Below are 57,671 nucleotides of genomic sequence, written 5' to 3'. Positions count from 1 at the left end.
TGAAGAGAATTGACGCACTTGGAATGTGCTAGAGGATAACTCAAATTGGAAAAATTTGCTGCAAGTCATCAATTTTTACGATGAGCAACACCGCTATGCATGAGCCAAGCTATGGCCATGAGGGCGCTCAGGCGCGCCATTTCGGCAGATAGATGCCAGCCTTGCGCGGCCACGCCGGCCGGGGTGGCAAGCGGGCACGTGCCCGAAACGGCATCCACGCGGCACCAGGCCAGTTGCCGGCGGATTTCATCGGGCGGCGGCGGCGGCTGCAGCGCACGTTCGCGACGGCGCATGTAAGCGCGTACCTGTTCCTTGCTGGGGTGACTCGTAGCTCGCATGGCTCGCTCCTGCTGACGGGAAACAGCGTCACGCTATGCAGAGCCCGCCACAAGAGCCCAGACGCGTGACGACATTGCTCACCATATCGCCAGCGCGCCATGACGCGTTTGCGCTGCGTCAAAGGTCACAGCCCCGGTGTTGCGCCGAGACCCGTACTGCGCCATGGCCCCAGCGGCCAGGCCCACATTCTTATTTCTTTTGCTGGCGCACGCGCTGCTGCTGCTTTTCCTGCGTTTGCTGGCGATTCTGCTTGCGCTCGAACAAGGTGACCGCATCTTTCTTGGCTTGTTCGACGGTACGCATTTCCTCATGCGCATCGTGCGGGACAAAAAATTCGGCGTCCTGCGCGGCCACGACGAGCTTGATGGCGGCCTCGTCGTCGAGGTCGTACAGTTCCGTCAGGACGGTGGTGACCTCGTCCAGGTATTCTTCGTAAGTGAGGGTGCTCATGCTGTAGTCCTTAAGTGAGTGGCGCAACGCGGGAACGGCGCGCTGCGCGCCGGCCCAGCAAAGTGCGCAGATAACCGGCCATTTTACCCGATGCCGGCGCCATCGGCTGCCATCGCCTGCAAGGCATCGGCCACGCGCGCGTAGCGCAGGCGCACGCCCAGCTCGCGCTTGAGGCGCGTATTGTGCAGGCGGCGCGATTCGGACATGAACGACAGCAGCATCGGCGTGACCACTTGCCGCAGCTCGGCCCGCGGCAGGCGCGGCGGGCGCGGCAAGCCGAACGTATCGGCCACGGCATCGAAATACTCGGCCATCCTGAGTTCGCTGTCATCGCTGGCGTGATACACGCGTCCCGGCTTGCCCCGCCACAGGGCCCGCTCGATGACGCGCGCCAGGTCATCGGCATGGATATGGTTGGTGTACACATCGTCGCTGGCTTCCAGGGCCGGCGTGCCTTCGCGCAAGCGCTTCAGCGGCAGGCGGTCTTGCGCATAAATGCCCGGCACGCGCAGGATGGCCACGCTGGCGCCGCGGCGCGCGCCCCAGCCGCGCAAGACCTGTTCGGCGTCCACGCGCCGCTTCGCGCGCGCATTCGCCGGCGCCGTCGGCCGCGTCTCATCGACCCAGGCGCCGCCGCAATCGCCATACACGCCGCTGGTACTCACATACACCATGCGTGCATGCTCGGGTAAAATGGCGACCAGATTGCGCGTGCGCCGGTCCAGCAAGCCCGATGACATGGGCGGCGCCAGGTGCACGACCATCGTCGCCAGTCCCGCCAGCCGTTTCAGGCTGGCGCGCTCGTCGAGGTTGGCCACGATGGGCACGGCGCCGGCCGCCCGCAACTGCGCGCAGCGCGCCGGCTGGCTGGTGACGGCAAAGACGCGAAAGCGCGCGCGCAGCAGGGGCAGCAGCCGCATGCCGACGTCGCCGCAGCCCAGGATCAGCAAGCGCGGCAAGCCTGAAGGCTTGCGCAAAGAGTGCATTAACATATTTTTCATCTCAAGGATTGTATGACTTTTCAAATTACTGTTCAGCCCAGCGGCCACCAATTCAGCTGCGAAGCGGACGAAACCGTCCTGTCGGCGGCGATACGCGCCGGCGTCGGCCTGCCGTACAGCTGCAAAAGCGGCGCCTGCAGTTCCTGCAAGGGCAAGATCGTGTCCGGCAGCGTACAGCATAAGCCATACCAGGCCCGCTCCCTGACGGAAGATGAAGCGGCGGCCGGCTACTCGCTGCTGTGCTGCGCCGTGCCCCAGGGCGACCTGGTGGTGCAGGCGCGCGAAGTGGCGGGCAGCAGCGACTACCCGATCAAGAAAATGCCGTCGCGCGTGACCACCATCGAAAAAGTCGCGCCCGACGTCGTCGTGCTGACCCTGCAATTGCCAGCCAGCGAGCGCCTGCACTACCGCGCCGGACAGTATATCGAAATCATGCTGCGCGACAACAAACGCCGCAGCTACAGCATGGCCAGCGCGCCCGTCGAAGGCGGCCCCGTGAGCCTGCACGTCCGCCACATGCCAGGCGGCCTGTTCACCGACCAGGTGTTCGGCAGCATGAAGGAGCGCGACATCCTGCGCTTCGAAGGCCCGATGGGCACCTTCTTCCTGCGCGAAGATTCCGACAAGCCCGTCGTGCTGCTGGCCTCGGGCACGGGCTTTGCCCCCTTGAAAGCCATCGTCGAGCACATGATCAACGAGCAATCGCCGCGTCCGATCACCCTGTACTGGGGCGGCCGCCGTCCGCACGATCTGTACATGGACGCCCTGTGCCGCCAGTGGGCCGCCGACTTGCCGCAGTTCACCTATGTGCCCGTCGTGTCGGACGCGCTGCCGGAAGACGCGTGGCAAGGCCGCACGGGCTTCGTGCACCAGGCCGTCATCGCCGACTTGCCCGACATGTCCGCGTATCAAGTGTATGCCTGCGGCGCACCGATCGTCGTCGAGTCGGCCAATCGCGATTTCGTGCAATTGTGTCAATTGCCGGCCGACGAGTTTTACGCAGACGCCTTCACCACGGAAGCCGACCTGGCCAAGTAAGCATCCAGACAGCGGGGTGCTGCTGGCGCGGCATCCGCTGCCGCTCCACCCCGCTGTTTCCTGGAAATTTCATGTCTCTCGCCTCTGCCGGCAACGGCTTCAGTATCCTGCGTCACCGCAACTTCGCCTGTTATCTTTCCGCCCGCGTGCTGGGCACGGTGGCCGTGCAGATGCAGAGCGTGGCCATCGGCTGGCAGGTGTACCAGATCACGGGCAGCCTGTTCGACCTGGGCCTGATCGGCCTGGCGCAATTCGCCCCCTTCCTCGTGCTCATATTGCCGGCCGGCCACGTGGCCGACCGCTACAACCGCCGCAACATCATCGCGTGGTGCCTGGCGGCGCAACTGGCGTGCGCGCTGGCCCTGCTGGCGTTTACGTTAAGCAATGTTTCCATCGTCTGGCCCGTGTTTGCCGTGCTGGTGCTGTTCGGCAGCGCGCGCGCCTTCATGATGCCGGCCACGCAAGCCGTGCTGGTCAACATGGTGCCCACGCAACACTTCAGCCGCGCCGTCGCGCTCAGCTCATCCAGTTCCCACGTGGCCATCATCCTCGGGCCCACCCTGGGCGGCTTGCTGTATTACTTCGGCCCCAAGGTCGTGTATCTGATCTCGTCCGCGCTGCTGGTCGTGTCCGTCCTGCTGATGCGCGCCACCACCCCGGCGCCGCAAGTGGTCAAGCGCGAACCCGTCAGCTGGCATACCCTGCTCGAAGGCTTGCGCTTCGTCTGGTCGAAGCCCATCGTGCTGGGCGCCATTTCGCTCGACCTGTTTGCCGTGCTGTTCGGCGGCGCCACGGCCCTGCTGCCGGCGCTGGCGCATGACGTGCTGCATGCCGGACCCAGCGGCCTGGGCTTGCTGCGCACGGCGCCGGGCGCGGGCGCCGCCCTGTGCTCGATCGCGCTGGCCATGTTTCCCATCACGCGCCGCGTGGGCGCGTGGATGTTCGGCGGCGTGGCCGTCTTCGGCCTGGGCACCCTGGTGCTGGGCAGCACCAGCTATTTCCCGCTGGCCCTGGCGGCGCTGTTCCTGATGGGCGCCGGCGACATGGTCAGCGTCTACATCCGCCACCTGCTGGTGCAGTTCGAGACGCCGGACGAAATCCGCGGCCGGGTCAGCGCCGTGAACGCCGTCTTCATCGGCGCCTCGAACGAGCTGGGCGAATTCGAATCGGGCTTGACGGCCGGCTGGTTCGGCCTCGTGCGTGCCGTGCTCTTCGGCGGCGCCGCCACCCTGGCCGTGACGGGTATCTGGGCCGTGCTGTTCCCCGTACTGTCGCGCATGGACCGCTTCCCCCACCACGAGAAGGAAGCGGCCGCCAGGACGGCCACCGCGGCGAGCGCATAAGGTCTAAGATGCGCTATCCCCACTGAAGAACCTGCACCATGAAAATCACGCTTCCATTCCACGGCTTCATCCGCAGCCGCCCCCACCTGAGCATGGCCACGGCCATCGGCGTGGCGGCCGGCCTGCTGCTGCCCGCATCCTGGCAACAGATGACGCGTTTGCTGACGGCGTGGAATGTCGCCGTCTGGTTCTACCTGGCAACGATGGCCTGGATGATGATGCGCGCCAACCACCACAAGGTCAAAGCCATGGCGGCGCGCCAGGATGAGCGGGCGGCAACCGTCCTGTCGGCCCTGTCCGTCGCATCCGTGATGAGCCTGGTGGCCATCGTCTCGCAGTTGTCCTCGATGAAAGACATGGCGCCGGACGAGCGCGCGATGCATTACGGCCTGACGATCCTCACCCTGGTCGGTTCCTGGTTCCTCGTCGGCACCCTGTTCTGCTTTCATTACGCCCACCTGTACTACCAGGCCGATCCCGCGTTGCGCCCCCTGAAGTTTCCCGACGACGAGCAAAGCCCCGATTACTGGGATTTCCTGTATTTCGCCTTCACCATCGCCGTCGCCGTGCAAACGTCGGACGTTTCCGTGCAGACGCGCATGATGCGGCAAATCGTGCTGGGACAATCCGTACTGAGCTTTTTCTTCAACCTGGTCGTGCTGGGGCTGTCGATCAATATCGCGGCCGGTCTCATCAATGGCTGAGGGTAAATAATTTCGTAGTGGAAACTTGACCTGGCTGAAGGGTTAAGCTCATCTTAATCGTGCGCACCCTCTTGAAATACTGGAAAGAGGAGTAAGATAAGTCATGCACAGGGATCAAGTGCATGAGGCAAGAACCAGGCGCCGACGCGCCCCGGCAGCGGGTTTGACCACTGCCATGCAAGGCGCCTGAGATGGGTTTTTTTTGAATTGACAGGAGTAAGCATATGCAAATCAATATTCATACCGACAGCACCATCGCCAACACCGCTGGACTGAACGAACATGTGCAATCCGTACTTGAAAGCGCACTGAACCGCTTCCGCGACAACCTGACCCGCATCGAAGTCCACATCAGCGACACGAATGGCCCGAAAGGCGGCGCCGACGATATCCGCTGCGTCATGGAAGCACGCGTTGCTGGCTATCAACCGATCGCCGTGACCGAACAGAACGCCACCGTGCATCAATCCGTTGCCGGCGCCACCGATAAACTGAAACGCGCCATCGATAGCGCCCTGGGCCGCCTGCAAGACAGCAAGCGCCACGCCACCGGCAAGAATGCCGTGATCGATACGGCCGAAGCGGAAGAAACCGCCGAGTAATCCCCACCCGCAGGATTTTCAGAGACTGAGGCAGCCGTTCAAGGCTGCCTTTGCACATCCGGCCCGCCTTTCGCGCGCGGCAACATCCATAACAAAACCGCAAGCATTCCTGCGTATTGACGCGGCAATGAAATAATTGTCGTATTTCTCACAGTAAGTGACCTCAAGCAAGCCTTTGGCGTTACAGCCAAGGCCGCTTTACGCTATCATGAAGCTACCGGCCCCCTGCTCGCGCGCCGGCTTTTTGAAAGTGTGATTGTGGAACAGATCGGCAACTTCGGCGCTTCAGGCTGCAACATCGGCGATTTACAGCTATTTCGCGATGGGGCGGATAGCCAGACGGCCGCCATGCTGGCGCCCTGCCCCGTGATGCGCCTGGAAGCGGGCGAAGCCATTGCCGACACGCAAGGCGCCAGCCTGTACATCGTCCTGCGCGGCTCGCTGGCCGTGGCCGCCGACACCCACACGGGCATGGATGACGGCACCGTCAGCAAGGTCTTGCCCGGCGAAAGCGTGGGCGAACAATCGGTGCTCGATGAAGCGAGCAACCTGGCCGCCATTTCCGCCCTGGAAGAAACCGACTTGCTGGTGATCGACGCGGCCATCGTATGGGAATTGATCGAGCAGTCGAACGGCTTGGCGCGCAACCTGCTGCGGCTGCTGTCCTTCCGCATCCGCGCCGCCAATGCCTTGCTGCGCCGGCGCCAGAAACTGGGCGAATTCTACCGCCAGCTGTCGATGGTCGACAGCCTGACGGGCTTGTACAACCGCGCCTGGCTGACGGATTTACTGCCCAACATGATCGTCACGGCCCACGCCAGCGGCTCGCCGCTGTCGCTGGTGATGATAGACCTCGACCATTTCAAGCGCTTCAACGACACGCACGGCCACCAGGCGGGCGACCAGGCACTGCGCATCGCCGCGCAAGTGCTGGGCGCGGCCCTGCGGCCCACGGATTTCGCCGTGCGCTACGGTGGCGAGGAAATGATGGTGATCTTGCCCGATACCAACGAACACGTGGCCTTGCGGGTGGCCGAGCGCTTGTGCGAGCGCATGCAGCTCGCCGTCATCTTCGCCGACATGCGCAGCGCCTTGCCGCACATCACGGGTTCCTTCGGCGTGGCCAGCCTGGCGGCCGAACAGGACGACCATGCGCTGATCGCCGCGGCCGACGCGGCGCTCTATCGCGCCAAAGCATCGGGCCGCAACAGGGTCATGCTGTAGTTCAGGCGGCCTTGCTGTCGGCCGGCTTGGCGGCGTCATCCTTCTTACTGCTGTGCGCGGCGATGAAGTCGGCATAGCCCTTTTGCACCAGCTCGTACGTCTTGTCGATATTGCCGGCGATGTCGCCATTCAGCACTTTCAAGCCGCCCAGGATGTCGCGCGCTTCCTTGAAGCCTTTTTCCATGCCGCCGCTGATGGTGTCCATGAACTTGGTCAGGGCCGTATCGTCGTCCAGGCCGGGATTCTGTTTCTTGAAAGCATCAAAAAATCCCGTCGAGAGCGATACAATGCGGTTCGCCGTCGCTTCGGCGCTGTTATCCTGCGAAGCCGCGTTCTGGATCGCATCCTCGCCGTACTGACCCTTCAGCGCTTCATTGATGTTGGTGATGGCCGCCTTGTACAGCAGCGCCAGCGGTTCGTTCTCGGAACCGATCGACACGTTCAGCGACGCCTGCATGATGGAAGCGTTCAATTGCAGCTTGGTGCGGTCATTCACGCTCATTTCAGCGTTGACGCCGTCCTTTTGCTGGACTTTATCGTCCTTGCCGGCAACGCCCGTACTGACGGAAGTCACGGAAGGGGTGGAATTGCCGCTTGCGGCGATGGGAATTGACACGATAGACCTCCTTGAACGGGCAATGTATGCCACCATGCGGGAAACGCGATGATGACCATCCTCTCGTGTAGTATCGGCAGGTTTTCAGAAAACTGTAGCAGCGGCCGCTTTTGGCGGCCCGGATAACCAATCAAGCAACGACCATCAATGACTAACCAGACCTTTCTTTGGCACGACTACGAAACTTTTGGCGCCCAGCCGCGCCGCGACCGCCCGGCCCAGTTCGCCGCCATCCGCACGGATGCCGACCTCAACGAGATCGGCGAACCCATCATGCTGTATTGTCAGCCTGCCAATGATTTCCTGCCCGACCCGCAATCGTGCCTGATCACGGGCATCACGCCGCAGCAGTGTCTGCAGCTGGGCGTGCCCGAACACCAGTTCGCCGCCACCATCGAAGCGGCCTTTTCGGAGCCGGGCACCATCGGCGTGGGCTACAACACCATCCGTTTCGACGATGAAGTCACGCGTTTCCTGTTCTGGCGCAACCTGATCGACCCGTATGCGCGCGAATGGAAGAACCATTGCGGCCGCTGGGACATCCTCGACGTGGTGCGCATGACGCACGCGCTGCGCCCGGAAGGCATCGCATGGCCAAAGCGTGACGATGGCCAGACCAGTTTTAAACTGGAACACTTGAGCAAGGCCAATGGCCTGGTCCACGAAGCGGCGCATGATGCACTGTCCGACGTGCGCGCCACCATCGCCCTGGCACGCCTGATCAAGCAGAAACAGCCGAAATTGTTCGAATTCTGCCTGGCCCTGCACAAGAAGGACCGGGTCGCCAGCGAAATGGGCATGCACCTGGCCGCCGGCGAGCGCCAGCCTTTCCTGCACGTGTCGGGCATGTTCCCCGCCGAACGGGGTTGCCTGGGCATCGTCTGGCCGCTGGCCACGCATCCGAGCAATAAGAATGAAATCCTCGTCTGGGATTGCGCCTACGACCCGCGCGAGCTGTTCCAGCTGGACGCCGACACCATCCGCACGCGCCTGTTCACGCGCAAGGACGCCATGCCGGAAGGCATGACGCGCCTGCCCGTGAAAAGCGTGCACCTGAACAAGTCGCCCATGCTGGTCGGCAATTTAAAAACGCTGTCGCCGGCCATGGCCGCGCAATGGGGCATCGATCTGGACGCGGCGAAGGTCAACGCGCAATTCGCCGCCGCGGCGCCGAACATGGATGCCGTCTGGGCTGAAGTATTCCAGCGCCCGGGCGCGAATGCCGCGCTGGACGTGGATGAGGATTTGTACAATGGTTTCGTCAGCAACGATGACCGCCGCCTGCTCGAATCCTTGCGCCGCGACACGCCGGCCAAGCTGGCCACGGCCCGCCCCTCGTTTGCCGACGAACGCCTGCAGGAACTGCTGTTCCGCTACCGCGCCCGCAATTTCCCGCAAACCCTGAGCGAAGCGGAAAGTCTGCGCTGGGAACAGCACCGCGCCGCCCGCCTGTTCGACGGCGACGCCGGCGCCCGCACCATCGAAATGCTGTTTACGGAAATCGACGTGCTGTCGGAATCCGTCGATGAGCGGGGCGAGGAAATTCTGGGAGAACTCTACGATTACGCGGAGATCGTCGCACCACAGCGTGACTAAATGCAAAATGCCGGGCTAGCCCGGCATTTTTTATGGATGACAAACAACAGTCATCACGGTGCCTGACAGAAGCGTAGCGAGCGGATGGGAGTTGCGGCCGAGAAGCGCAACTGTGCTATGGCACAGTGAGCATCGCCGGCCGCAAATCTCGACGCGCAGTAGCTTATGTCAGCCACCATCAGACGCGCGGTGCGCGTTGATCGCATCGCGCGTTTCAATGGCCACGCGGCGCGCGGCGTCGGCGAAGTCTTCGCCCGTCTGCGGCGTGGCGTAGATGATGGCGCGCGACGAGCTGATCATCATGCCCATGCCGTTCGCCGTCTGGCCCGCGCCGACGGTGGCGGCGATGTCGCCGCCCTGGGCGCCGATACCGGGCACCAGCAGCGGCATGTCGCCGACGATGGCGCGCACCTGCGCCAGTTCTTCAGGGAAGGTGGCGCCGACGACGAGCGCGCACTGGCCGTTTTTATTCCACTTCTCGGCCACCAGGCGCGCCACGCGCTGGTACAGCGGTTCGCCATCCGTATTCAGGAATTGCAGGTCCGAGCCGCCCGGGTTCGACGTGCGGCACAGGATAATCACGCCGCGGTCTTTCCACGCCAGGTAGGGATCGAGCGAATCTTCGCCCATGTACGGGTTCACGGTGACGGCATCGGCGCCGTAGCGCTCGAACGCTTCGCGCGCGTATTGCGTGGCCGTCGCGCCGATGTCGCCCCGTTTCGCGTCGAGGATCAGCGGGATGTGCGGATAATTCTCGCGCACGTAGCGGCAGATGTCTTCCAGCTGCTTTTCCGCGCCCAGCGCGGAAAAATACGCGATCTGCGGCTTGAAGGCGCAAGCCAGGTCGGCCGTGGCATCGATGATGCGCGTGCAAAAGGTGGTGATTCCATCAGGCAGGTCGCGCAGTTCGGCCGGCAGTTTCGCCAGGTCGGGGTCCAGGCCCACGCACAGCAGGGAATTATTGGCCGTCCACGCGGCGGATAATTTATTGATGAAATTCACGGCACACCTTCTCTATATTCAGTTGCAAACCCCGTATTGTAACGCGGCGCAGGCTTGCCAAGGCGTCACAAGGCGGTCGGGGCCGGCCGCTGGCGCTTATTAAACCGACATTACGGGCCGTTTCAGGTATATTTGCCTCACCTCCCTTACTCTGCACGGAACCCATCATGCAAATCACCAATCAATTCACCAAATGGCTGCGCCTGGCGCTGAGCGTCACCGTCCTGGCCGGCGTCCTGACGGGCTGCGGCTACAACGACTTCCAGAGCAAGGACGAGGCCACCAAGGCCGCCTGGGGCGAAGTGGTCAACCAGTACCAGCGCCGCGCCGACCTGATCCCCAACCTGGTGAACACCGTCAAGGGCTACGCCACGCACGAGCGCGAAACGCTGGAAGCGGTGACCAAGGCGCGCGCCGCCGCCACCAGTTTCCAGATCACGCCAGAAGTGCTGAACGACCCGGCCGCGTTCGAAAAATTCCAGCAAGTGCAGGGGCAGCTGTCGTCGGCCCTGTCGCGCCTGATGGTGGTATCCGAGAAGTACCCGGACTTGAAGGCCGACACCAGCTTCCGCGACTTGCAGTCGCAGCTGGAAGGCACGGAAAACCGCATCACCGTGGCGCGCCAGCGTTACATCGTTGCCGTGCAGGATTACAACGTGCATGCGCGCAGCTTCCCGAACAACCTGACGGCCATGGTCTTCGGCTACAAGGTCAAGCCATCGTTCACGGTGGAAAATGAAAAAGCCATCTCGACCGCACCGACCGTCAACTTTGGCAAATAACATGAAAGCCTGGTCCTATCTCGCGGCGCTGGCGACGGCGCTGCTGCTGTGGACGATGCCGCCAGCCGGCGCACAGGGCTTGCAGCCCGTGCCACCGCTGGCCGCGCGCGTGACGGACAACGCCGGCATGCTGGACGCCAAGCAAAAGGCGGCGCTGGAAGGCGTGCTGGCCGATTACGAAGCCAAGACGGGCAGCCAGATCGCCGTGCTGCTGGTCAAGAGCACGGAACCGGAAGCCATCGAGCAATACAGCATCCGCGTGACGGATGCCTGGAAGCTGGGCCGCAAGGGCGTCGATGACGGCGTGCTGCTGATGGTGGCGAAGGACAACCCCTCGTCCCTGCGCCGCCTGCGCATCGAGGCGGGCCGCGGCGTGCAGGGCGTGCTGACGGATGCGCAATCGAAACGCATCCTGCAAGACGTGATCGCCCCCCATTTCAAGCAAAACGATTACTACGGCGGCCTGGTGGCCGGCGTGGGGTCGATTGCCACCCTGCTGAACCAGGAGCAATTCCCCGCTGCGGCACAGCAGAAGGCGCCAGCCACCGTGGAAGCGGGCGGCATGACCTTTTGGCTGCCGCTGCTGTTCTTCGGCTTCCTCGTCGTGCTGACCCTGTTCCGCTCGCGCGGCGGGCCGACGCGCCTGCAGCGCGGCAGCAACTGGTCCAGCGGCGCCACGGGCGTCGTGCTGGGTAGCATCCTCAGCCAGGCGCTGAACAACCGCGGCGGTGGCGGCTTCGGCGGCGGCGGAGGTGGTTTTGGCGGTGGCAGCAGTGGCGGCGGTGGTTTCGGTGGCGGCGGCGGCGGTTTTGACGGCGGCGGCGCCTCGGGAGATTGGTAATGACGAAACAACTGACATTCGGACAACGCTGCGGACGGGCCTTGAAACATTTGCGGGGCACGCCGGCGACGGCGCGCCACGCCTTTCCGGAACGCACCCTGAAAGCCATCGAGACAGCCATCGCCGGCGGTGAAGCGATGCACCAGGCGGAAGTGCGCCTGATCGTCGAAGCGGCCCTGACGCCGGGCATGGCGTACCAGGGCGTGAGCAACCGCGAGCGGGCGCGCGAACTGTTCGCCCAGTATGGCGTGTGGGATACGGAAGACAACGTCGGCGTGCTGATCTACATCAACCTGGCCGAACACCAGGTCGATATCGTGGCCGACCGCAACGTGGGCCGCCGCGTCACGCCGGAGCAGTGGCAAGCCGTGTGCCGCACCATGACCAAAGGGTTCAAGGATGGCAATTACCACGACAGCACCCTGGAAGCGCTGGCGCAGCTCAATACCCTGCTGCAAAGCCACTTCCCCGCCAACGGCACGCGCGGCAACCAGTTGCCGAACGAGCCCATCCTCCTCTGATTCCTGCCCAGGGATTAAAATCTGCCCATTGCCGCGCAGGCTGGTGTTCCTGGCAGCGCGGCCCCCATACCCCGCCGAGGAGCACACATGAAATTAGTCAATAAAACCGCCATCGTCACGGGCGCCACGCAAGGCATCGGCCTGGCTTGCGCCACCCGCCTGATCGCCGAAGGGGCGCAAGTGATGCTGGTCGACATCAAGGAAGAAGGCGCACAGGCGGCCGCCGCCCTCGGCCCGCAGGCGCGCTTCTTTTGCGCCGACGTCAGCCAGAAGGCGGACGTGGACGCCATGCTGAAGGAAACCCTGGCGCAGTTCGGCCACATCGATATCCTCGTCAACAATGCGGGCGTCACGCACGCGGCCGATTTCCTCGACGTCTGCGAAGACGATTTCGACCGGGTCATGCGCATCAACCTGAAATCGATGTTCCTGTGCGGCCAGGCCGTGGCGCGCGAAATGGTCAAGCGCAACAGCGGCTGCATCATCAACATGTCCAGCGTGAATGCGGAACTGGCCATTCCGAACCAGGTGCCGTACGTGGTGTCGAAGGGCGCCATCAACCAGCTGACCAAGGTCATGGCCCTGAACCTGGCCTCGCACGGCGTGCGCGTCAACGGCATCGGGCCAGGCACCATCCTGACGGAACTGGCCAAGCAGGCGGTGCTGTCGAGCCCGGAAGCGCGCCACACGATTTTGTCGCGCACGCCGCTGGGCCGCTGCGGCGAACCGGAAGAAGTGGCCGGCATCGCCGCCTTCCTGGCCAGCGACGACGCCACCTACATGACGGGCCAGACCATCTATGTCGATGGCGGGCGCATGGCGCTCAATTACACGGTGGCCGTGAAGGAATGAAGGCAGGCGCGGCAAGTTATACAAAAAAAGAATAATGGTTATCCGAAAAGATCATTAGACACATATCGTGCAACGCAGCATAATGCACCTGTCTCCACTATTCTCCTCCAAGAAAATAGTTTTAAGCCCGCTTTCACCAGCGGGCTTTTTTTTCGCTATCAGTCTTGAAACATGGCTATTCTTGCCATTCCCCACACTCTTTCCGACAATTTGCGCTGCCGCAAAAAAATGTTGCGGCGTGTCATCAGGCCGTCATCTTCGCCCCCTATACTTGCTTCATCTGCTGTACAGGCAACCGATATGCCTGACTACAGACAGGTGTGCCGCGATGGCACACCACTCCCCTTTCATGACCGTGGCGGGCGCCCGCAAGGCGCGCGACATGGTAAGTACCGAGCAACTCTCAACTCTTGACCCATTTCATTTGGGTTTTTGGCCCGCGCCCCCGCGGGCCTTTTTTTGCCTGTCCAGCAAGCTCTTGCGCAAAAACACGGTGGCCCGCCACGCGCATGATATTGTGGCGTCCTTTCCACCTGTCCTGACGCCTCATGCCCGCACCCTTGCCCGAACTGTGTTTTGCCGACCGCTACGAACGCCTGCGCTACCGCACCGCGCTGGTGCTATATGTGCTGGTGATCCTGATCGGCGACATTCCCGGCGTGCGCGCGGACGTGGGCCAGTATGCGTCGGGCGGCGTGCTGCACTCCTTCGGTTATGGCGTGCTGGCCCTGATCCTGTTCAGCGGCACGGGCGGCGGCATGGCGCGCCGGGCGCTGCTGTCGGTGCTGATGGTGGCGGCCATGGGCGCGCTGGACGAATTCATCCAGAGTTTCCTGCCCTACCGCCATGGCGCCGTCAGCGACTGGGTGGTCGATGTCACGGCTGCCGCGGCGGTCTGCCTGCCGCTGTATTTCCTGTGGCCGAAAATGGTCGCCGCTGCCCTTGGCAAGGACGCGCCGCTGCCCGAAGCCTGAACGGGGGATGGCTCGCGCCCGTCAGGCGCGGTCCGCTTCGCTATCCTGCAGTGCCAGCCGCAACTGTCCCTGGCCCCGCTTGCCCAGGCGCCGCATCAGGGCGCGCGTCTCGCGCCGGCTGCCGGCCCCCATGGCGCGTGCCGTATCGCGCTGCATCTCCAGCAACTGTTCCGAGCGCGCCAGCCGCACCAGACCATGCAAGGCCTGGGCCAGCACATGGCGCGCACGGACATCGTGCGCAGTGCCGCCGATGGCCAGCACCAATTCATCGATCAGTTTTGCTGTAGGGCCAGATGACATTTTTTCTCCCGATTGAACAGTGAGGAAACGTGCAGCCGCACGAAGTGGTAATTGCCAGCATCGTTTATACCAAGCACGGCAATTAGACACTTGATCTAGCTCAATCGACAATGACGGCCGCCGAACATCCCTGTTCCGCCATGCTCTTACATGCAGCAATCGCCGCCATCCGCATCACCGCGGGTGCCGATCCTGAGTGTGCGACCATGAGGAGACCAAGATGAGATCAAAAACCACCCTGCTGCTGACCGGCCTGACATGCGCCTTGCTGGCAGCCTGCCATTCCACGGACAAAACCAGTCTGGCGCGCAGCAATAGCGGCGAAACCTATGCCGCGCCGGCCGGCACGACGCCGCAAAGCAGCACGGCCAGCACCGCCAGCAGCACGGCCGCCGATACGAGCAACGCCCAGAGCAGCATGAGCAGCGACATGCGCAACGACGCGAACCCATCCACCATGAACATCAGCTCGGCCACGGTGCAGTCGATAGAAACCGTGCCGCGCAGCATGGACCAAGGCAGTGGCGACATGCAGGCGGGCACGTCGGGCACGGCCGGCAGCACTTCGGGGGCGGCGGGCAACATGCTGTACCGCGTCACCTTGCGCCTGGACGACGGCACGACGCGCACCTTTGTGCAAAACACCCAGCCCGCCTTCCAGATCGGCGACCGGGTCAGCGTGCAAAAAGGCGTGATGCAGCGCTATTGATCGGTATATTGATCGATATCAACGCTGGCCGGCGTTGGCCGATTTCCTCCACGCCTGACCGCACTTGGCACGTATTTGGCACGCAGTTATCATTTTCAAGCCAAGGCCAGGGTCAGCGGCCGGCTGCGCCCCTGCACCAGGGCCGAGGGCCAGGCCGGGTCATGCGTCAGGTTGTGCAATTGGCTGCCGTCGAGCAAAAACGTGTCTTCCACCGTGCTGCCGGGCAGGCTGGGGTGGAAGGCCAGCGCCATGCCCCGCTTGAGGATGATTTCCGTGTGCGCGCCGGCAGCCACTTCGGGCGCCAGGTAGCCGTGGATGCCGCCCTGCCGGCTGGTGCGTACCGTGTCGGGCTGGCCTGCATACGCGTAGGCGCTGTCGAGCGCGTGATACACCATGCTCAGCGCATGGCCCGTTTCGCAAGCGTCGAGCGCCACCGCTTCCAGCGCCAGCATGGCCGCATCGGCATCGTCCATGACCACCGCCGCGCCATCAGCGCGATGCTGCGCCGGGCCGAAGCGCCGTTGACGGCTGAGGCTAGCGCACAGGCCGAAACGCCGCGCGCACAGGGCCAGCACGGCTTGCGGGCCCAACTCCACCTGGGCTGGCGGTGCGCGACGATACCGCTGTTGACGCTCCGCCCCGCTGACCAGCACGTGCACGGCCTGCAAGCCCCGCAGCCACAGCGCGCGCGCGCAGGCGGCAGCCAGTTCCAGCTCGCTCCAGTCGGGGCGGGCCTGGCGCAGCGCATCCGCGGCCGCGCGGGCAGCCAGCTGCCCCACCTGCCGGTAGCGCAGCTGTTCCGATTCCAGCAGCACCAGCCGCTCTTCGCGCAAGGCCACGGGCAGGCTGCGTTCGTGCAAGCCCGGCCGGTCGGACAGGACCGGCGCGCCACCGGCCGCATGCTGCACGAAATGCTCGCGCAATTCATACAGCTGCGGCTGCATCCAGGGTGACACTTGCCACGTCCATGGCCCGCGCACTTCTTCCTCGCGCATGCGCATGGCTTCGGCTTCGTCCGTCAAGATATAGGCGGCGTCGCGCGTCACCAGTACTTCCGCGCAGCCGCACTCGGCGGTATGGTAGTGGCTGTTCGACGCGCCCGCCGTGGCCCACGCAAACCAGTCCCCGCCGCGCAGGCGCACGGCGCCGGCACGCTGGTCTTCCAGCCAGCCCCGCATCTGCGCCAGCTTGTGCGCCACTTCCAGTTCCAGCGGCCAGTTCATGACCGCCCCTCGTGCGGGCTCCGGCGCGGCGCCACGCCGCCTGCCCTGCCTGGCGCCAGCCGGGTCTCCTGTTGTGCATGCATAGCTGCTCCCTTCCTACATGGAAACGTAAGACCGGCGCCCCCATCAAAAGTTCAGTGCCCGGATGCGTCTCAGGCTTGCAGTCTATGACTTCCCTCTGTTTTTGCAAGCCGCTATTTCGCCAGCTCGATCAGGACAGCCGTGTACATCTGCAGATTCAGCAACAGCTGTTTTTCCGTGATGAACTCGTGTTCGGAATGCCCCGTGTACACGGTGTGCGGCATGGCCGGGCCGAAGCTGACGGCGTTCGGGAACAGGCGCGAATTGGTGCCGCCGCCGATGGCGACCGGTTGCGGATGCGCGATGCCCGTGTAGTGCCCGAACACGGACAGCAGGGTGGGAATCTGCGGCGCGTCCGTCTGCAGCCACGGTTCGCCGATCTGCACCTGCAGGGTAGCGGGCACCTGGCGCCGCGCCTTCCAGCCATCGAAGGCGGCCGTCACCTGCTGCTGCAGCAAGGCCGCCGTCTTGCCTTGCGGACGACGCAGGTTGATGTTCAGTTCCAGCGCGCCGCCAGCTTGCTTGAGCACGGTAGGCGCCACCGTCATCGGTCCCATGAAGCCGTCGCGGTAAGCGATCTGGCCAAAGCGCTCGCCGTAAATGTCGGTGCCCACCAGTTCATTCAGGAACGACAGCATGTCGGCCGCCTGCGTGCCCTGCCACGGCTGCACGGCCAGCGCGTCGGCCAGCATGCTGATGGCGTTGACGCCGTCTTCCGGCTTCGACGAGTGGGCCGACACGCCCAGCGCCGTTACCGTCAAGGTATCGCCAGTGCGCGCGTAGCTGTAGCGCACGCCCTGCTGGCCCTGCGCGCGGGCGCGGATGGCCGCTTCCAGCGCGGCTGGCGCGTGGTCGATCACGGCTTGTGCGTCTTCCGGGATCTGGCTGCCGAAAAAGCCGCCCGCCAGGCGCGTCAGCACGGGGCCGCCCTTGGCCGGCAAGGCCGTGCGCGGCGGCAGGGTCAGCTTGATGGAACCGTAGCCCTTCTCGGCCGTCACCACCGGGTATTCCGCATCGATGGTGATGTTGACCTGCGGCGGCGTATGGGTTTTCAGGAATTGTTTCAACGGTTCCCAGTCCGATTCCTCGGCCATGTACACGTACAGCTCGATGCGCTTGCTCAACGGCACCTGCTTGTCCTGGATGGCTTTCATCGCGTACAGGGCCGTGGCGATGGGCCCCTTGTCGTCTTCCGTGCCCCGTCCCAGCAGCTTGCCCGGTTCGCTGCTGCGGTCCAGCTCGAACGGCGAACGGGCCCATTTCGCGGGGTTCACCGGCTGCACGTCGCCATGCGTGATCACGCCCACCCGTTCGCTGCCGCTGCCCATGCCGATGATGAGCACGTGGCCGTGATCCTGGAAATCGAATCCCAGACGCTGCGCCTCGGCCGCCAGGTAGCGCTTGAAGCCCGTGTGCTGTGGATTGTCGGCGAAGGGCACGGCCGGGTCGGCCACCGTGTTGTAGCTGATCATCTTCGCCAGGCTGGCGATTAGCGGTTCCGGATAGGTGGCCAGCGCGTAGCGGGCCGTGTCCTGCGCCTGCTGGCTGACGGGCGCGGCATGAACGGAGGGCTGCAGCAGCAGGCTCATCAAAGTCAGCAGGATGGGTTTCTTGAACATGGCGGGGCGCATAAAGTGGGGAGGCCAACTCTAGCATCGCCCGCACCGATTTCCAATCGATACGAGTTTTTTACCGATCAGTACGCAAATTCCCGATTCGCATTATCATGTGCACAGCCTGTCATCCCTGCCGCTTCCAAGGCCGACCCTACTGGGGTCAGGGGATAGACAAATCGTCCATTGTGATTTTCCACCACGTCCCGATATCGCTACCATGATTCCATTTTCCATACTCGACCTGGCCCCCATCGCCGAAGGCAGCGACGCCAGCCAGTCGTTCAAGAACACGCTCGACCTGGCGCAGCACGGCGAACGCTGGGGCTACAACCGCTACTGGCTGGCCGAACACCACGGCATGCCCGGCATCGCCAGCGCCGCCACAGCCGTCGTGATCGCCCATGTGGCGGCCGGTACCAAGACCATCCGCGTGGGCGCGGGCGGCGTGATGCTGCCGAACCACTCGCCGCTGGTCATCGCGGAACAGTTCGGCACCCTGGAAGCGCTGCATCCGGGCCGCATCGACCTGGGCCTGGGCCGCGCGCCCGGTTCCGACCAGACGACGGCGCGCGCCCTGCGCCGCGACCTGCAATCCGATGCGGAACAGTTCCCGCAAGACGTGCTGGAATTGATCGACTACATGTCCGACGAGCCGCGCCAGCGCGTGCTGGCCGTGCCCGGCAAGGGCGCGAAAGTACCCGTGTGGATACTCGGGTCCAGCCTGTTCGGCGCCCAGCTGGCCGCCCACCTGGGCTTGCCGTATGCATTCGCCTCGCACTTCGCGCCGCAGATGATGATGCAAGCCGTGGCGTATTACCGCGAACACTTCAAGCCGTCAAAACAATTGGCGAAACCATACGTGATGCTGGGCTTTAACGTGTTTGCCGCCGACACGGATGAGCAAGCGCACTTGCGCGCCACGTCGATGCAGCAAGCGTTCGTCAACCTGCGCACGGGCCGCCCGTCGCGCTTGCAGCCGCCCGTGCCCGGTTACCTGGAGCAATTGGGTCCGCAGGAACGCGCCATGCTCGATTCCGTCCTGTCGTGCACGGCCATCGGCGCACCGGACACCGTCAAGGCGAAGATGGCCGCCTTCATCGCCGAAACGGGCGCCGACGAGCTGATGATCACTTCGCAGATCTTCGACCATAAGCACCGGCTGCGCTCGTATGAAATCACGGCGCAAGTGCATGCGGAACTGGCGGGCGCTCGTTAAGTTTTAACTCTCCCTCGGTATATCCCCCTATACCCTTTTCCCGGCCATCGGCAACGATCGCCGGGATTTTTTTGCCTGGCGTGTTTACCCGCCGTTTTTCCTGCCGTCTTGCCTGCCGTCTTGCCTGCCCCCTGCCGCAAAATCGGCCCGGCCCGGCAGGAAATGTGCAGCCCCGCTATCATGCTCATCCAAAAGCATTATTCCAAGAAAGCTGTACCGCATGAAATCTGCAAGCTCTTCCGTCGATGCCAGCACCCTGCTGAGCTCCACCCGCATCCTGTTGTTCGCCCTGTCCGCCGGCGTGCTCGTCGCCAGCCTGTATTACGTGCAGCCGCTCACGTCCATGCTGGCCGCCTCGTTCGGCGTCAGCGTGCCGCAAGCCGGTTACCTGGTCACGGCCACGCAGATCGGCTACGTGCTGGGCATCGTGTTCCTCGTGCCCCTCAGCGACGTACTGAACCGCCGCCAGTTGCTGACGTGGATGCTGATCGCCAAGATCGGCGCCTTGCTGTTGGCCGCTACCAGCCAGAATATTATCGTCTTTGCCATCGCCAGCGTCTTGATGGGGATCACGTCCAGCGCATTGATGGTGGTCACGGCCATGGTGGCGTCGTATGCGCCGGATCACAGCCGGGGCCGCATGGTGGGCACCGTCATGACGGGCTTGTTGCTGGGCATCTTGCTGGCGCGTACCGTGTCCGGCACGGTGTCGCAGATCAGCGGCGGCTGGCGCACCGTCTACGTGCTGGCCGCCATCGTCGTGGCCGCCCTGCTCGTCATGCTGCGCCGCATCCTGCCAAACGAGGCGCCACGCGGCAAGCTGCAATACGGCAAGCTGATGGCCTCCTTGGCCGACATCATCCGCCAGGAACCGCTGCTGCGCCAGCGCGCCCTGTTCTCGGGTCTGGGCCTGGGCACCTTCAGCGTATTCTGGACAGGGCTGACCTTCTTGCTGAGCGGCGCGCCGTATCACTACTCGGAAATGCAGATCGGCCTGTTCGGCCTGGCCGGCGCCACGGGCGCCTTTGCGGCCAACACGGCGGGCCGCATGGCCGACCGCGGCTACGCGCGCCAGGCCACCTGGCTGCTGGCCGTCGCCTCGATCGCGGGCTGGGCCTTGATCGGCTTTGGCGCCCATTCGCTGGTGCTGTTGTTGATCGGCATCGTCCTGCTGGACATGGGCGTGATGGGCCTGCAAGTAACGCACCAATCCATCATCTATAAACTGGCGCCGCATGCTCGGGCAAGGGTCACCACCGTCTTCATCGCGGGCGGCTTCATCGGCGCCTCGGCAGGTTCGGCCCTGGCCAGCGCCAGCTTTGCCGCCGGCGGCTGGCCCGCCCTGTGCATGGTGGGCGGCGCCATGCCGCTGCTGATGCTGCTGGTGTGGAGCAAGTATCGCCACACGCAGCGCAGGCTGGAACGGGCAAGCGCCACCTGAACCAGCGCAAAAAAAAACCGCTCGGCCGAGCGGTTTTTTTACGTCCCTATTTCGCCGGCGCGCGCGCCTTGCCGAATGCATCGCCCGCCTTCCAGGCCGGCATCTTCGCGCCATTTGCCACGGCTTGCCCCAGGTTCAGGGTGAACTGCGCCTGCTGCGTCATGCCGGACAAATCCCAACTGGCATCGTACTCATCCGTGACTTGATGGTAGCGGGGGCCGTAGGCGGCCGCCTTGGCTTTCGATGCCTCGACATCCTTGATGTACTCGCGTCCGCCATTGATGGAAAACGCGGGCACGCCCGCCTTGGCAAAACTGAAATGGTCGCTACGGAAATAACCGCCGGCCAGGTCGGGACGGGCTGCCGCGATATGCATGCCCATGGCTTTGGCCACCGTGGCGGCGATCGCGCCCAATTCCGTGCGCTCGTTGCCCTGTGCGCCGATGTCGCGCGTGGCGCCCACGAAATTCAAGCTGTCGAGGTTCAGCGCGGCCGCCGTCTTGCTCAAAGGCCACAGCGGGTCGGCCGCGTAGGCGGCGCTGCCCAATAACCCTTGCTCCTCGGCCGCCACCCACAAGAAGATCTGCGTGCGCTTCGCGGGTTGCTTGACGGCTTCCTGCGCCATGGCCAGCAAGCCGGCCGTGCCGGAGGCATTGTCGACGGCGCCGTTGTAGATGGTGTCGCCCGCTTTTTCGTCATCCTTGCCCTGCTTGCCCAGGTGGTCCCAGTGGCCGCTGTAGATGACGGCTTCATCTTTCAATACCGGATCGGTGCCCGGCACCATGCCGGCGATATTGAATTGCTCCACCTTGCGCACGGCCGACTTCATTTCGCCCGACAGTTTGGCGTTCAGCGCGACGGCCTTGAAGTCCTTGTTTTCCGCCTGCGCGCGCAAGGCGTCCAAGTCCTGCCCGCCAGCCGCAAACAGACGGCGCGCCGCCTCTTCCGCGATCCAGCCCTGCAGCGGCGTGCCGGCAGTGCGGTCCGCCAATTGGAAGCGCTCGCTGCCGCTCCAGCTGTTCTGCACCACGCTCCAGTCATACGATGCGGACGGTTTCGTGTGAATCAGCAACACGCCAGCGGCGCCCTGGCGCCTGGCTTCCTCGAATTTGTAGGTCCAGCGGCCGTAATAGGTCAGCGCCTTGCCGGCGAAACGGTTCGGATCAAGCGCGGTCGGCTGCGGGTCGTTGACCATCATGACGACGATCTTGTTTTTGACATCGACACCCTTGAAATCGTTCCAGCCTTCTTCCGGCGCCGTGATGCCGTAGCCGACGAACACGAGCGGCGCATCGAAGGTATGCGCGGCAACGGAGTCGCCCGTGGCCCAGACCCAGTCCGGGCCGAACGCCAGCGGCACGGCCTTGCCGCCCGCCACGGCTTGCAGGCTGCTCTCTTGCGGCAAAGATTTCACGCCAGCAATTTGCACGCTCTGACGGTAGCTGTTGCCGCGCACGGGTTGCAGCCCGGCCATCTGCGCCTGGGTTTCCAGGTAAGCCACCGTCAGGTCGGCGCCGCGCTGGCCCGTGCCCCGGCCTTCCAATAAATCGTTGGACAGGAAGGCCAGGTGGGCGCGCAGGGGCGCTTCCTGCACGATGGGCAAACCGCTGGCGGCTTGGGCGGAAAACGCCAGCGCGGTCAAGGCGAGGGAAGAAAACAGCTTCTGCATAATATCCTTTGGGTAAGAGGAGGAAAGCGGTCCGGCGGATGGCCGAGCCGGCGATTGTATGCCATGGGGAAAGATGGATCAAAATGCGGACGAAAAAAATCCCCGCGGCAAGGGCGGGGATGGGCGATGGAAGCCGCGTCAGACCAACAAGGCGGCCGCCAGCGATTCGATCTCTTCCGCCGATTCGTCGAGGATGGTGTGCAAGGTGCTGCCGCCGATGCCGAAGTCGATCTTCGCGGCCGCCTGGCGCCGCGCGGCGCTTTCCGGCGGATGCAGGGGCGAGCCGACAGGCGACAGATCGTTGGCCAGCACCAGGGTCGCGCCCAGGGTGCGGGGCGGGAACGGGCTGCCGCCATGCCACATGCCTTCCACGGCCTGCAAGACCATGTCGGGTACCTGCAGCTGGCGCAGCACGCCGCGGCCGATCAGCTTTTCGCCGTATTCGATCCAGTCTTCGGTATTATCGTCCAGCAAACCAGGATATTCCTCGGCGCGCGACAGCAGATAAAAGCCGCCCACTTCATGCACGATGGCGGCGAACATGGCCGTTTCCACGTCCACGTGCGTGACTTTCCGCGCGATCACCTGGCTCAGCGCGGCCACGTGGGCCGTGTGTTCCCACAGCTTGGCCGCCTTGGCGCGCAATTGCGGGTCCGTGATCTGGCTGCCCAGCTGGCGCACGATGACGGACGCCACCATCGACTTTAACGTGGCAAAGCCCAGGCGCGAGACGGCCGCGCGCACGTTGGCGATTTCATTGCCGGAACGGTTGTAGGCGGCCGAGTTGGCCAAGGCCACGACCCTGGCCGACAGCAGCGGCTCGGCCATGACCATGCGGGCGGCCGCTTCGATATGGCAATCGGGGTCGTCCAGCGCTTCCTGCAGCTTCAAGGTGGCCTTGACGTTGGCGGGGAACGTCAGCTCGCCCTTGCTCGCTTGCAGCGCGATAATCTTGAATACTTCCAGTCTATCCATGGGTCAATCTCCGGTACGGGCTTGTTCAAGCTCTGCTCTGTGGGTGGGCCGGGAACGCGCATGTATCCCCGGCCCTGCTCCCGTTTCCGGCAATATTACAGCAAGTTTATACTCAAACCTATTACTTTCCGGAAACTTTCCCTGCCACGCCTTCGACAAAATAATCCATCTTCGTCAGCGCCGCATCGTCCAGCACGCCTTTGTCCAGGCGCACTTTGCCATCGTTATCCTTGATCGGCGCGCTGAAAGGATTGAGCTTGCCAGCTACCAAGTCTTTCTCGCGCGCCAATACAAACTGTTTCACGTCGGCGGGCACGGCGGCGTTGATGCCTTCCAGCTTGACCATGCCATCCTTGATGCCGCCCCAGGTGCTGCTGGACTTCCACGTGCCGTCCAGCACGGCTTGCGCCTGCTTCGTATAGTAGTCGCCCCAATGGTGGGTGACGGCGGCCAGCTGCGCCTTCGAACCGTACTTTTTCATGTCCGAATGGTAGGCGATCGCATACTTGCCCTTCTCTTCTGCCGCCTGCACCACGGCGGTCGAGTCCGTGTGGTGGGTGACCACGTCGGCACCCTGGCCGATCAGGGTGATGGCCGCGTCGCGCTCCTTGCCCGGGTCGAACCAGCTATTCACCCACACCACTTTCACTTCCGCCTTGGGGTCGACGCTGCGCATGCCGCGCGTGAAAGCGTTAACTCCCTGCAACACTTCGGGGATCGGGAACGCCGCCACATAACCAGCCACATGGGTCTTGCTCATCTTGCCCGCCAACACGCCTGCCAGGTAGCGGCCTTCATAAAAACGCGCATTGGTGTTGGCCACGTTGACGGCGGTCTTGTAGCCAGTCAGGTGGATGAACTTCACATTAGGAAATTGCTTCGCCACTTTCAAGGTGGGATTCATGTAGCCGAACGAAGTCGTGATGACGAGCTTGCTGCCCGTTTGCGCCAGGTCGCGGATCACCCGTTCCGCATCGGCGCTCTCCGGCACGTTTTCCACATACTTGGTGGTGATCTTGCTGCCCAACGCCTTTTCCATTTCCTTGCGGGCCAGGTCATGCTGGGTGGTCCAGCCCGCGTCGCCGATGGGGCTGATATACACGAAGCCGACATTCAGCGGCGCCGTCGCGGGAGCGGCGGCCATGACGGGCATCAAAACAGCACTGCAAACGGCGGCGCATACTAGTTTCTTGGACATGGTTTTCCTTGTGGTGAGTGATTAATTTCCGGGATTGAAATTTTTCCCCAACGAAGCGGGCATGTTGAGCTTGATGTAATTGGCATTGCTGGAAATAAGCACGAGCACGACGATGGCCGCCAGGTAGGGCAGCATCGACAGCAGTTGCGACGCGATGGGCACGCCCAGCGCCTGCGCGTGGAAAGTCAATATCGTGATGCCGCCGAACAGGTAGGCGCCGCCCACCACGCGCGCCGGGCGCCAGGTGGCAAAGGTGGTCAGCGCCAGCGCGATCCAGCCCCGCCCCGCCACCATGCCCTCGACCCACAGGGGCGTGTAGACGAGCGACAAAAAGGCGCCGGCCAGGCCGCAGCAGGCGCCGCCGAACAGCACGGCCGCCAGGCGGATACGGCGCACGGGATAGCCGAGCGCATGCGCGGAAGCGGGCGACTCGCCCACGGCGCGCAGCACGAGGCCCGCCCGCGTGCGGTACAGAAACCAGGCGATGGCCAGGCACAGCAGCAAGGACAGATACACCATCGCATGCTGGCGGAACAGGGCCGGCCCCAGCACAGGAATGTCTTCCAGGTAAGGGATGCCGAAGCGGCCATTCTGCAAGCTGTTGCCCACATACTTCAAGCCGATATACGTGGATGCGCCCGCGCCGAATAGAGACAAGGCCAGGCCCGTCGCGTACTGGTTCGTGCCCAGCCATACGGTCAGCCAGGCAAAGAAGCCGGACAGCAGCATGCTGGCGCCCGCCCCCGCGAGAAAGCCCAGGGTGGGACTGCCTGTGTTGACGGCCACGGCAAAGCCCGTGATGGCGGAGACCAGCATCATGCCTTCCGCGCCCAGGTTCACCACGCCCGCCTTTTCATTCACCAATAAACCGAGGGCGGCCAACATCAGCGGCGTGCCCGCATTGATGCTGGCGGCGATCAGGGGCGCGATGGTGAAAGCCAGGTTATCCATGTTTCCTCCAGCGCAGTTTGTATTGGATCAGCACGTCGCAAGCGAGCAAGGCGAACAGCAAGATACCCTGGAACACGCCCGTGATGGCGCTGGGCAAGCCGAGGCGCGATTGCGCCAGTTCGCCGCCGATATAAAACAGGGCCATGACGAAGCTGGAAAAAATCACGCCCACGGGATGCAGCCGCCCCACGAAGGCGACGATGATGGCGGCAAAGCCGTAGCCGGGCGACACCGTGGGCGTCAACTGTCCCATCGGCCCCAGCACTTCGCAGGCGCCCGCCAGGCCCGACAGGGCGCCGCAAATCAGCAGCGACGACCACAAGGTCTTGCGCGAGGAAAAGCCCGCATAGCGGGCGGCGGCCGGCGCCATGCCGCCCACGCGCAGGCGGAAACCCGAAATGCTGCGCGACAGATACAGCCAGCCGCCCAAGGAGGCCAGCAAGGCGAACACGATGCCGATGTGCAAGCGCGTATCGCTGATCACCATCGGCAACAGCAAGCCGTCGGACAGCAGTTTCGACTGGGGAAAATTAAACCCTTCCGGGTCGCGCAGCGCGCCATATACGAGATAACTGAGCAGCAATTGGGCGATGTAGACCAGCATCAGCGAGACGAGGATTTCGCTGGCGTTGTAGCGGTCGCGCAGCCACGCCACCAGGCCAGCCCACACCATGCCGCCGGCCATGCCGGCCAGCAAGGACACGCCGATGATGGCCGCGCCGCCCACGCCGTCGTCGAGGTACAGGGCGGCCGCGCCGCCGCAGATGGCGCCCAGGGTCAGCTGCCCTTCCGCACCGATGTTATAGATGTTGGCGCGAAAGCAGATGGCCAGACCCACGGCGATCAAGAGCAGGGGCGCCACCTTGATGCCCAGCTCGGACCAGCCATGCGCGTCGCGCAAGGGTTCCACGAAAAAGACGGCCAGACCGGCCAGCGGATCGTGTCCCAGCGCAAGAAACAACAGCGCGCCGCACAGCACCGTGAGCAACACGGCCAGCACGGGCGACAGCCACGACATCAACCGCGACGGTGTGGGACGGGCTTCCAGGCGCAAGGCAAACTTAGCCATGGGCTGCCTCCTGCGGCCACAGCCCGCTCATCCATTGTCCCACCTGCGCCACGCTGGCTTCGCCCACGTCGAGGGACGGTGAAATTTTGCCCTTTGCCATCACCAGCAAGCGGTCGCTGATGTCGAACAATTCATCGAGTTCTTCCGACACGACCAGCAGCGCGCAACCAGAGTCGCGCAGCGCCAGCAATTCCGCGCGGATTTGCGCGGCCGCGCCCACGTCCACGCCCCAGGTCGGCTGCGCCACCACCAGCACGGTGGGCTCGCGCATGACTTCGCGTCCGACTATGTATTTCTGCAAGTTGCCGCCCGACAGGCTGCGCGCCAGCGCCTGCGGCCCGCCCGCCTTCACCTGGAAGCGGGCGATGATGGCGGCCGCCCGCTGCGCGATCGCGTCACGGCGCAGGAAGCCGTGGCGGATGGTGGCGGGTGTCTGCAGGCTCAACAGCACGTTGTCGGCCAGTCCCATGTCGGGCACGGCGCCCCGTCCCAGCCTTTCCTCCGGCACGAAGCCGAAGCCCAGGGCGCGCCGGCGTCCCGGCGGCAAGCGGCCCGCCGGCGTGCCGTTCAGCACGATGCTGCCGGCGGCCGCGCGCATGTCCTCGCCCGACAGGGCCGCCAGCAATTCCTGCTGCCCATTGCCGGACACGCCCGCGATGCCGACGATCTCGCCTGCGCGCACGTCGAAATTGATATCCGTCAATTGCGTGGCGAACGGGTGGCTCTTCGGCAGGTCCAGCTGCCGCACGCTCAGCATGGCGGCGCCCGGCGTGCGCGCCACGCGCGTGACGGCGGGCGGCTCGGCGCCGATCATCATGCGCGACAGGCTGGCCGCCGACTCTTGCGACGGGTCGCACACGCCCGCGTTCTTGCCGGCGCGCACCACCGTGCACGTGTGGCACAAGGCGCGGATCTCGTCGAGCTTGTGGCTGATGTACAGGATGCTGCAGCCTTCGGCCGCCAGCTGGCGCAAGGTGGTAAACAGTTTTTCCACGGCGCCCGGCGTCAGCACGGAAGTCGGTTCATCGAGGATCAGCAGTTGCGGCTTGGCCAGCAAGGCGCGCACGATTTCCACGCGCTGGCATTCGCCGACGGAAAGCGTGTGCACGTGGCGCTGCGGTTCCAGGTCCAGGCCGTACTGGCGCGCCGTCGCTTCGATGCGCTGCGCCAGCTCCGCCATGTTGGTACCAGCCGGCAAGCCGAGGGCGATGTTTTCCGCCACCGTCAAAGTGTCGAACAGGGAAAAGTGCTGGAACACCATGGCGATACCGAGCGCGCGCGCGGCCGACGGGTTGGCGATTTCCACTTCACGGCCATTCCACAGGATCCGGCCGCCGTCTGGTTGCACGGCGCCGTAGATGATTTTCATCAAGGTCGATTTGCCGGCGCCGTTTTCGCCGAGCACGGCGTGGATCTGTCCGGGCGCGACGGTGAGGCAGATGCCGTCATTGGCCACCACGGCCGGATAGCGCTTGCTGATATCGAGTAATTCCAGGCGTGCCGTCATTGTTTTTTTCGTGCCTCGCTGCAAGGTCGCCGGCATCGTCGCCGGTGGAGAAATTCAAGCTGTTGTCTCTATCGTATCGGCATCCGCGGCGCTTGGGGGATGGCGCGGCGGCGCGCATTTCTATTTCCACAAAAAAACAACACCTGTATACAATTTTGAAAAAAATTATCAGCTTTACAGCGGCCGCCTTGCCCCGCAAGGGCGAGAAGGTGCGATGATTATATGCAAGAACTGATAGTAAGTATGCAGCCAAGACATATCGCCCAACACGGCGCTTCTCGCATCATGGATTGAACGGCGCGCAATATGCCCCATCGCAGCGCTTCATGCGGGCTACGCCCCCTGCTATTTCATTTCCCGTTTTCCAACACCGCCATCAGGAGCCGAAAGTGCCAAAAACCATACCGTGTCTGTTGCTCTGCCTCACTACCACCCTGGGCATGGGCGCGACCGCCCAGGCTGCCGAATGGAGCGATACCGCGCTGAGCTGGCGCGCCGGCAATGACTACCGCGAGCCGTTCAATCCGGACGACATCAAGAAAAACATCTTTGCCATCACGCACGCCAGCGGCTACAAATACGGCAGCAACTTCGTCAACCTCGATTTCCTCATGTCCGACAGCAAGGACCCTGGCGCGCTGGGTAAAACCTCCGGCGCGCAAGAGGCGTACCTGGTCTACCGCAACACCATCGACATCGGCAAGGTGCGCGGCAGCGACATCAAGTTCGGCCCCGTGCGCGGCGTCGGCGTCACCCTGGGCTTCGACGTCAACACGAAAAATGACGTCGGCTACAACTCGCGCAAGCGCATGCTGGTGGCCGGCCCCACCCTGATGTGGGACGTGCCCGGCTTCTTCAACACCAGCCTGCTGTTGCTGCGCGAAAGCAACGCCCCCAGCGGCGCCTTCCCGCCCATCTCGCAAGTGACGGGCCGCTACACGTACAAAACGCACGCCATGCTGACGGGCGCCTGGGGCATCCCCCTGTCGCCGCTGTTCTCGTTCGAGGGATTCTTCAATCTCATCGATTCAAAAGGCAACGATGAAGTGGGGCGCAAGACGGCGGTGGAAACGAATATCGACATGCAAGTGATGTTCGACGTGGGCGCAGCCCTGGGCAGCGCCAAGAACACCTTCCGCGTGGGCCTGGAATACCAGTACTGGAAGAACAAGTTCGGCAACTCGCCCGCCACCACGGGCAACGTGGGCCAGACGGCGAAGACGCCGATGATACGCGCGGAGTACCATTTCTAAAATTCATTGTTACGCATCAACACACACGGTCGCGCCTGATGCCAGCATGGAGCTTTCCTGCTGGCGGAGAGCGCGACCGTGGAACAACTATTGCCGTATTACGAGCGTGAACTGGGCCTGTTCCGCCAGTACACGCGCGAGTTTTCCAGCCGCTATCCGAAGGCGGCCGGGCGCCTGCTGATCGCCGGGGAGACGTGCGAGGACCCGCACATCGAGCGCCTGATCCAGTCCGTCGCCCTGCTCACGGCCAGGGTCGCCAAGCGACTCGACGACGCCTATCCGCAATTTACCCATTCCCTGCTCGAAACCCTGTATCCGCACTACCTGCGGCCGTTTCCCTCGTGCTCCATCGTGCGCATCGCCGCCGACGAAGCGCCGGGCGGCGGCCAGCTGGCCCAGCTTGCGCATGTGGCGCGCGGCACGGTGCTGCGCTCGCAGCCGGTGCAGGGCGTGGCTTGCAAGTTCACCAGCGCGTATGACGTGACCCTGGCGCCGCTGACCATTTCTCGCCTGCATTTCTCACCGCTCCTCGACGCGCCGCCCGGCCTGCGCCTGCCCGCCGGCGCAAGCGCCTTGCTGAGCATTCAGTTCACCAGCAGCAGCGAGCAGTACCACCTGGATCAGGCCGGCTTTTCCAGCCTGCGCCTGTTTGCCGATGGCGAACCGTCCGTGCGCGCGGCCCTGCTCGACGCCCTGTTCCTGCACGGCGCGGGCGCCTACGTGGCGCTGGACGAACACGGGCCGTGGCATGCCGTCGCCGGCACCTTGCTGGCGCCGGCCGGCTATGCGGACGACGAGGCGCTGATTCCCATTTCCGCCCGTTCGCACCCGGCCCTGCGCCTGCTGACCGAATACTTTGCCTTTCCGGAAAAATTTCACTTCATCGATATCGGATGGTCGCTGCTGGCGCCCCTGCTGCCGAAACAGTGCCGCCAATTCACCTTGCACCTGCCGCTCAAGGGCGTGCGCAGCGACAGCCACGAAGCGCGGCTCTTGTCCGGCGCCAGCCGCGACAACCTGCTGTTCGGCTGCACGCCCGTCGTCAACCTGTTTGCCAAGTCCGGCGTGCCGATCCGCCTCACGCATACCGAGCCCGACTACGCCCTGGTGGCCGATGCCACGCATGCGTTTGCCTACGACATCCACAGCATCGAAGCCGTCACCGTGGTGCGCAAGGATCAGGCCGGCGATCGCCTGAGCGCCTTCTTGCCGCTGTATGCCTCGCTGCAAGGCACCCAGGGCGAATATGACCAGGAGCGTGGCCAGGAATATGGTCAATACTGGCTGGCGCGCCGCGACGAAGCCGTGGCCGCCATCAGCCCCGGCCATGAAATGCGCCTGAGCCTGATCGACCCGCAATTCTCCCCGGACTGCGCGGCCAGCGCCACCGTCTCGACGCAGCTGCTGTGCAGCAACTGCGACTTGCCCACGCAGTTGCATTACGGCTTGCCCGGCGGCGACCTGCTGGCCGAAGACGTACCCGACGGCATCCCCGCGCGCTTCCTGCGCAAACCGTCACCGAGCATGCGCTTTCAGGCGGACACGCACTGGCGCCTGATTGCGCACCTGTCGCTCAATTACTCGAGCCTGACGCAAGCGGGCCTGGGAGAATTCCAGAAAATGCTCAGTCTGTACGACCTGCCCCGCTCGCCCGCCACGCAGCGCTTGATCCAGGGCATCGTCACGCTTGAGCACGGCAGCACGCGCGCGTGGATGCCCACCGTACCGTTTCCCACGCTGATGCCCGGCATCGCCATCCGCCTGGGCATCGACAAGCAAGCGTTCGTCGGCAGCAGCATCTATATTTTTGCCCAGGTGCTGCAGCGCTATTTCGCCCTGAACAGCCAGCTCAACTGCTTTAGCCAACTGACGCTGCGGTCCCAACGCAGCGGCGAGGAAATCCTGCGATGCCCGGAACGCAGCGCCGACGCCACGCCAGCGTGATCCAGCAATTGCTCGACGCGCCGCAGCGCTTCGAGTGCTTCCAGGCACTGCGCCTGCTGCTGGCGTGGCTGGCCGCACACGGCGTCGACGAGCACACGGCGCTGGCAAAGTTCGTGCGCTTCGACAATAGCGTCTCGCTGCGCTTTCCCGCCAGCCAGGTCGAGGCGCTCACGACCAGCGGCATAGCCGATGCCGATACCCTGCTGCAAGCGCTGCTGTCCGGTCACGGCCAGCCCATCCACCTCACGCCCGCCTTCATGGGCCTGCTGGGTTGCCAGGGCAGCTTGCCCAGCCACTATTCGGAGCGCATCGCCGCGCACCAGCATAGCGAACGCGAGAATGGCCCGCGCGCTTTTCTCGACCTGTTTTCCAGCCGCGCCGTCGCCCTGTTTTACCAGGCCTGGCAAAAATACCGCATCGAACAAGCCGGCCATGCGGGCGACTTCCTGTCGCGCCTGCTGGCCCTGGCTGCTTGCCGCCCGGGCCAGGACGAGGCGGCGGCCGGCCTGTACAGCGGCTTGCTCCAGCAGCACGACGTCTCGTCCATCGTCATGGCGCGCATCCTCGGCGACCATTTCGGCGTGCCCTGCCACATCAACGAGGCGACGGGCGCCATGGATGTACTGGCGCCGCGCGAACAAACGGCGCTGGGCAGGGAAAACGCCGTGCTGGGCCAGCGCGCCCTCGTCGGCGAGCGCTGCCGCCGTCCCGACCTGGCCGTGCGCCTGCGCCTCGGCCCGCTCACGGCGCAGCAGCACGCCAGCTTCCTGCCCCGTGCCCCGGCCAGCCAGGCGCTGCGCCACATGCTGATGCTGTTCGGCCAGCCGCTCGTGCGCTACGACATCGTGCTGGTTCTGCGCGCCAGCGAGGTGCGGGGAATGGCGCTGACGGCCGCGCCACAAGGCGGCCTCGGTTGCAACAGTTTCCTCGGCGATACGGCAGCGCCACGCCACCGCGATGACATGCACTACGAAATGCAATTGATGCCCTCATTCAACGATTGAACCTTGCGGCCGCGCAAAACGCTTGTGTTCGCTATTGCTACAGTCGGCCAACGATCCCTACCGTGAAGCGATGCACGATGAGCCAGTTCCCCGATACGACGGCGGCATGGACGGCAATAACGGGCGACATGCAGGGCCAGCGCCTGCTGCGCCTGCACTTTCCGCAGGGCGATGGCCCCGCCGGTATCCAGTTCCTGGCCAACAGCCTGGCCGCGAGCGAAAGCCTGTCGCGCGACTTTTCCTACGTGGTAGAAGTGCTGTCCGACGACGCCAGCGTTGCGCTCGACAAAGTGATGGGCAAGATGGTGACCGTCGACCTGGTGCGCGAAGACGGCACCTTGCGCCACTTCAATGGCTACGTATTTGAATTTCGCTTCCTGCGCACGGACGGCGGTTTTGCGTTTTACGAGATGGTGCTGGAACCGTGGCTGTCGCACCTGCACTTGCGCCAAAACAATGTCGCCTTCCACGGCTTGACGGTGGCGGCGCTGACGGACAAGGTCTTCGATGATTACCTGATGCGCGACTACAAGCTGGCCGCCGGCGGCCCGGATCCCGCCATCACCTACACGTGCCAGCACAACGAGAGCGACCACAACCTGCTGCACCGCCACTGGGAACAACTGGGCTGGCACTACCGCTACGAACACCGCCTTGACGGCCACACCTTGTGGCTGTCGGACGACAGCACATCCGGCAAGCCCATCGATGGTGAGCTGAGTGAAATCCCCTTCCAGCATCAGGCCGGCTCCCTGGAAGACGATGGCGTACATCAATGGAGCACCGTGCGGCGCATGGCGCCAAGCCAGATGACGGTGGCCAGCTTCAATTTCAAGAATCCGCGCAGCGCCCGCGCCAGCCGCGACTCGCTGAACCGGCAGGGCGCCGTGCCATCGCTGGAAGTGTATGAAAACACGGGCAGCTACGGTTTTAAAAACATCGACGATGGCGAACAGCTGGCCCGGCGCCGCATGGAAGAGGTTGACGCCCAGGGACAGCTGTTCGAGGCGCAAGGCAACGATCGCACGGCGCAACCAGGGCGCTGGTTCACCCTGGGCGGGCATTTCGACAGCGCAGCCAGCGAATACCTGATCCTGTCCGTACACCACTACGCCAGCAACAACTATCAGCAAGGACACGGCGCCACTTCGCACTACAGCAACACCTTTACCTGCATCGCCCGCGCCATCCCCTGGCGCCCCGGCCGCAATTTCCACAGCCGCGAACCGAAGATCTACGGCGTGCAGACGGCCACCGTCGTCGGGCCGCCCGGCGAGGAAATCCACACGGACGGTTACGGGCGCGTAAAGGTGCAATTCCACTGGGACCGCCTGGGTACCTTCGACGACAAGAGTTCGCCGTGGATACGCGTGATATCGAACTGGGCCGGCCCGAATTTCGGCCACATCAGCCTGCCCAGGGTGGGCATGGAAGTGGCCGTGCAATTTCTCGACGGTAACGTCGCCATGCCCCTCATCATCGGCTGCGTCTACAACGCGCGCAACATGCCGCCGTGGGAGCTACCGGCGAACAAGACGCAGAGCGGCATGCTGAGCCGTTCCTCAAAGAAAGGTTCGACCGCGCACGCCAACGCCTTGCGCTTCGAAGACCGCAAGGATGCGGAAGAACTGTGGCTGCATGCGGAAAAAGACCAGCGCATCGAGGTCGAGCATGACGAATCGCACTGGGTGGGCAATGACCGGCGCAAAACCGTCGACCGCGATGAAACCGTGCACGTCAAGCGCGACCGCACGGAAACGGTGGACCACGATGAAGACATCACCGTGCACAACAACCGCCGTGAGCGCGTCGACCATGACGAACACATCGACATTGGCGACAACCGCCGCGAACACGTGGGCGGCAACGAGCAGGTGCAGATCGACGGCCACCGCTCGGAACGGGTGACCCTGGCCAAGGACGAAACCATCGGCCTGGCCAAGGTGCTGACCATCGGCGCCGCCTACCAGACCACCGTCATCGGCGCCATGAACACCACCGTGGTGCTGGCGCAGGCCGAGCAGATCGGCCTGGCGAAAAGCGTCATCGTCGGCGCCGACAGCACACTCACGGCCGCCGACTCGCACACGATGACGGTGGGCACATCCAGCATCACCATCACGCCGGGTCGCATCGAACTCGTTGCCGATGAAATCATCATCCGCGGCAGATCGAAGGTGCAGATCCATGGCGACGACATCGACAACAATCCGGGCTGACGATGAACGACGCCGGCACAGCCCATTTCAACATCCCCAACCTGCTGTTCGACAACCGCACGCCGCACGCGGCCAGCCAGTTCGACATGCTCGACCAGTTTGGCGAGGCCTTCCATGTGGTGGTGGCGCGCATGGGCTACATGCTTGGCCCCTGCGGCGCGGATGGCCTGGCCAGCCTGCTGCCCATGGCGCGCCAGTCGCCGCTGGCCACGCAAGACCTGCACCTGGACGACGACACGCAGGCGGGCACCGTGCAGGAAAGCGACTTCGCGCCATACAAGCCGGGTTGCGACGTGATCGTCAATGGCGTGGCGCACGCGCCGCGCGGCCAGGCGATGCCGCAATTTCTCGTCAACCTGAAGGTGCAATCGGAAAAGAAGACCCTGATCGACAAGACCCTGCAAGTGTGCGGCGAACGCGCCTTCCGCAAGAAAGCCGTCCTCACGCGCCTGGTGCAAGGCTGCGCCCGCATCGCCACCGTGGGCTTGCTGCGGCCCAATCCGTGGCAGCTATCTGCACCGTTAGCGTTCCTGCAATTGCCGCTGCACTACAGCTACGCGTACGGCGGGCAATTCCGCATCGAGGCCGATGACTGCAACGCGGCGGCGCACGATTCCTGCCAGGCCAACCCGCTGGGACGCGGTTTCGTGCGGCACTGGTACCTGGATGCGAAACAGATCGACGAGGTGCCGGCGCCCCGTATCACGCAGCCGTCGCTGCCGTGCACGGCCGCCCAGTTCTGGCAAGGCGCCGGCGGCAAGGAGCTGCCGCCACCAGCGGGGCTGGCCGTTATCGGCCGTGGCTGGCTGCCGCGCCGCGCGCTGGCCGGCAACATCGTCGTCAAGGATCAATGGGATGCCGACGACATCCCCGCCCTGCCGGAAGACTTCGATTTCGCGTACTGGAACAGCACGCCGCCCGACCAGCAATGCCCGCATCTGGCGGGACGGGAACAATTCACCTTGACCAATCTGTGCCGTCACGACCATCGCTCGGCCCGCATCAACCCGCGCGGCAACACGGTGCTGCGCTTTTCCCTGCCTCGGCAGGTGCTGTGTTTGCTGCTGGCGGACAAGAACGACCAGTTGCTCGTCCGGCGCCTGGCCATCGATACGGTGCTGGTCGATCCCGAGGCAGGCACCGTGGAACTGGTGTGGCGCGCCATCGTACCGGCCGACGCGGGCCAGGTCGCGTCGCGCCTGCTGCACGTGATGGAGGCGGCGCAGATCGCCCGCATCGAACTGCTGGAACAGGCGCAGGAAGCGCTAAGCGAAGCCGCCGGGCAAGGCAAGAAACCATGACGAATGAAACCGTCACCAAGGCCTCGCGCTTCTATTGCGTCAGCCTCAGCCCTGACATTTGCAAGACGCCCGTCGGCTCCAGCACGCCCCCTATTCCCTACAACATCATCGGCGAATTTTCAGAGGCGCAAAACGCCTCGCCCAACGTCAAGTCGCACAGCGAGCCCGTCATCCTGCACCAGCGCAGCACCATTCCCACCGTCAAGGGTGACGCGGCCGGCAAGGCGGGCGGCGTCAAGAGCGGCACCGTCGGCAAACAGGTCGACACCAAGGTCGCCAGCCCCATCCACCGCGCCAACGGCGCCGGCCTGGTGCAGATGGGGCGCGAAGTATGGATGAATTCGCGCAATACGATGGGCAAGATTTATGAACGGGGCGCGGAAGCGGCCAAGCCCATGCTCAAGGAACTGAAGGCGGCGACACGGGAAGCGGCACAAGATTACAAGGATCATGGCTCCAAGAAAATGCATGGCACCGCCGAAGATCTGGTAGACGTGGGGGGCACCGTGCTGACAGGCAGTGCCGTGCTGGGTGTCGCCGGACTGGGCGCTGCGGCAACCGGCGTTGGCCTGCCGGCAGCTGCCGCGATGGAAACAGCGGCAGCAACTGGCGCGGTTACCGGCACGGTGACCGTTGTGACAGGCACGGCCATGGAAGCGTCGGCCACGGTGCTCGACCAGGCGGCCGACTACATATTGACAGGCAAGACCCCTGATTTACTCAGTACGGCCTCGGACATCGTCACGAATGCGGCAGGCACATTACTGCAAACGGCGCTCTTCAGCAAGATTCCCGGCGGAAAAATACTGAGCAAGTTTCTCGGCAAAAAAGCGGCACCGACCATCAACAAGGTGAAGGAAAAGCTGGTCGGAAAAAAGCCGGACAAGCCACCGCCAAAACTCGACAAACCGCCCCCGAAAAACGGCGGCGACGACGGCAAGAGCCGTGGCAGGAAAGAACCGAAATCGGAGCCGCCGTCCGACTGCTGCCCCAAGGATAGCGGTCCCGCGAAAAAACCCGTCAAGGGCCGCAAGCCCGTGCATTTCGGCACGGGCCAGGAAATCCTGTACCAGACGGATTTCGCGCTCGAACGCAGCATCCCCATCGCCTGGACGCGCTGCTACCGTTCCGGCGCCGAATGCGAAGACGGGGGCTTGCTGGGCGCGCGCTGGTCCACGCCCTACACCACCAGCCTGTCGCTGTGCGAGGCCGGCATCGTCTACCACGACGACAGCGGCCGCGCCCTGCGCCTGCCTGGTTTGGAACCGGGCAAGCGGCACGACAGCCGCAAGGAAGGTTTTACGCTCATGCGCGACGGCGCCGACACCTTTACCGTGCTATGGCGCGACGGCAGCATCGACCGTTATGCGCGCGCTGAAGGCGGCTGGCTGCCGCATGGCTACGACGGCGTCAACGCCATGCTGGCCCCGTCCGCACCCATCGCCACGCAGCGCTTTGCACTCGTGCGTAGCGAAGGGCGCGACGGACGCGGCATCAGCATCGACCGCTTGATCGATGCCAAGGCGGGCGAAGTGCTGCTGCGCCTGCGCAGCGACGATGGCGGCGTGCTCGAAGCCATGCGCGGAGAAGCGGAACAGGCCATCCATATCGGCAGCATCGACGAGATATTGCCCGACGGCAGCCGCCTCTGCCACGTCCGCTACGCCTATGCCATCGAGACGAACGATGCGCTGCCGCCCGTCCCGCCACGCCACAACCTGATCAGCCAGTCAAATGCGCTGGGCGACACGCGCAACTATGCCTACCGTCACCATTTGCTCACGTCGTGCAGCAGCTACACAGGCTTTGCCTACGAACTCGATTGGATCAGCCTGGATGCGCTGCGCGCCCGCTGGCGCGGTTCTCCATTGAGCGAACCGCAACTGGACGAACGTTTCCCCATCACCCTGGCCAACAGCTACCAGGCGCGCGCCATCGCCACGCGCGCCCAAGATGGCAGCGAGCACACGCGCATCGATTACGTGGACAACGACACCAGCCGCGTCACGGAAAACGGCGGCGTCCTCGAATACACCTTCGACGCCAACTGGCTGGTCACCGAAGTGCGCCGCGTCATCAATGGCAAAACCGCCTCGCTGGGCCGGCGCGAATGGGACCGCGACGGCATGCTGCTGGCCGATATCGACGCCAACGGCACCGCCATGCGCTATGCCTACGATGCAGCCGGCAACCTGACCCGCAGCACCGATGCCAAGGGACACAGCAGCAGCATCGACTACGATGCCGGAAATCAACCTATCGCCTTCACGGATGCGCTGGGCAACACCACCTTGCGCGCATACGACGCGGCAGGCCGTCCCGTCAGCATCACGGATGCACTGGGCCACGTCACGCGCTACCGCTACGACGAGCGCGGCCAACTGGTGGAACTGATCGACGCCAGGGGCGGCAGCAAGCATTTTCAGTACAACCGCCAGGGTTCGCTGACCAGCTACACGGATTGCTCCGGCCATACCAGCGAATACCGCTACGATGCGCTGGGACGGCTGGTAGCGGCCCGCGATGCGCTGGGCCATGCCACCCGCTATGAATATGACGCGCTGGGCCGGCTGATCCGTCTCACGGCGCCCAGTCAAACCTGGGAGCAATACGCCTACGATGGGGACGGCAATCTGCTCCTGCACGTGGATGCGGCCGGTCAGCAAACGCGCTACCGCTACAACGGCCAGGGCTTGCCCGTCGAACGCACGGACGCCATCGGCCAGACTTTGCAGTATCGCTACGATGGCGCGCTGCAACTGACGGAATTGATCAATGCCAAGGGCGAAAGCTACCGGCTCGCGTATCACGCGGAAGGCTGGCTGACGTCGGAAACAGGCTTCGACGGCAAGCGCACCGAATACAGTTACGACCAGGCCGGCAACCTGACGGCTACCGAGTGCGGCAGCCAGCGCACGCAGCTGCTGCGCGACGCGCTCGGTTTGTTGCAAGTCAAGGCCACGGCGGATGGCGTGGTGCGCTACGCCTACGATGCGCTGGGCCGCCTGACGGCCGTGTCCGCGCCACAAGCCGAACAGCGCTTTGTCCACGATGCGCTGGGCCAGCTGATCGAGGAGCGCAGCGCCTGCTTCCTGCAAGACTTGCCAGAGACGGCACGGTTGCCGAACGCCCCGCGCGTACCGGACGCCAGCTTTGTCATGACGCATGCCTATGACGAACTGGGCAACCGCATCCAGACGGTCTTGCCGAACGGACGCCGCATCGATACCCTACGCTACGGCTCCGGCCACTGGCATGGCGTGCTGTGGCAAGGCAAGGCCGTGGTCGACGTGGAGCGCGACAAGCTGCACCGGGAAAAGCAGCGGCAGCTGGGCAGCAGCGGCTTGCTGGCCACGCGCCAGTACGACCCGCAATCGCGGCTCACCCAGCTGACCCTGGCACGCGGCGCCGACGCGCCCGCCCCTGTGCGCGAACGCCGCTTCGACTACGATGCGCAAGGCAACCTGACCACTATTTTACAAACGGGTTCCACGGCCACCGGCCCGCTTGGCAATCTGCGCTACGCCTATGACCCCGTCGGACAATTGCTGTCCGCCGTGCAAGCGGGCCTGACCGAACGCTTCGCCTTCGACCCGGCAGGCAATCTGCTCGACACTGCGCCCGCTACCGGCAACGTCCTGCAACGCTACGGCGATACAGAATACGACTACGACGAGCAAGGCAATGCCACCGGCAAGCGCTTCCATTCACCGGGCAGGGAATCGACGTGGAGCGACCTGGCGCTTGAATACGACGCCGAAAACCGCCTCAGCCACGCCACCAGGACAGAACGCCAGTCGCGCCACCGCGCCCGCTATTTTTATGACGCCTTCAGCCGCCGCATCGCCAAGCGGGTAGAAGAAGCACACTGGAGCAATCGGCAGGACATCACCAAAGAGCAGCCCGCACGCACTAGCGCCGCCACCACCTTCTTCGTCTGGGACGGTGACACGCTGGCGCAGGAACTTCGGCACGACGGGACGGTCACATATTTATACGAGCCGGACAGCTTCGTGCCACTGGCCAGGATCGCGTCGCCCGCCTGCCGACAGGCAAGCGTGGTCCACCTGCCGCGCATCGCGCAATGGGATTTACCCGCCACCCGGAACGACGCCGAACTGCAGGCGCTCATTGCGCAAGAACAGGCGGACACCGAAGCGCTGCATGTATCGGCATGGCAAGGTATCCAGGCGGCAGGCGGCGGCGCGGCGGCACACGATAGCATCACCCACTACCACTGCGATCACCTGGGCACACCGCGCGAGCTGACGGATGCGCAAGGGAAGGTAGTCTGGAGCGGGCGCTACAAAGCCTGGGGGCGCTTGCTGCATGTGGAAGGGGAAATCGAGCAGCCGCTGCGGTTTCAGGGGCAGTATGAAGATCAAGAGACTTGGCTGTTTTACAATCGCTATAGGTATTATGCCCCTGAGCCAGGACGTTACCTGACGCAAGATCCCATCAAATTACTGGGAGGATTAAATAGCTATAGATATGCAACAAATCCAACTGGTTGGGTCGACCCACTAGGGTTATCAAAAAAATGCAATAAAAATACAAATTGCGATCCATGTATTGGCAAAAATCCAGCAGCTTGGGCAAGCCAATGGCAAGGACATGGTATATACAAAGGTAGAGACAACTGGAAAAATACGATCTTGAAAGCAAATACCATTATTTACGGAGGAGTTCCAGGACAATCAGGATTTTATTTTGACGATGATACATTGACAAAAGCATCTGAAAGCAAGTCAAAGCTAGGTGAATTACTGCAAGTATTACCGCATAGAAAATTTGGTTATCGTCCAGACGTACAGGCTTATAAAGTTAAAAAAGATACGTGTGTAGCAACTAGCATTGCAATGGCTCAAGATGCCACTATTTTTGGCAATGGTGGAGGCAAACAATTTTTCCTATCCGATTTCAAAACCAAGGTTGTAAAAATTGGTCCAAAAATAAAATTAAAATGAGATAAATTATGAAAATAAATACTACTGACGGATCCATCAATATCGGAAAATTCATTACCTTATTCAGAGGTATGAAACGAAATGATTTACTATCACAATCAAAAAAACAAATATGGAAGGATTGGATAAAAAGAGATGGCGAGATAATATCTTACAAGACAACATTAAAAAACGAAAATAAACCGAAAGAAACCATAATTGCAATTGTTTTTTTTGAAAAAAATAATGGCCATATAAAATTCTGGGATATTGGACCAGAAAAAAATACTAATGAAATTCAATCAAAATCGGAAGGGAAATACACGAAAAAAATGAGGGGATGGTTTTTTGAAAACTTCCAACTTACTCTTCCACAATCTGGATCATGGGGCGAGGTAGATGCATTTTATGACCCTCACAATCTTACGACATCAATTATTTGCCACTATCTATATTAGTATGCATGGAAGACAATTTAAAAAACTATTTTTAAGAGCAAAAAATTAAAAAATCAAGTTCGAATTTGACTTACTTTTCACTCTGAACGATACTTTCCATTGCAGACTTACAATATGCCAATCAACTCTGCGACACCAGCACATCAGATTTTCATAAAAATTTTTGCATGACCTCAACGCCCGTCCCCTACATCGGCCGCTTCGCCCCCTCGCCCTCCGGCCCACTGCACATGGGTTCGCTCGTTGCCGCCATGGCCAGTTATCTCGATGCGAAGGTGCATCATGGAACGTGGCTGCTGCGCATCGAGGACCTGGACTATGACCGCAATGTCGAGGGTGCCGATCGGGGCATCCTGGCCAGCCTGCAGCGCTGCGGCATGCAGTGGGATGGCGAGGCGACGTGGCAGAGCCGGCGCTTGCCGCTATACGAGGCGGCGCTGAAACAGTTGCAGGATGATGGCCTTGTGTATGCGTGCGGCTGTTCGCGCAAGGAGATCCAGGATTCGGTGCTGCAGGCGGGCGGGCCCAAGGGCGCAGCTACCGTGTATCCGGGCACTTGCCGCCACGGCTTGGCGCCAGGCAAGGCGGCACGGGCCTTGCGGCTGCGGGTGCCGCAAGGGGCCGATGCGGTGTACGCTTTTGCCGACCGCTGGGCCGGCCCGCAGCGGCAGGACTTGACCAGCGAAGTGGGTGACTTCATCGTGCTGCGCGGCGATGGCTATTGGGCGTATCAGCTGGCCGTCGTCGTCGACGATGGCGCACAAGGCATCACGCAGGTGGTGCGCGGGGCGGACTTACTCGATTCCACACCGCGCCAGCTGTATCTGCAGGATGTGCTGGGCTTGCCCCACCCCGGTTTCCTGCACGTGCCTGTCGTCACGAACGACAGCGGCGAAAAGCTATCCAAGCAGACTGGCGCCCTCGCCTTCGATACGGCAAGCAATGCCGCCGACCTGCTGGCGTCGGCGCTGCTGCCGGCGGCCCGCTTCCTCGGCCTCGAGGTGCGCGCCGACAAGGTGGAAGACTTCTGGCGGCAAGCCATTCCCGCGTGGGCGCGGCGGCTGGCGCAGCTTCCCGAGCACCCATAAAAAAACCCGCCACGGCGAACCGGGCGGGTAGCAATGCAGGCGCCAGCACATGGCCGGCACCTGAAGTCTGGCAATTAGAAGTTGCCTTTAAATTGAACGCCAAACTGACGTGGCTCATTGATGAAGCCCGTGCGGTTGTTGAAGTCGATGGCACCCGTGATACGCTGGGTGTCGGTGATGTTGCGGCCAAAAACGGCCATTTCATACTTGCCGGCATCCCAGGTGTAGCCCACGCGCAAGCCACCTTCGACCATCGGCTTGCCGGTGAACTCGGTGGACTCGTACAGGAAGAAGTTGATCTTGCTGCGGTAAGCCCAGTCCGTGAAGACGAAGAATTCGCCGTTTTCCATCGGGATCGAATAACGGCCCGTGGCGGTAACCGTCCACTTCGGCGCTTGCGGCAACGGATTGCCATTGATGATGGCGAAGCCGGCGGCGTTTTTCGGATCGGTCACGGTGCAGCTGCGGCACGTGGCCACCGACAGGCTCGGATCCTTGATTTCCGTGAAGTTGTAGCTGCCGCCCAGGGACATCTTCAGGCTAGGCGTAACAAAACCTTCCAGTTCCAGTTCCGCGCCGCGGCCATTCGTCTTGGCTGCGTTGATCAAACGCGTCACGTTCGAGGTGCCGCCCACGACCGTCAGTTGCTGGTTTTTGACCTGGTAGTTGTACAGGCTGAAAGCAACGCGGGCACGGCGCTCGAACAGGTCGGCCTTGATGCCCGCTTCGACCGAGGTGATGGTTTCCGCGTCGGCAACCGTTACGGACACCTTGTCGCTGGCTGGCGCAATACTTGGCGCGCGGAAACCGGTAGCGACACGGCCGTAGAAGTTCACGTCCTTGTTGTACTTGTAGGTACCGCTCAGGTCCCAGTTGACCTTGGCTTTGCTGACATCGGCGCTGGTCGGAGAAATCTGGACGATACGGTCCGCTTCAACGGTGTTGAAATCCTTCTTGTCCTTGGTGTAACGCAAGCCTGCACGCAGCATGAAGTCATCGTTGACGGCATAGTTGACGGAACCGAAGGTGGCCCAGGCACTGTTTTTCTGGCGGCTGGCCAGGTGCGAAACGAGCGCATGGTCGCTACCGCCGAAATTATCCGTGTAGCCGTTGGCATCTTCGTTGAAGTAGTACACGCCAGCCTGCCAATTGAGCGGACCGGCATTTTTCGATTCGGCGCGGAATTCTTGCGAGTACTGTTTCACGCTGCTGATGCCGCCAGCCGTTTCAACCGGGAATGGAATCGCTGGCACCATGCCCGGCGCGCCACCGTCGATGTCGCCATGCGACACATACTTGCCTACGCGTTCGAAACCGGTGATCGAGTACAGTTTGACGCCATCGAGTTCCCAGCTCAGGCGGGCGCTGGCGCCATTGGTGCGCAGCTCCTGGAAGTTCAAGGCATCGGTGTAGGATTTGGTCGGATTGAAACCGTCGACCAGGTCATTCGTGCCCAGCTTGATGGCGTTGGCGAAGAACACGCGCGCGCTGCCCGTGGTGCTGCGCTGATGCACATTGAACAGGGCGTTGAACGTGCCGTTCGGCGCATACATCAGTTGCACGCGTTCCGCGTGTTCGTTGTAGCCGTCCAGCGCGTTTTTCTGGCCCGTAAACGTGTTGTCGACGTAATCGTCGCGGTGCTGGCGCAAGGTCGAGACACGCATGGCCCATTCTTTGCTCAGCGGCACGTTGACGGCGCCGTCGAAATTGGTGGTGTTGTGCGTGGCGGCGGAAACGTTGTAATAGCCTTCAACCTTGTCCAGGTTCGGCTTGACGGATTCGAACTTGACCACGCCGGCAGGCGTATTGCGGCCGAACAAGGTGCCTTGCGGGCCGCGCAGCACTTCCACGCCAGCCACGTCGAAAATCGGATAGCCCTTGAGGATAGGATTTTCTTGCACGACATCGTCGTAAATCAGGGAAACAGGTTGCGATGCAAAGATGTTGAAGTCGGTATTGCCGTAGCCGCGGATGTAGAAGCGGGGGAAGGTGCGGCCATTCGACGATTCCACGTTCAGGCTCGGCACTTTGCCGGCCAGCACGCGAATGTCTTGTCCACCGGACACCAGCACGTCGAGCTTTTCATCACGCAGCAGCGACACGGAGACGGGCACGTCGCGGATATTTTCCTTGCGGCGCTGCGCCGTCACGGTCACGGTTTCCAGCTGGCTGGCGGCAGGGGTCGTATCAGCAGCGACTTCATCAGCATAAGCCGAGCCGATAGGCAAGGCAGCGGACAGTGCCAGCATAGCAGCGCTTTTGGCGCACAAACGCTTGTGCATCTTGGACATCTTGATCATGTTGTTTCCCAGAAGTTTAAAAAAGAATTGCGAAACCTGTCTCCGGGTTATGTACGGCGCTGGATGATCGTTTGCACCATTTCGGTGCAACAGCGCGAGCGGATGTCTCTCCGCTCTCGGCGTCACTGGCTCTGCCCTGGCTGTCGTCCAAGCTGACAGCGGTTCTGGCCGCATCTCCGGGATGTCTGATGAACACCAACTTTTAAGTAAGGCGCCAATTTAATTCAAGCGCCTTATGCGCTGCAAGAATATTGTTATGTAAAATATTCATTCATCAACATAAAGGCCAGACTAGTGGTTATTCAGCCACAATAGCGTGCTCGCCTTGCTATTTCCTCCGATGCCATGCCACGTGACGCACCTTTTCGCCAGGCCAGCCGAAAGCGGAATTGCTGCCCTGCGAGACAGCCCCGAGGGTAAAAATAGTTGTAATATCGCCAGAATGAAGTTGCCAGGCCGCCCCATTCCAGTGCGGCGGCGGCCCCCTGCACCATCATCGATAGCCTCCATGTCCGAACCCAGCCAGCCCAGCAACGCCGTCCCGTCCTCCACCGTCGCCGCCCAGGCGGCGCATCTGCTGCTGAGCGCCCATTGCGACATCGTCTGGAGCACGAAAACCTTCGGCCAGTTCGATGCCGACCAGCCGTCCTGGCGCGCCTTCACGGGCCAGACCGAAGCCGAACTGCTGGGCCGCGGCTGGGTCAATGCCCTGCATCCGGACGACCGCAACTTGCCTTACGTCATGCCATCGCATTTGACCAGCGTGTTCGAAGCGGAATACCGGCTGCGCCACGTCAGCGGCGCCTACCGCAACATGCTCGTGCGCATGCTGCCCGTGCTGGCGCCCGACGGCAGCATCGTTGAATGGCTGGGCTCGCATAGCGACGTGACGCGGCAACGGCAGACGGAACAGCGGCTGCGCCTGGCCATGCAGGGCGGCCGCATGGGTACGTGGGAGATCGACCTGGGCAGCGGCAGCATGGCCGGCTCCGACGCCTTCAAGGCGAATCTGGGCCTGCCACCTGACAGCCGCATCGATTACGCGCAGCTGACGGGCGCCATGCTCGACGGCGACCTGCAGCACTGGCAGACGGTGGTGCACGCGGCCATCGCCAGCGCCAGCGATTTCGAAATCGACATCCGCGTGCGCTGGCCCGACGGTTCACTGCACTGGGCGCACATGCGCGGCACCTGCGCCAGCGATGGCGCCGGCAACGTGATCGCCCTGTCCGGCATTTCGCTCGACTTGACGACCAGCAAGCAGAACGAGGAAACCCTGCGCCTGACCCTGGCGGCCGGCGAAGTGGCCACCTGGAACTGGGACATCGTTGCCGACCGGGTCACGGCCGACAGCAATATGGCGCGCTTGTTCCCCGTCAATGCCGATGCGGCCACGGCGGCGCCGCTGGCGCGCTACCTGGACATCATCCATCCCGATGACCGCGAGCAAGTCAGCGCGCAGATTGCCCAGGCGCTGCAGGCGCACACGCCGTTCGAGGCAAGCTACCGCGTCGGCGCCGGCGATGGCCAGTACCGCTCGGTCATCGCGCGGGGCCGCGCGGAATACGCGCCCGATGGCACGCCCCTGCAATTGCCCGGCGTCTTGCTCGACATTACGCGCCAGAAACAGGTGGAAGATGCGCTGCGCCGCAGCGAGGAACGCTATCGCACCCTGATCGAGCTGATGGACCAGGCTTTTTGCGTCATCGAAATGCTGTACGACGAGCAAGGCCGCCCCGTCGATTTCCGCTACCTGGAAGGCAACCCCGCCTTCGTCAAGCAATCGGGACTGGACAATGCCATCGGCAAGACCATCCGCAGCTTCGTGCCCGACCATGACCAGCACTGGTTCGACATGTATGACCAGGTCGTCAAGACCGGCGAGCCCGTACGCTACGAAAACGAAGCCGTGGCCATGGAGCGCTGGTTCGAAGTCTTCGCCGCGCGCCTGGGCGGCCCCGGCAGCCGCCTGCTGACGGTATTGTTCAGCGACATCAGCGAGCGCAAGCGTTCTGAGCAGCAATTGCGCCAGCTGGCCGACAACCTGTCCGAAATGGACCGGCGCAAGACGGAATTCCTGGCCACGCTGGCGCACGAACTGCGCAACCCGCTGGCGCCCATCCGCAACGGCTTGCAAATCATGCGCCTGGCCGCCGACAAGCCCGCCACCGTGGCGAGAGTGCGCGACGTGATGGAGCGGCAAGTCAATCAGATGGTGCATCTGGTCAATGATTTGCTGGACGTGGCACGCATCACGCGGGGCCAGATCGAACTCAAGCTGGAACGCGCGGACTTGAAAACCATCATCGCCAGCGCCGTGGAAACGAGCATGCCGCTGATCGAGGCCAGCCGCCATCAATTGCAGGTGCAAGTCGATGAACAAGCGCTGCCGCTCGAGGCCGACCCTACGCGCCTGGCGCAAGTGCTGGGCAATTTGCTCAACAATGCCGCCAAGTACACGCCGGCCGGCGGCCAGATCAGCTTGCGCGCGCGGCGCGATGGCAATGAGGCATTGATCGAGGTCACGGACAGCGGCGTCGGCATCCCCGCCGAGTCGATCACGACCGTGTTTGACATGTTCACCCAGGTGGGACAGAACATGGGCCGCGCGCAGGGCGGGCTGGGAATCGGCCTGTCGCTGGTGCGGCGCCTGGCCGAGTTGCATGGGGGCAGCGCCACGGCGGCCAGTCCCGGCGCCGGCCTGGGCAGCACCTTCAGCGTGCGCCTGCCCCTGCTGACGGAGGCAGCGATAGCGCCTTCCGCACCAGCCACGCCCGCCAGCACCGCCGGCGGCCCGCATTTCCGCGTGCTGGTGGTCGACGACAATGTCGATGCGGCCGATACCCTTGCCGCCGTGCTCGACATGATGGGCCATGCCACGCAAGTGGCCCACGACGGCGCGCAAGCCCTGGCCGTGGCGCCGCAATTTTTGCCGGACGTCATCTTCCTCGACATCGGCTTGCCCGGCATGAACGGCTACGAAGTGGCGCGCGCGCTGCGCCGGATACCGGCCGGCGCCAACGTCGTGCTCGTTGCCTTGACGGGCTGGGGCGCCGAAAACGACCGCAGCCAGTCGAGCGCGGCCGGCTTCGACCACCATCTGACCAAACCGGCCAACCTGCTTGCCATCGGCGAACTGCTGGCCACCCTTTCCACTCCAACAACACTGACCGACCATGACTGAATCCCTGAACCACGTCCGCCGCCACCTCCTGCTGGCCGGCGGCACCGCCCTGCTGTGCCCGACACCGCTGCTGTTTGCCGCGCCCGCCACCGGCATCGCCGCCGCCCAAACGCAGCTGGCCGCGCTGGAACAGGCCGCAGGCGGACGCCTCGGCGTTGCCGCCTGGCGCCACGGCAGCGAACAGCGCGTTGCCTATCGCGCCGACGAACGCTTCCCCCTGGCCAGCACCTTCAAGGCGATGCTGGCGGGCGCCGTGCTGGCCCGCAGCGTCAGCCAGCCGGGCTTGCTGGACCAGCACGTGCGCTACGAGAAAAAAGAACTGGTCACGTATTCGCCCATCACGGAAAAGCATCTGGCCGACGGCATGAACGTGGCCGACCTGTGCGCCGCCACCTTGCAGTACAGCGACAATAGCGCGGCCAATTTCTTGATGACAATATTGGGCGGACCGCAAGCCGTGACGGCGTTTGCGCGCAGCATCGGCAATACGGTGTTCCAGCTGGAGCGTTGGGAAACGGAATTGAATAGCGCCATCCCCGGCGAAGTGCGTGACACGGCCAGCCCCGCGTCCATGGCGCACAGCTTGCAGCAATTATTATTGGGAAATAGCTTGCCAGCAACGCAGCGCCAGCAACTGGACGCGTGGATGCGCGGCAACACGACGGGCGACAAGCGCATCCGCGCCGGCGTGCCTGCCGGCTGGCAGGTGGCGGATAAAACGGGCTCGGGCGCGTATGGCAGCGTCAACGACATCGGCGTCGCCTACCCGGCCAGCGGCGCGCCGCTGATCATCGCCGTGTACTACACGCGCGAACAGAAAAAAGCCGACACGAATCAGGACATCATCACGGCCGCCACGCGCATCGTGACGGCCGCGTTGACGTAATTACTTCGGCAGCGCAGCCATGAAGCCTGCATACGTGGACCAGGCGGGGTCGGCCGCGCTGCGGATTTCAATCGGGAACTTTGGACGCGGCGCCAGCGCCGTGTTCAGGCGATTGAAGAATTCTTCGCCCGACTGCGTGTAATAAATCCATTCGCGCAAGTTCTCGCCCGTCGACACCAGCGCCAGCGTGGCAAAACCTTCCTCTTCCACCACGGGCGCCAGCGCCGCTTCCAGCTCTTCCATGTGCTCGCGCTCGTTCGGCGCGGGCATGCCCGTCTCGTCCTCATAACGCCAGGCGATGATGATGCGGTCCGGCTGCGACGACAGGTCCCAATCGTCATGGAAAGTGTCGACATAGCGGTAGATGATGGCCATCTCGTCGCTATGCGTGACGATGGTGCCCCAGCTGCGGGCGGAAGTGGAATTTTCGTTCATGGTTGCAACAGTCAAAAAAACAATCGAGGGGGCGCAGCTTACAGCACTGGCGGGCAAGTCACATTCCACGCGTCATACTGGGCACCGCTCTTGCGCAGCCAGACGCGGGCGTAGCTGTCGCGGTCGCTCTTGAACACAAGCGCATAGCGCTCTTCGGCGCGCGGTGCGGCGGCGCCCACGTCGACGGCCGCCAGCGAAAACTTCAGCGCCCGCAACGGGGCGCAGGCCGTATTGCCCGCCATCAATAAGCGCGCCCGCTCCAGCAGCGGCTTCTGGTACAGCAACACACCTTCCAGTTCCGCATCGGGGACGCGCTGCAGCATGCGCACGGGTTCGGCCACGGCGCGGCAAGTGCCACGGTCGAGCCAGGCGTAATACTCCATGCCCGCCTCTTGCCAGCGCGCCAGCTTGCCCTCGCCGTGCAGCACGAACTTGGTGCGCTGCGTGCGGCACAGCGCGCCATGACCGCGATACGGCGCCGTTTCCACGCTGCCCACCACTTCGCTGCCGCGTCCGCCCACCACGGGCACGCTCTCGAACACGGTGCGCGCAGCCGGCTCGCCCGGATATTGCTGCGCATAAAATTCCAGCAAGGACGCGCGCTGCTGCGCATCCACCGCCACCGCCTCGGCGGCACTGGCAGAGAGGCACACAGCCGACACTACGCACAGCGCCAAGGGGCGCACGATATATCTAGGCATGGATCCAAGCATGGCATTCCTTCATCGACGTTCAAGGGCGGGTATCGCCCAAGCGCAGATTATATAGTTACCAGGAAATACCAGGAGCGTGCGGGATCGGGAGGTGCCGAAGCTGGCGAAACCGGCTCGATCTTCAGTCAGCAGTTGACTTGCTGTCCAGTACTTGCCGCAAGACGTGCCGCTTGGCCGCCAGCGCCGCATCCGCCAGGCTCCATTGCTCCAGCCGCAACGCATACGCGGGCGTCATCATCCAGCCGAACACTTCCGCCTTGTCTTCCTCGGGGCCGTAGGCCGCGTACAGGCTGACGAGGCCCGGCTGCGGGTGGCCCAGGTTCTGGAAACCCTTGCCATAGGCCGTGGCGCCGCCCTGGCCGTAGGCTGTGCCGGGCGGGTTCAGGGCCAGCCAGGCTGGGTCGCGGTAATAGAAATCGTTGAACAGCCGGTATTCGATGAAGTGGTAGTACTCGTGGTGCACGCGCAGCTCCATGCCGGATGGACACATCGCGGCCAGCAGGTTATCGGCGTAGACGACGCTGTCGATTTCCGGCGCCGGCATGGCCAGGCGGCGCTGGCCGTCCACGCTCAAATCCTTGACCAGGACGACGTGGCGCAAGCCCGTGCGCGCGAAGACGCCGGCCGGATAGCGCTCCATGGCCGGCAAGACGATGCTGAGAAGCAATTGCAGCCCGGCACGGTCCTGCTCCGACTCCGTAAAGGCGTGCGCTTCGCTGCCGGGCATGGACAAGGTCCAGGCGGGCGCCAGTTGCAAGGCCGCCAGGCGCGCCGTGGCGATCGCCTGCAGCTGCGCCACGCTGGCGTCCCTGGGCGCGACGGGCGCGTAGCGCGCGTTCCAGTCGCATTCGCTGCGCATGCTGTCTTGCTGGGCAGCACGCTCGAACGCTTGCGCCTCGGCGGCCGATGGCGCGGGCGGACCGCCACTGGCGCAAGCGGACAGCAAGGCGACGGCAAGGCAGGACAGCAGGCGGCAAGCGGGCATGGGATTTTTCACTGGCATAAAGTGGGGCGCAATCGCGGCGCCCCATTCTACAAGATGGAAATTTCCCTACGCCATCAGCGCTGGTAATTCTTGAAGAAATTCCAGCTGATCACGGTGGCGTCCGGGCCCAGCTCGTCGCTGAATGGCCAGCCGGGAGGGCCGCCGCTCCACGCGTGGTTCATGCCCTCGACCGTGTACTTTTGCGCGATGACGGCGCCGTTGTGCAAATACGTGTCGATGGAATAGCTGCGGCCGTACGGCACCGTCTGGCGCACGATGCTGTCGGCACGGTAGCGCACGCTGTCATTGTCGAGGCCATCGTCGCCGTAATCGCTCGTTTGCAGGAATTGCTCGATGGTTTGCTCGCCATTGATCGGGTTGACGACGATGTCGGAAGTGCCGTGGAACACCATCGTCGGCATCAATCGGCGCGGCGACCCCGAGCAGCGCCAGGCATCCTTGCCGCGCACTTTCGGGTCGAAGGAGCTGCCGTTGAACAGGGAATCGGCGGCCGTGACCATGCCCGTGGCGCCCTTGTACATGCCGCCCGAATGCACCATCACGGCGGCGAACACGTCCGAGTAGCAGGCGGCCATGATGGACGCCATGGCGCCGCCGGCCGAGATGCCCGTCACATACACGCGGCTGTCCTGCACCGCATACTTGCTCTTGACCTTGTTCAAGATGCCCATCAGCACGGCCGGTTCGCCCGTGCCCCGCTCCTGGTTCAGCGGCAACATGAAATTCCAGCAGCGCATCGGGTTGGCCGTGACGTTCTGGCGCGGATAGACGACGATGAAGTTTTCGCTGTCGGCCAGCTGGTTGTAGCGGCTGACGGCGGCCATGCTGTTGGGCTCGGAGCCGCAGCCGTGCAGCATCAGCACGACGGGCAGCGGCGTATTCGGATTGTAGTTGCTCGGTAGCCAGACCTGGTATTCGCGCGAACCCCACAGGCTCGCGTACAGGCCGAAGTCCCACTGGCCTGCTGCGGCCGGCAGCGCGGCCAGCAAGCCGCAGGCGGCGATGAGTGCAGATAACAAGTGACGCAGTTGCTGATTCAGATGTGCCATGCCAGTCTCCTGATTATTATTAAGGACGAAAACAGCGACAACAAACCGGCTTGATGCATATCAAGCCGGCACTTACGACCAGCGAGGCCGGACCCGGCGGGTCCAGCCCCGATAGTTGAGAACCTTAAAATTTGTAGCCTGCCTTGGCGATGATCTGGCGCGGCGGGCCATAGAAACCGTCGAGGATGAACAACGCAGGAATGTTGTAGCCATCCGTGCGGTAGCGTTTATTGCCCAGGTTGCTGCCATGCAAGCTGAAGGTCCAGTTCTTCGGCGCTTCCCATACGACGCCAGCCGTCCACATGCTGTAGCCGCCCTGCGCCAGCACTTCGCTCAAGTCCGTGGTCGGATACACCTTGCTGCGGTAGCCATAGCCGACCATGCTGCGCAGGGCGCCGCCGAACACGTCGCGGTCCGTGCGCGTCAGGTTCAAGCCCACTTGCCGGCGCGGCGTATTGCTGAACTTTTGCGTATCCGCAATGTTCTTGCCGCCGCTCATGAACTCGTCATAGCTGGCGTTCAGCAAGGCGAGGAAGCCGTTGACTTCCCACTGACGGTTCGGCCGCCACGAGAATTCGAACTCCGCGCCTTTCACGGTGGCCTTGCCCGCATTCGTGAAGTCGCCATAGAAGCCGGGCAAGCCGCCCGGCTGCACGTAGCTGGTGAAGACGGACAACTGGATATCCTTGTAGCGGTTGTAGAACAGGGCCACGTTGGCGTCGAAGGTATCGTCCGGCGCCGCGTACTTCATGCCCACTTCCAGCGCATCGAGTTTTTCATCCTTGTACGGGCGCGCGGAATCGGGCACCACCAGATTGTTGGCGCGCACGTTGTAGCCGCCCGACTTGAAGCCGCGCGACAAGTTGCTGTAGAAATTCGTCGTCTTCGACGCTTCATAGCGCACGGACAATTTCGGCGAGGTATTGCTGACCGACAAAGACTTGTCGAAATCGGCCGCCGTCTGGATCGGCCGCGTGAAGCCCACGTCGGCAAAAGCACGGTTGAGCACGATGGCGCGCTTTTCCTCGCGCGTGTGGCGCAAGCCCGCATTGATGCTCCACGCCTTGCCCACAGGCCAGGTCCAGTCCGTGTACAGCGCCGTGCTGTCCGTCTCCACCGTGCTGACGGCGGCCTGGAACTGGCGCCCCAGGAAATTGTTGTAGATGCCACCGCCGGCCGTGCCTTCGAAGCGGTACAAGCCGATCACGCCGGCGCCATAGTCGCCGCTGTAGGACGCCTGCAATTCCAGGCTTTTCTGCTCGTCGCGCGAGTCGCCGAACACGTCGGCGATGGGCTGCGGCAAGCCGTCGAAGTCGATGGTTTGTTCGGACGTGCTGCGCCGCTTGGCGCCGATCACTTTCACGGACCAGTCGTTCGACAAGGTGTAGTTGGCCACCAGCGAGCCGCCCCGGTTGTGCGTGAAGTTGTTGCCCCGCATGCCGCTCTGGATATCGTAGGCGCTAGTGCTCGGTAGCCGCTTGAGCGGATCGAAGGCGCTCACGCCCATGCGCTGGAAGCCGCGCACGCCCGATTTGTCGTCCGTGGCGTCCAGGCTCAGCACGACGGTCAAGGGGATGTCCTGCGGGAAGTAACCGACGGACAGGCGCGCGGCCGTGCTGTCCTGGTCGCTGACCTGTTCGCCGTTAAACGTGTTGCGGCCGAAACCGTCGCGGTCCAGCTTGGCAGCCGCCAGGCGCGCGCGCCACGTGCCGTTCTCATTGGCCACGTTGAAGGCAGCCTTGAAGTTGCGCTGGTTGTAGTTGCCGATGCCCACTTCCGCCGAAGCGCCGTTTTCCTTCGCCAAGGGGCGCGAAATGTATTTGATGGCGCCGCCGATGGTGTTCTTGCCGTACAGGGTGCCTTGCGGGCCGCGCAGCACTTCGATGCGTTGCACATCGAACACGTCGAGCAGGGCGCCTTGCGGACGGGCCATGTAGACGTCGTCAAAGTAAATGCCCACGCCCGGGTCCACGCCCCAGACGGGGTCGGCCTGGCCGACGCCGCGGATAAATGCCGTCAGGGTGGTATTCGTGCCGCGCGAAGCGTACACGGTCAGGTTCGGCACGCGCTCCTGCAAATCGGCCAGGTTCTGGATATTCGCCCGTTCCAGGGCCTTGGCGGAAAACGCCGTGACGGCCAGCGGCACGTCCTGCAGCCGCTCTTCGCGGCGGCGGGCAGAGACCGTCACGGTTTCCATGCGTTCTTTCGCATCGCTGGCTTCCTGGGCGCTGACGGCAGTTGCCGGGTTGGCTTCCTGCGCCTGGGCCTGGGTGGCAAACGCGCCGGCAACGGCGAGGGCGGCGGGCATCAATTTCAAAGCAAGTTTCATAGCGTCTCCAATGTCAGGCTTGCTTACCGCCAGGGAAAACGGCCGGATTCCAGAATCGCAAGACGTAACGGTACCCGCGCGCAAAAAGCGTGCACCTGCCCTGCGATGACTGTGTTCCGGCCCCCGGCCCGTGCGGCGAGTGGCCTGTTTATTTTGAATTTATGGTAAGGAAGGACTGCAACAAGGTATTCACACGCTGCGCCTGGTCCAGGGGCGTGGCGTGGCGCGAGTTCGCGATGATCTCGATCTCGCACTGCTGAAACTGTGCGGCAAAGGCCCGCTTGCTGGCGACGGGCGTGTAATCCTGGTCCGCCGCCATGATCAGGACGGGCATGGCCAGGGCCTGGAAATGGATGTCGATATCCCAATGGAAAATGGCATCCAGCGCGGCCAGGTAGGCGCGCTTGTCCATGCCCGCCATCTGCGTGGCGAAGCGCTCGACGAGGGCTTGCTGGGCAGGATCGGGAAACAGTTTCTTGCCGATGATCTTGCCCATGGCTTTCAAGCCGAAGGTGGCGATCACCGTGCGGCGCAGCCAGTAGGCAAACAGCAGCGCGGCCGGTTTGCTGCCCTGGAACGGCTGGGAATTGATCAGGCACAAACTGGCGACCCGGCCGGGGGCGCGGTTGGCCATTTCCAGGCCCACCATGCCGCCCAGCGAAAAGCCGACGATGTGCGCGCGCGCCACGTCGAGCTGGTCCATCAGGTTGAAGAGGTCGTTGGCGAAGTCGCCGATCTGCCAGTCGCCGTTGGGCGCCGGACTGGCGCCATGGCCGCGCAGGTCGGGCACGATCAAGCGATGGCTGCTGCCGAGGGCGTCGATTTGCGGGCGCCAGTCTTCGGCGCAGGAACCGAGGCCGTGCAACAAAAACACGGGATCGCCCTGCCCTGCCTGTGTGCCGGGACCGAGGTCGAGATAATGCAATGGAACATCGGATGTCGTGTGACGCCGCATTCTGTCTCCTTGCTGTTGAACATGCTTTGTGTTCAGGTGCAGGAATATATTTTCCTGCTGTTGGAAAACATAATACGGAATCCGAATTCCGATTTCAAGTTAAATCGGTAAATATCTCAAGTCAGGTAATTTAAAGCAACACGGACCAGCTCATCTTCCAGCGCGGCCGCCGACAGGAAGGACAGCGAACCCGACAACACGTGCTGGTTCAGGATGCCCAGCAGCACGGGCGGCACCACCATCATCGCCTGCGTGGGATTCGGATGGCGGATGCTGGCCGACTTGCTGGCCAGCACGGCAACCGTGCGCTGCGAGATCAGATGGTTGATCTGGTGCACCTTGTCGCGGAACTGCGCATCCTGCGAGCAGCGCGTGATCAGGGCGCGCAGCACGCCGCGCCGGCCCATGTTGACGGCCACGAACATGGCCACCATGGCGCGGATGAAGTCTTCCAGGCTGCGCCCTTCCCACTGGCGCAGCTCCGTCAGGGTTTCGACCTTTTCCACCATGTCGGAAAAAAAGCGCTGCAGCAGCAAGCGGCTCAAGGTGTCCTTGTCGCCCAATAAACGGTAAAACGTGCCCACCGAGGTTTCCGCCAGTTTTGCCAGGTCGGCCACGCCGATTTCATCGAAACGGTTTTCCGCCAGCAACTGTTCCCCTACCAGCAGCAAGCGCTCGAAGGCCAGCTTGCTGCGCGCCTGGGTGGGCTCGGGTGGAACGATCAACTGCGGGAAGGGCATCGGGAAGGAAGGCATGCGGCGTCGGCGTCTCGGAATAGTGGAACCTAAGTTCCGTTATGGATGCGCGTATTGTAACGCGGGAGACGGCCGATGGGGAGCGCCGCGTGGCGCCCTGGCGTGCACTAGCGGCCCTGCCACTCCATGTAGACGTCGGCGCGCTGGTAATGGGCCTCGCCGACGGGCCTCGCCACGTGCGTAAAACCGCTGCTTTCATACAGGCGGATGGCGGGCGCCAGCTTGCTGTTCGATTCCAGGAACAGCAATTGCGCGCCGCTGGCCTCGAAGGCGCCGAAGGCCCGTTCGATCAGGCGGCGCGCGATGCCCAGGCCCTGGCACTCGGGGGTGACGGCCATCTTCGACAGCTCGATACTGGCGTCGCCGGCGCGGATCAGGGCGCAGGTGCCGACGATCTTGCCGTCCAAACGCGCAAGAAAAATCTGTCCGCCGTCGTCCAGGATCGAGCGCTGCGGGTCGGACAGCACCTTGTCGTCCAGCGCCTCGACATAGAAATACCGCTCCAGCCAGGCGATATTCAGCCGCTTGAAGTCTGCCGCGTATTGCGGCTCGTAATCGATGATTTCCACGGCCGCCCGCTCGCGCTGGCGCCGGCAGGCGGCGATCGTTTCGCCGAAACCTTGCGCCTGCAGGCGCGCTTCGGCCCGGTCCAGGCTGGCCATCAGCTGCGGCGTCCCCTGCTCGAACACCGTATCGACGGCCGCACGCACGTCGTCCCACAGGGGTGCCATGTTGCGCAGCAACGCTTGCCCGGCGTCGGACAGCGCCAGCAGCCGGCGCCGCTCATCCTTGGCGTCCGGCATCTCCGCCACCACGCCGGCATCGAGCAGCTTGCGCCCCAGCTGCACCACCACCGGGTGCGTCTGCCCGATCTGCGCGGCCAGGGCCGTGATCGCCGTCGGGCCGTTGTCGCGCAGCAGCAATAACAGGGGGAAACAACGCGACGTCAGCTCGACGCCAGCGGCCAGATAGCTGGTATCGACGCCCGCATACAGTTGATCGGAAAGACGGCGCAGGCGGCTGGCCAGCATCAGGGAGCCGTAGGTTTGCAAGTTGGAAGACATGTTGGGCGGGATATATGTAAGTAGTTACGTATACCCTAACGTAAACGGGCTTTCCAAGTCAAGGGCAGGCTTGCCTAGTCCTCATCTTCCGCCAGCGCCTCCTGCAGCCTGGCCTGAAACACGGTCTCGACCAGCTCTTCCAGAGTCGGCCACACCTGCGTCAGCCAGCGCTTGCCCTCTGCACTCACCGCCACATACGGCGCATCGCGCGTGGCGCAGGCCAGGCCGATGGCGATGACTTGCCCCGCATCGTCCAGGCCGCCCGCGATCATGGCGTCGATCGGCAAGGCGATCAGCTCGGCGGTCAGATGCGGACGCAGCAGGCAGGCGGGCGCGATGATGGCGAACGATGCTTCCACGTAACTCCAGCAGTTGGTGGGCCAGTGGGCGGCTTTGACGGCGTCGAGAAAGGCCGCGTCGCCGATGGCACCCGGATGGGCTTGCGCCTGCGCATAAAAGCCGGCCAGGGCGACGAGTTGTGGCGGGGAAGTCCAGGTGGGCATGGGGCAAGTGGGCAAGTGGGGCTGGCGAACGCGGAACCGAAGCCCGGCGTTCGCCATATTACATCACTGAGTTACATCATTTAGTTACATCACTGAGTTACATCACTTAGTTTGACGTGAAGTCGGCGTTATAAACGAAAGACTGGCCCGTTTCCGCCACAAAGAACTTGTAGCTCAGTTTAACCGTTGCGCCATTCGTCTTGGGCGACACCAGCGAGAAGGTGGCGCTGCTGCCGGCAGGAATGACCTGGCCCGACACCAGACCGACGATGGCCGGAACGACCTTGCCGGTACTGTCGACGGCCGTCACATTGGTAATCATGAAGCTCGTCCCGGCGGCGGCCACCTTGAAGGTATCGACCGTAAAGTTGGCCGCGCACGATCCCGAGCACGACTTCTGTACCGTCGCATTGGCGAGGTAAGGCAAGCCGGCCTTCGT

The 57,671-nt window shown here is 63.2% G+C and carries 49 protein-coding genes (1 of these 49 running past the window's edge); 24 read left to right on the top strand and 25 right to left on the bottom strand.

Annotated features, from left to right (window positions below; translation table 11 throughout):
• Window positions 1-68: 68 nt before the first annotated feature.
• From NCG91_RS12150 to NCG91_RS12140, 3 genes are all read right to left on the bottom strand, one after another.
• A complete protein-coding gene (locus tag NCG91_RS12150) occupies window positions 69-293 on the bottom strand; it encodes a hypothetical protein (protein ID WP_251349881.1) in 225 nt (74 codons plus the stop codon).
• 235 nt (window positions 294-528) lie between these two features.
• Entirely contained in the window at window positions 529-789 is a 261-nt protein-coding gene (locus NCG91_RS12145) for a hypothetical protein (protein WP_034759943.1), read from the bottom strand.
• Window positions 790-872: 83 nt separating this feature from the next.
• Entirely contained in the window at window positions 873-1,790 is a 918-nt protein-coding gene (locus NCG91_RS12140; RefSeq protein WP_099665223.1) for an SDR family oxidoreductase, read from the bottom strand.
• A 12-nt stretch (window positions 1,791-1,802) separates the two neighbouring features.
• On the opposite strand from NCG91_RS12140, the gene NCG91_RS12135 reads away from it, so the two are divergent.
• The 5 genes from NCG91_RS12135 to NCG91_RS12115 all read left to right on the top strand — a co-directional run bounded on the left by NCG91_RS12135 (window position 1,803) and on the right by NCG91_RS12115 (window position 6,701).
• Complete coding sequence (locus tag NCG91_RS12135; RefSeq protein WP_251349880.1) at window positions 1,803-2,828, top strand: CDP-6-deoxy-delta-3,4-glucoseen reductase; 1,026 nt, start codon at window positions 1,803-1,805, stop codon at window positions 2,826-2,828.
• Window positions 2,829-2,899: 71 nt separating this feature from the next.
• Complete coding sequence (locus NCG91_RS12130) at window positions 2,900-4,171, top strand: MFS transporter (protein ID WP_251349879.1); 1,272 nt, start codon at window positions 2,900-2,902, stop codon at window positions 4,169-4,171.
• 38 nt (window positions 4,172-4,209) lie between these two features.
• Window positions 4,210-4,875 carry a DUF1345 domain-containing protein gene (locus NCG91_RS12125; protein WP_251349878.1) on the top strand — a complete coding sequence of 222 codons (666 nt, stop codon included), beginning with the start codon at window positions 4,210-4,212 and terminating at the stop codon, window positions 4,873-4,875.
• A 224-nt stretch (window positions 4,876-5,099) separates the two neighbouring features.
• Window positions 5,100-5,477, top strand: coding sequence for an HPF/RaiA family ribosome-associated protein (locus tag NCG91_RS12120; protein WP_034781728.1), 378 nt, complete (start codon window positions 5,100-5,102; stop codon window positions 5,475-5,477).
• 258 nt (window positions 5,478-5,735) lie between these two features.
• A complete protein-coding gene (locus NCG91_RS12115) occupies window positions 5,736-6,701 on the top strand; it encodes a GGDEF domain-containing protein (protein WP_099389628.1) in 966 nt (321 codons plus the stop codon).
• Window position 6,702: 1 nt separating this feature from the next.
• Here the strand turns inward: NCG91_RS12115 and NCG91_RS12110 are convergent, their stop codons facing one another.
• Window positions 6,703-7,317 (bottom strand): DUF5610 domain-containing protein, encoded by a 615-nt coding sequence (locus NCG91_RS12110; RefSeq protein WP_251349877.1) that lies wholly within the window; start codon window positions 7,315-7,317, stop codon window positions 6,703-6,705.
• 147 nt (window positions 7,318-7,464) lie between these two features.
• Between NCG91_RS12110 and sbcB the strand changes: the two genes are divergently transcribed.
• Window positions 7,465-8,913 (top strand): exodeoxyribonuclease I, encoded by a 1,449-nt coding sequence (sbcB, locus tag NCG91_RS12105; protein WP_251349876.1) that lies wholly within the window; start codon window positions 7,465-7,467, stop codon window positions 8,911-8,913.
• A gap of 168 nt (window positions 8,914-9,081) precedes the next feature.
• Here the strand turns inward: sbcB and pyrF are convergent, their stop codons facing one another.
• Window positions 9,082-9,915 carry an orotidine-5'-phosphate decarboxylase gene (gene pyrF / locus NCG91_RS12100; protein ID WP_251349875.1) on the bottom strand — a complete coding sequence of 278 codons (834 nt, stop codon included), beginning with the start codon at window positions 9,913-9,915 and terminating at the stop codon, window positions 9,082-9,084.
• A gap of 167 nt (window positions 9,916-10,082) precedes the next feature.
• Between pyrF and NCG91_RS12095 the strand changes: the two genes are divergently transcribed.
• The 5 genes from NCG91_RS12095 to NCG91_RS12075 all read left to right on the top strand — a co-directional run bounded on the left by NCG91_RS12095 (window position 10,083) and on the right by NCG91_RS12075 (window position 13,885).
• Window positions 10,083-10,697 (top strand): LemA family protein, encoded by a 615-nt coding sequence (locus NCG91_RS12095; protein ID WP_034781723.1) that lies wholly within the window; start codon window positions 10,083-10,085, stop codon window positions 10,695-10,697.
• A 1-nt stretch (window position 10,698) separates the two neighbouring features.
• Window positions 10,699-11,538, top strand: a complete 840-nt coding sequence (locus NCG91_RS12090) for a TPM domain-containing protein (RefSeq protein ID WP_251349874.1) — start codon at window positions 10,699-10,701, stop codon at window positions 11,536-11,538.
• Window positions 11,538-12,059 carry a TPM domain-containing protein gene (locus NCG91_RS12085; RefSeq protein ID WP_251349873.1) on the top strand — a complete coding sequence of 174 codons (522 nt, stop codon included), beginning with the start codon at window positions 11,538-11,540 and terminating at the stop codon, window positions 12,057-12,059. Before NCG91_RS12090 ends, NCG91_RS12085 begins: the two co-directional genes overlap by 1 nt.
• A gap of 87 nt (window positions 12,060-12,146) precedes the next feature.
• On the top strand, window positions 12,147-12,911 hold the full coding sequence (locus NCG91_RS12080; protein WP_099665232.1) for an SDR family NAD(P)-dependent oxidoreductase: 765 nt from the start codon (window positions 12,147-12,149) through the stop codon (window positions 12,909-12,911).
• A gap of 548 nt (window positions 12,912-13,459) precedes the next feature.
• A complete protein-coding gene (locus NCG91_RS12075) occupies window positions 13,460-13,885 on the top strand; it encodes a VanZ family protein (RefSeq protein WP_251349872.1) in 426 nt (141 codons plus the stop codon).
• A gap of 21 nt (window positions 13,886-13,906) precedes the next feature.
• Here the strand turns inward: NCG91_RS12075 and NCG91_RS12070 are convergent, their stop codons facing one another.
• Window positions 13,907-14,185, bottom strand: a complete 279-nt coding sequence (locus NCG91_RS12070; protein ID WP_143451371.1) for a hypothetical protein — start codon at window positions 14,183-14,185, stop codon at window positions 13,907-13,909.
• A gap of 220 nt (window positions 14,186-14,405) precedes the next feature.
• On the opposite strand from NCG91_RS12070, the gene NCG91_RS12065 reads away from it, so the two are divergent.
• Complete coding sequence (locus NCG91_RS12065) at window positions 14,406-14,894, top strand: hypothetical protein (RefSeq protein ID WP_251349871.1); 489 nt, start codon at window positions 14,406-14,408, stop codon at window positions 14,892-14,894.
• Between the two features lie 95 nt (window positions 14,895-14,989).
• On the opposite strand, the gene NCG91_RS12060 is transcribed toward NCG91_RS12065, so the two are convergent.
• Both NCG91_RS12060 and NCG91_RS12055 read right to left on the bottom strand, forming a co-directional pair.
• Window positions 14,990-16,117 (bottom strand): M24 family metallopeptidase, encoded by a 1,128-nt coding sequence (locus NCG91_RS12060; RefSeq protein ID WP_099665235.1) that lies wholly within the window; start codon window positions 16,115-16,117, stop codon window positions 14,990-14,992.
• 194 nt (window positions 16,118-16,311) lie between these two features.
• Window positions 16,312-17,817, bottom strand: coding sequence for a dipeptidase (locus NCG91_RS12055; protein WP_251349870.1), 1,506 nt, complete (start codon window positions 17,815-17,817; stop codon window positions 16,312-16,314).
• Between the two features lie 214 nt (window positions 17,818-18,031).
• On the opposite strand from NCG91_RS12055, the gene NCG91_RS12050 reads away from it, so the two are divergent.
• Together NCG91_RS12050 and NCG91_RS12045 are read left to right on the top strand one after the other, a co-directional pair.
• Window positions 18,032-19,030: an LLM class flavin-dependent oxidoreductase gene (locus NCG91_RS12050; RefSeq protein WP_251349869.1), complete on the top strand. Its 999-nt coding sequence runs from the start codon at window positions 18,032-18,034 to the stop codon at window positions 19,028-19,030.
• Between the two features lie 220 nt (window positions 19,031-19,250).
• Window positions 19,251-20,471, top strand: coding sequence for an MFS transporter (locus NCG91_RS12045; protein WP_251349868.1), 1,221 nt, complete (start codon window positions 19,251-19,253; stop codon window positions 20,469-20,471).
• Between the two features lie 46 nt (window positions 20,472-20,517).
• Here the strand turns inward: NCG91_RS12045 and NCG91_RS12040 are convergent, their stop codons facing one another.
• The 6 genes from NCG91_RS12040 to NCG91_RS12015 form a co-directional block, all read right to left on the bottom strand.
• Window positions 20,518-22,140 carry a M28 family peptidase gene (locus NCG91_RS12040; protein WP_251349867.1) on the bottom strand — a complete coding sequence of 541 codons (1,623 nt, stop codon included), beginning with the start codon at window positions 22,138-22,140 and terminating at the stop codon, window positions 20,518-20,520.
• A 138-nt stretch (window positions 22,141-22,278) separates the two neighbouring features.
• The gene (locus tag NCG91_RS12035; RefSeq protein ID WP_077400451.1) at window positions 22,279-23,115 is read right to left on the bottom strand and encodes an HDOD domain-containing protein; all 837 of its coding nucleotides are present in this window, start codon (window positions 23,113-23,115) and stop codon (window positions 22,279-22,281) included.
• A 121-nt stretch (window positions 23,116-23,236) separates the two neighbouring features.
• Window positions 23,237-24,313: a BMP family ABC transporter substrate-binding protein gene (locus NCG91_RS12030; RefSeq protein ID WP_251349866.1), complete on the bottom strand. Its 1,077-nt coding sequence runs from the start codon at window positions 24,311-24,313 to the stop codon at window positions 23,237-23,239.
• Between the two features lie 21 nt (window positions 24,314-24,334).
• Window positions 24,335-25,264, bottom strand: coding sequence for an ABC transporter permease (locus NCG91_RS12025; RefSeq protein WP_251349865.1), 930 nt, complete (start codon window positions 25,262-25,264; stop codon window positions 24,335-24,337).
• Window positions 25,257-26,333 carry an ABC transporter permease gene (locus NCG91_RS12020; RefSeq protein ID WP_251349864.1) on the bottom strand — a complete coding sequence of 359 codons (1,077 nt, stop codon included), beginning with the start codon at window positions 26,331-26,333 and terminating at the stop codon, window positions 25,257-25,259. The genes NCG91_RS12025 and NCG91_RS12020 overlap by 8 nt, the downstream gene beginning before the upstream one ends.
• A complete protein-coding gene (locus NCG91_RS12015; RefSeq protein WP_251349863.1) occupies window positions 26,326-27,840 on the bottom strand; it encodes an ABC transporter ATP-binding protein in 1,515 nt (504 codons plus the stop codon). Before NCG91_RS12015 ends, NCG91_RS12020 begins: the two co-directional genes overlap by 8 nt.
• A gap of 440 nt (window positions 27,841-28,280) precedes the next feature.
• Here NCG91_RS12015 and NCG91_RS12010 point away from each other — a divergent pair, with 440 nt between their 5' ends.
• The 8 genes from NCG91_RS12010 to gluQRS all read left to right on the top strand — a co-directional run bounded on the left by NCG91_RS12010 (window position 28,281) and on the right by gluQRS (window position 42,053).
• Entirely contained in the window at window positions 28,281-29,093 is an 813-nt protein-coding gene (locus NCG91_RS12010) for an outer envelope protein (protein ID WP_081922859.1), read from the top strand.
• Between the two features lie 78 nt (window positions 29,094-29,171).
• Window positions 29,172-31,037 (top strand): type VI secretion system baseplate subunit TssF, encoded by a 1,866-nt coding sequence (tssF, locus tag NCG91_RS12005; protein WP_251349862.1) that lies wholly within the window; start codon window positions 29,172-29,174, stop codon window positions 31,035-31,037.
• Window positions 31,001-32,041, top strand: coding sequence for a type VI secretion system baseplate subunit TssG (gene tssG, locus NCG91_RS12000; RefSeq protein WP_251349861.1), 1,041 nt, complete (start codon window positions 31,001-31,003; stop codon window positions 32,039-32,041). Before tssF ends, tssG begins: the two co-directional genes overlap by 37 nt.
• A 77-nt stretch (window positions 32,042-32,118) precedes the next feature.
• A complete protein-coding gene (locus NCG91_RS11995; protein ID WP_251349860.1) occupies window positions 32,119-34,260 on the top strand; it encodes a type VI secretion system Vgr family protein in 2,142 nt (713 codons plus the stop codon).
• A 2-nt stretch (window positions 34,261-34,262) separates the two neighbouring features.
• The gene (locus tag NCG91_RS11990; protein WP_251349859.1) at window positions 34,263-35,561 is read left to right on the top strand and encodes a DUF2169 family type VI secretion system accessory protein; all 1,299 of its coding nucleotides are present in this window, start codon (window positions 34,263-34,265) and stop codon (window positions 35,559-35,561) included.
• Window positions 35,558-40,528: a PAAR-like domain-containing protein gene (locus NCG91_RS11985; protein WP_251349858.1), complete on the top strand. Its 4,971-nt coding sequence runs from the start codon at window positions 35,558-35,560 to the stop codon at window positions 40,526-40,528. Before NCG91_RS11990 ends, NCG91_RS11985 begins: the two co-directional genes overlap by 4 nt.
• An 8-nt stretch (window positions 40,529-40,536) precedes the next feature.
• Window positions 40,537-40,965 carry a hypothetical protein gene (locus NCG91_RS11980; protein ID WP_251349857.1) on the top strand — a complete coding sequence of 143 codons (429 nt, stop codon included), beginning with the start codon at window positions 40,537-40,539 and terminating at the stop codon, window positions 40,963-40,965.
• 167 nt (window positions 40,966-41,132) lie between these two features.
• Window positions 41,133-42,053 carry a tRNA glutamyl-Q(34) synthetase GluQRS gene (gluQRS, locus tag NCG91_RS11975; protein WP_251349856.1) on the top strand — a complete coding sequence of 307 codons (921 nt, stop codon included), beginning with the start codon at window positions 41,133-41,135 and terminating at the stop codon, window positions 42,051-42,053.
• 74 nt (window positions 42,054-42,127) lie between these two features.
• Here gluQRS and NCG91_RS11970 read toward each other — a convergent pair whose 3' ends face one another.
• Complete coding sequence (locus tag NCG91_RS11970; RefSeq protein WP_251349855.1) at window positions 42,128-44,353, bottom strand: TonB-dependent receptor; 2,226 nt, start codon at window positions 44,351-44,353, stop codon at window positions 42,128-42,130.
• A gap of 508 nt (window positions 44,354-44,861) precedes the next feature.
• Between NCG91_RS11970 and NCG91_RS11965 the strand changes: the two genes are divergently transcribed.
• Entirely contained in the window at window positions 44,862-47,537 is a 2,676-nt protein-coding gene (locus NCG91_RS11965; protein ID WP_251349854.1) for a hybrid sensor histidine kinase/response regulator, read from the top strand.
• Window positions 47,530-48,423, top strand: a complete 894-nt coding sequence (gene bla / locus NCG91_RS11960) for a class A beta-lactamase (RefSeq protein ID WP_251349853.1) — start codon at window positions 47,530-47,532, stop codon at window positions 48,421-48,423. The genes NCG91_RS11965 and bla overlap by 8 nt, the downstream gene beginning before the upstream one ends.
• Here bla and NCG91_RS11955 read toward each other — a convergent pair whose 3' ends face one another.
• The 10 genes from NCG91_RS11955 to NCG91_RS11910 form a co-directional block, all read right to left on the bottom strand.
• Complete coding sequence (locus NCG91_RS11955; RefSeq protein WP_070257244.1) at window positions 48,424-48,858, bottom strand: DUF695 domain-containing protein; 435 nt, start codon at window positions 48,856-48,858, stop codon at window positions 48,424-48,426. It lies immediately after the preceding gene.
• 38 nt (window positions 48,859-48,896) lie between these two features.
• Entirely contained in the window at window positions 48,897-49,559 is a 663-nt protein-coding gene (locus NCG91_RS11950) for a hypothetical protein (RefSeq protein WP_251349852.1), read from the bottom strand.
• A gap of 133 nt (window positions 49,560-49,692) precedes the next feature.
• Window positions 49,693-50,556, bottom strand: coding sequence for a hypothetical protein (locus NCG91_RS11945; RefSeq protein ID WP_251349851.1), 864 nt, complete (start codon window positions 50,554-50,556; stop codon window positions 49,693-49,695).
• Between the two features lie 74 nt (window positions 50,557-50,630).
• Window positions 50,631-51,626: an extracellular catalytic domain type 1 short-chain-length polyhydroxyalkanoate depolymerase gene (locus NCG91_RS11940; protein WP_099665257.1), complete on the bottom strand. Its 996-nt coding sequence runs from the start codon at window positions 51,624-51,626 to the stop codon at window positions 50,631-50,633.
• Between the two features lie 124 nt (window positions 51,627-51,750).
• Window positions 51,751-53,955 (bottom strand): TonB-dependent receptor, encoded by a 2,205-nt coding sequence (locus NCG91_RS11935; protein WP_251349850.1) that lies wholly within the window; start codon window positions 53,953-53,955, stop codon window positions 51,751-51,753.
• A gap of 148 nt (window positions 53,956-54,103) precedes the next feature.
• A complete protein-coding gene (locus tag NCG91_RS11930) occupies window positions 54,104-54,910 on the bottom strand; it encodes an alpha/beta fold hydrolase (protein ID WP_251349849.1) in 807 nt (268 codons plus the stop codon).
• A gap of 116 nt (window positions 54,911-55,026) precedes the next feature.
• Entirely contained in the window at window positions 55,027-55,665 is a 639-nt protein-coding gene (locus NCG91_RS11925; protein WP_218965280.1) for a TetR/AcrR family transcriptional regulator, read from the bottom strand.
• Between the two features lie 107 nt (window positions 55,666-55,772).
• Entirely contained in the window at window positions 55,773-56,729 is a 957-nt protein-coding gene (locus NCG91_RS11920) for a bifunctional helix-turn-helix transcriptional regulator/GNAT family N-acetyltransferase (RefSeq protein WP_251349848.1), read from the bottom strand.
• 74 nt (window positions 56,730-56,803) lie between these two features.
• Window positions 56,804-57,232 carry a hypothetical protein gene (locus tag NCG91_RS11915; RefSeq protein ID WP_251349847.1) on the bottom strand — a complete coding sequence of 143 codons (429 nt, stop codon included), beginning with the start codon at window positions 57,230-57,232 and terminating at the stop codon, window positions 56,804-56,806.
• Window positions 57,233-57,338: 106 nt separating this feature from the next.
• A protein-coding gene (locus tag NCG91_RS11910) for a PKD domain-containing protein (protein WP_251349846.1) crosses the window boundary here: on the bottom strand, window positions 57,339-57,671 show its final stretch. Its footprint extends 1,623 nt past the window's final position; the window shows 333 of its 1,956 coding nt (coding positions 1,624-1,956); the start codon falls outside the window, past its right edge; it ends in the stop codon at window positions 57,339-57,341.

The organism is Janthinobacterium kumbetense (genome assembly GCF_023703445.1).
Lineage (GTDB): Bacteria > Pseudomonadota > Gammaproteobacteria > Burkholderiales > Burkholderiaceae_D > Janthinobacterium > Janthinobacterium kumbetense.
The sequence above is the reverse complement of the archived record's forward strand: the minus strand, read 5'-3'. Positions and strand labels throughout refer to the sequence as shown.

What these genes read in the sequence shown, in the direction of transcription:
- NCG91_RS12150 (WP_251349881.1), bottom strand. Translation starts at nt 293, where the DNA reads ATGCGCCGTCGCGAACGTGCGCTGCAGCCGCCGCCGCCGCCCGATGAA.
- NCG91_RS12145 (WP_034759943.1), bottom strand. Translation starts at nt 789, where the DNA reads ATGAGCACCCTCACTTACGAAGAATACCTGGACGAGGTCACCACCGTC.
- NCG91_RS12140 (WP_099665223.1), bottom strand. Translation starts at nt 1,790, where the DNA reads ATGAAAAATATGTTAATGCACTCTTTGCGCAAGCCTTCAGGCTTGCCG.
- NCG91_RS12135 (WP_251349880.1), top strand. Translation starts at nt 1,803, where the DNA reads ATGACTTTTCAAATTACTGTTCAGCCCAGCGGCCACCAATTCAGCTGC.
- NCG91_RS12130 (WP_251349879.1), top strand. Translation starts at nt 2,900, where the DNA reads ATGTCTCTCGCCTCTGCCGGCAACGGCTTCAGTATCCTGCGTCACCGC.
- NCG91_RS12125 (WP_251349878.1), top strand. Translation starts at nt 4,210, where the DNA reads ATGAAAATCACGCTTCCATTCCACGGCTTCATCCGCAGCCGCCCCCAC.
- NCG91_RS12120 (WP_034781728.1), top strand. Translation starts at nt 5,100, where the DNA reads ATGCAAATCAATATTCATACCGACAGCACCATCGCCAACACCGCTGGA.
- sbcB (WP_251349876.1), top strand. Translation starts at nt 7,465, where the DNA reads ATGACTAACCAGACCTTTCTTTGGCACGACTACGAAACTTTTGGCGCC.
- NCG91_RS12095 (WP_034781723.1), top strand. Translation starts at nt 10,083, where the DNA reads ATGCAAATCACCAATCAATTCACCAAATGGCTGCGCCTGGCGCTGAGC.
- NCG91_RS12090 (WP_251349874.1), top strand. Translation starts at nt 10,699, where the DNA reads ATGAAAGCCTGGTCCTATCTCGCGGCGCTGGCGACGGCGCTGCTGCTG.
- NCG91_RS12085 (WP_251349873.1), top strand. Translation starts at nt 11,538, where the DNA reads ATGACGAAACAACTGACATTCGGACAACGCTGCGGACGGGCCTTGAAA.
- NCG91_RS12080 (WP_099665232.1), top strand. Translation starts at nt 12,147, where the DNA reads ATGAAATTAGTCAATAAAACCGCCATCGTCACGGGCGCCACGCAAGGC.
- NCG91_RS12075 (WP_251349872.1), top strand. Translation starts at nt 13,460, where the DNA reads ATGCCCGCACCCTTGCCCGAACTGTGTTTTGCCGACCGCTACGAACGC.
- NCG91_RS12070 (WP_143451371.1), bottom strand. Translation starts at nt 14,185, where the DNA reads ATGTCATCTGGCCCTACAGCAAAACTGATCGATGAATTGGTGCTGGCC.
- NCG91_RS12065 (WP_251349871.1), top strand. Translation starts at nt 14,406, where the DNA reads ATGAGATCAAAAACCACCCTGCTGCTGACCGGCCTGACATGCGCCTTG.
- NCG91_RS12060 (WP_099665235.1), bottom strand. Translation starts at nt 16,117, where the DNA reads ATGAACTGGCCGCTGGAACTGGAAGTGGCGCACAAGCTGGCGCAGATG.
- NCG91_RS12055 (WP_251349870.1), bottom strand. Translation starts at nt 17,817, where the DNA reads ATGTTCAAGAAACCCATCCTGCTGACTTTGATGAGCCTGCTGCTGCAG.
- NCG91_RS12050 (WP_251349869.1), top strand. Translation starts at nt 18,032, where the DNA reads ATGATTCCATTTTCCATACTCGACCTGGCCCCCATCGCCGAAGGCAGC.
- NCG91_RS12045 (WP_251349868.1), top strand. Translation starts at nt 19,251, where the DNA reads ATGAAATCTGCAAGCTCTTCCGTCGATGCCAGCACCCTGCTGAGCTCC.
- NCG91_RS12040 (WP_251349867.1), bottom strand. Translation starts at nt 22,140, where the DNA reads ATGCAGAAGCTGTTTTCTTCCCTCGCCTTGACCGCGCTGGCGTTTTCC.
- NCG91_RS12035 (WP_077400451.1), bottom strand. Translation starts at nt 23,115, where the DNA reads ATGGATAGACTGGAAGTATTCAAGATTATCGCGCTGCAAGCGAGCAAG.
- NCG91_RS12030 (WP_251349866.1), bottom strand. Translation starts at nt 24,313, where the DNA reads ATGTCCAAGAAACTAGTATGCGCCGCCGTTTGCAGTGCTGTTTTGATG.
- NCG91_RS12025 (WP_251349865.1), bottom strand. Translation starts at nt 25,264, where the DNA reads ATGGATAACCTGGCTTTCACCATCGCGCCCCTGATCGCCGCCAGCATC.
- NCG91_RS12020 (WP_251349864.1), bottom strand. Translation starts at nt 26,333, where the DNA reads ATGGCTAAGTTTGCCTTGCGCCTGGAAGCCCGTCCCACACCGTCGCGG.
- NCG91_RS12015 (WP_251349863.1), bottom strand. Translation starts at nt 27,840, where the DNA reads ATGACGGCACGCCTGGAATTACTCGATATCAGCAAGCGCTATCCGGCC.
- NCG91_RS12010 (WP_081922859.1), top strand. Translation starts at nt 28,281, where the DNA reads ATGGGCGCGACCGCCCAGGCTGCCGAATGGAGCGATACCGCGCTGAGC.
- tssG (WP_251349861.1), top strand. Translation starts at nt 31,001, where the DNA reads ATGCCCGGAACGCAGCGCCGACGCCACGCCAGCGTGATCCAGCAATTG.
- NCG91_RS11995 (WP_251349860.1), top strand. Translation starts at nt 32,119, where the DNA reads ATGAGCCAGTTCCCCGATACGACGGCGGCATGGACGGCAATAACGGGC.
- NCG91_RS11990 (WP_251349859.1), top strand. Translation starts at nt 34,263, where the DNA reads ATGAACGACGCCGGCACAGCCCATTTCAACATCCCCAACCTGCTGTTC.
- NCG91_RS11985 (WP_251349858.1), top strand. Translation starts at nt 35,558, where the DNA reads ATGACGAATGAAACCGTCACCAAGGCCTCGCGCTTCTATTGCGTCAGC.
- NCG91_RS11980 (WP_251349857.1), top strand. Translation starts at nt 40,537, where the DNA reads ATGAAAATAAATACTACTGACGGATCCATCAATATCGGAAAATTCATT.
- gluQRS (WP_251349856.1), top strand. Translation starts at nt 41,133, where the DNA reads ATGACCTCAACGCCCGTCCCCTACATCGGCCGCTTCGCCCCCTCGCCC.
- NCG91_RS11970 (WP_251349855.1), bottom strand. Translation starts at nt 44,353, where the DNA reads ATGATCAAGATGTCCAAGATGCACAAGCGTTTGTGCGCCAAAAGCGCT.
- NCG91_RS11965 (WP_251349854.1), top strand. Translation starts at nt 44,862, where the DNA reads ATGTCCGAACCCAGCCAGCCCAGCAACGCCGTCCCGTCCTCCACCGTC.
- bla (WP_251349853.1), top strand. Translation starts at nt 47,530, where the DNA reads ATGACTGAATCCCTGAACCACGTCCGCCGCCACCTCCTGCTGGCCGGC.
- NCG91_RS11955 (WP_070257244.1), bottom strand. Translation starts at nt 48,858, where the DNA reads ATGAACGAAAATTCCACTTCCGCCCGCAGCTGGGGCACCATCGTCACG.
- NCG91_RS11950 (WP_251349852.1), bottom strand. Translation starts at nt 49,559, where the DNA reads ATGCCTAGATATATCGTGCGCCCCTTGGCGCTGTGCGTAGTGTCGGCT.
- NCG91_RS11945 (WP_251349851.1), bottom strand. Translation starts at nt 50,556, where the DNA reads ATGCCCGCTTGCCGCCTGCTGTCCTGCCTTGCCGTCGCCTTGCTGTCC.
- NCG91_RS11940 (WP_099665257.1), bottom strand. Translation starts at nt 51,626, where the DNA reads ATGGCACATCTGAATCAGCAACTGCGTCACTTGTTATCTGCACTCATC.
- NCG91_RS11935 (WP_251349850.1), bottom strand. Translation starts at nt 53,955, where the DNA reads ATGAAACTTGCTTTGAAATTGATGCCCGCCGCCCTCGCCGTTGCCGGC.
- NCG91_RS11930 (WP_251349849.1), bottom strand. Translation starts at nt 54,910, where the DNA reads ATGCGGCGTCACACGACATCCGATGTTCCATTGCATTATCTCGACCTC.
- NCG91_RS11925 (WP_218965280.1), bottom strand. Translation starts at nt 55,665, where the DNA reads ATGCCTTCCTTCCCGATGCCCTTCCCGCAGTTGATCGTTCCACCCGAG.
- NCG91_RS11920 (WP_251349848.1), bottom strand. Translation starts at nt 56,729, where the DNA reads ATGTCTTCCAACTTGCAAACCTACGGCTCCCTGATGCTGGCCAGCCGC.
- NCG91_RS11915 (WP_251349847.1), bottom strand. Translation starts at nt 57,232, where the DNA reads ATGCCCACCTGGACTTCCCCGCCACAACTCGTCGCCCTGGCCGGCTTT.